Origin of the sequence: Actinocorallia aurantiaca (assembly GCF_039533685.1) — a bacterium.
In the GTDB taxonomy this organism is placed as follows: Bacteria; Actinomycetota; Actinomycetes; order Streptosporangiales; family Streptosporangiaceae; genus Actinocorallia; species Actinocorallia aurantiaca.
The window spans coordinates 103,825-159,319 of sequence record NZ_BAAATZ010000013.1; the positions used below are offsets into that span (position 1 = coordinate 103,825).

The window sequence follows — 55,495 nt, forward strand, 5'->3', positions numbered from 1 at the left end:
GTGACCGGCCCGCCCGAAGACGGCCTCCAGGCCGCGGCGCTGGACGCGGCCCGGTACCAGGGCCGGAGGCTGGCCCAGACCACGATCCGGCTGCTGGCGGGCGTCCGCACCACCGACGAGAACGCTCTTGCGACCGGGGACGAGAGGACCTCCCGGATCGCATGAGCGGCGATGCCACCTCGACCCCGCCCGGCACCCGTCGGAACGGCACGGATGCCGACACGAAAGGGGCTCGGGACATGAGCACCACCGGCGGGTCCGGCTCGCCGGACACCCACCGCGAATTCGCCTCCAGCCTTCAGGAGCCGCCTGTGACCTCCGAACCGTCCGCGAACACCCTGCCCCGCGGACACGCCGAAGCAAGGACCGGCCCCGCGTGGATGGTCCTGGCGCTGGCGTGCGCCTGCCAGTTCATGGTGATCCTGGACTCGTCCATCGTGAACGTCGCCCTGCCCTCGGTCGACCGCGACCTGGGCTTCACCACCGCGGGTCCGGCCTGGGTGGTGAACGGCTACCTGCTCGCCTTCGGCGGGTTCATGCTGCTGGGCGGCCGCGCCGCCGATCTGTTCGGCCATCGCCGGACGCTGACCGCAGGGCTGTCGCTGTTCTCCGTCGCGAGTCTGGTCGCCGGCCTGGCGACCACCGCCGAGGTCCTGGTGGCGGCCCGCGTCGCGCAGGGCATGGGAGCCGCCCTGCTGGCCCCGGCGACGTTGGCGGTGATCAACACCGTCTTCACCGAGGGCCGTGAGCGCGCCAGGGCGTTCGGCGCGTGGTCCGCCGCAGGCGGCGTGGGCGGCCTGGTCGGCGCGGTGGCGGGCGGCGCCCTCACCACCGGCCTGTCGTGGCGGTGGGTCTTCCTTATCAACGTGCCGATCGGCGCGATCCTGATCGCGACGGCCATGATGTCCCTTTCCGGCACGCGAACCGGTCGGCGGGAACCACTCGACCTCACCGGCGCGGTCACCGGGACGGCGGGGCTGGCCGCGCTGATCTACGGGGTCATGCGGAGCACCGATCACGGCTGGACGTCCCCGCCGGTCGTCGGGCCGCTCATGGCGGGCCTGCTCCTGCTCGCCGTCTTCACCGTGGTGGAGGCGCGCTTCGCCACCCGGCCGATGACGCCCCTGCGGCTGTTCCGAATCAGGGGGGTCGCCGTCGGCAGCGGCATGCTGCTGCTGTTCGGCGGGATCGCCATCGCGATGTGGTACTTCACCTCGCTGTTCCTGCAGAACGTGCTGGGCTATGACGCGCTCGAAACCGGGCTCGGGCAGACACCCGCGGCGGTGACGTTCATGGCGATCGCGCGGTGGGCCGCCGCCCTGCTGCCGCGAACCGGTGTGCGGCTCCTGTTGCAGGTCGGCGGCGGCTGCTTCCTGGCCGGTTTCGGCTGGCTCTCCCAGGCCCACGCGGGCAGCGGCTACCTCACCGGCGTGCTCGGACCCACGCTGCTCATCGCGGTCGGCATCGGTCTGACCTTCCCCACCCTCATGGCCGCGACGACCGCCGACGTGCCCGAGAACGACGCGGGAACCATCGGCGGAATGGCGCAGACCGCCAATCAGGTGGGCGGATCGATCGGCCTGGCGGTGCTCGCGACGATCGCCGGCACCGCAACCCGGACGGAGACCGGCGGGACCTCCCCGGCCGACGCCCTCGCCGTCGGCTACGACCGGGTCTTTCTCGTCGCGGCCGGGCTCGGCCTGGCCATCGCGCTGGCCGCCCTGCTGCTGCCGCGGCACCGGCGCGGCTGACCGCGACCGGGCGGCCGTGTCGGAAGGACGAACTCGGACTCGGCGGTCCACCCCTGGACCTGGCGCCATCAGTCGATCCGAGCGTCCGGCATCACACGTCCGCCGGTAGGGGGCGGATGAGAACCGCTTCGCTTCTCATCCGCCGCCTTCCTTTCGGCTCAGGCGGTGATCCGGGCCAGCACGATCCCTCCGATGATGAGGGCGAGTGCCGCCGTCCTGCCCGCCGAGACGGGGTCGTCGTTGAGGACGGCGCCCAGGACGATCGCGCCGACGGCGCCGATGCCGGTGAAGACCGCGTACGCGGTGCCGACGGGCAGCGTGTTCATGGCCTGTGAGAGCAGCCAGACGGCGGCGGCCATGAGGGCGAGGCAGACCAGTGTGGGAATCGGCCGGGTGAAGTTGTGCGTCGGCTTGATGCTCTGCGACCACGCCACCTCCACCAGCCCGGCCAGCAGGAGGGCCAGCCAGTTCACCGGGCTGCTTCTTTGAGCGCGGCCGCCAGGGACTCCTCGTGCCGGTCGCGCAGATGCGCCAGCGCCGGGTCGTGCCGGGCGTTGACCAGTTCCGCGTGGATGAACGTCACGTCCTCGACGCGGAAGTGGCCCTTGAAGAAGTCGCGCAGGTAGCGCTCCTGGTGGTCGTACGGTTCGCGCGGAGTGCCCGGGCCGTACGCGCCGCCGCGCGCGCCGGTCACCACGAACGACCGGCCCTCCAACGACATCTTCGGGAAGGTGATCTGGTCGATCCACGCCTTGAGCGACGACGGGATCGAGTAGTTGTACATCGGCGCGCCGATCAGGATGACGTCGGCTGCCGTCACCTCGGCGAGCAGCGGCTCCACGATGGCCCACGCCCGGTGCTGGGCGGGGGTGCGGACCGCTTCCCGGTAGCGCGAGATGTCGGTGATCTCGTGTTCGAGGATGTGGTCGCACAGCTCGGTCCAGGCTTCGCCGATGTGCGGCACGGGTCGCGCGGCCAGGTCGCGGTGGACGTATCCGGCCCCCGGGTGGGCCGCCCGCCAGGTTTCGGCGTACACGCCCGACAGCTTTCGCGAGAACGACGCCCGGCGTGCGCTGGCGTCCAGATGCAGCAGCATGATCTCTCCTCAGATAAGTGGACACGCTGTCCACTTCAATATAAGCGGACATGGTGTCCATATACAATCCCGGTATGGAGAGAGCCGACGCCGCGCGCAACCGCGCCAGGATCCTGGAGGCGGCCGCCCTGCTCTTCGCGGAGAAGACGCCGCAGGACGTGACGATGGACGACATCGCGAAGAAGGCGGGAGTGGGGCGGGGCACGCTCTACCGCCGGTATCCGGACCGGGCCTCGATCGCCGTCGCACTACTCGACGAGCACGAGCGGGAACTGCAGGAACGGCTGCTGCGCGGCGAGCCGCCGCTGGGCCCCGGCGCGCCGCCCGCCGAACGGCTGGCCGCCTTCTACACGGCCATGGTGCGCCTGCTGGAGGACCACCGGCACCTGGTGCTCGGCTCGGAGGTGGGCCGCTCCCGCTTCGAGACCGGCGCGTACGGGTTCTGGCGCGCCCACGTGCGCGCACTCCTGACCGCCGCCGGCACGCCCGCCCCCGACGCCCTCGTCGACGTCCTGCTCGCGCCCCTCGCCCCCGAGGTCTACGGCTACCAGCGCGAGGTGCTCGGCCTGACCCCCGACCAGATCACCGCGGCACTGGCCAGGCTCACCGCGGCCATCGCCGCGGAAACCCGTGAGCACGGCCCTGACGAACACATCGGCCGACCTGGCTGAAGTTCGTCGCATGGCACTGGTGCCCACACCGCGGGAGGTTCGGAGGCCGTCCGGACGGGACGAAACATCGCCCCGTCTCGAAACACAGTCTCAGAACAGGGTCTCAAAAAGCGGTTTTGAGACAGCGGTAGACGGTGGCGCGGGAGACGCCGAAGCGCTCGGCGATCCACTCGGCGGAGTGCTCGCCGGAGGCGTGCATCCGGCGGATCTCGGCGGCCTGCTCCTCGCTCAGCGCCGACGGGCGCCCGCCGCCGCGCCCGCGCCGCCGGGAGGGCGGGCGCGCCGTCACGGGCGGCTCGCCCAGGAGGGTCCGGGCGCCGTCGAGCAGGAGGCGGCGCAGCCGTTCGGCGGGGACGTCGTGGAAGAGCACCAGCGGATCGGTGAGGCCGGCGACCGCCTGCGCGGCGCGCACCCGCCGCTCGAGGTCGGGGCCGGGGCCGCAGACCAGGTCGTTCGCCAGTGCCATGACGGCCCGGAACCGCTCGGCCACCGGGGCCTGGACCAGCAGCGTCATGTCCCGGACGAGCATGAGCAGCGTCTTTCGGTGGGCCAGGCCGACGTCCACGAACCCCTCGATCGCCCGCCACCGCACCACTTCCGGATCATCGTGCGCCTCGGCGGCGTTCAGCGCGCTCTCGTAGGCGTCCAGCAGCGGCAGCGTCAGGCGGTGGAGGATCTCCTCCTTGGACGCGAAGTGGTAGTAGAGGGCCGCCTTGGTGATGCCCACCCGCTCGGCGATCGACCGCATGGACGTCGCACGGTAGCCGTGCTCGCCGAACAGGGTGCCGGCGGCGGCCAGGATCCGCTCGGCGGTGGTCCCGGAACCCCGGACGGTCATTCGCCCTCCCTACTTACCTTGGGTCAGTTATTTTGCTATTTTACCGACCGGGGATCAGTGACGGGAGACTCTCATGGCGGAACACAGGCGTGTGTCGTTCGCATCGGGCGAGGCGACGTGCACCGGCTACCTCCATCTGCCGGGCGAGCGGCACGGGCCGCTGCCCTGCGTGGTGCTGGCCCACGGGGTCAGCGGCACCATGGACCGGCTCTTCCCCCAGGCGGAGGCGTTCGCCGCCGCGGGGCTGGCGGCGCTGGTCTTCGACTACAGGGGGTTCGGAGAGAGCGGCGGCGAGCCGCGCCTCGTCCTGGACCTCGAGCGCCAGCGGGAGGACCTGCGCGCCGCCATCGCCTTCGCCCGCGCCGACGAGCACATCGACCCCGACGCGATCCTGCTGTGGGGCAACTCCCTCGGTGGCGCACACGTCATCACCGTGGCGTCGGGCGATCCTCGCGTGGCGGCGGTGGTGTCGCAGATCCCCTTCAACGGGTTCCCGCGCAAGGTGGAGGGCCGCTCGTCCTGGAACACGATGAAGCTGATGGCCGCCATCCTCTGGGACGCGCTCCGCGGTGCCCTGCGCCTGCGCCCCTACTACATCCCCATGCTCGGCAGACCCGGGGAACTGGCCGTCGCCGCGACCGAGGAGTCCGAGCAGCACATCCGCCTGCTGGCCGGCGAGGACGGCCGGACCCGGTGGCGCAACAGCATCGCCCCCCGCGGCCTGCTGGACATGATGCGCTACCACCCGGCCGAGGACGCCGCCCGCCTGACGAGACCGCTGCTGGTCTGCGTCGCCGCCCAGGACCGCGAAACCCCGGAAGAGACCGCGCGGCAGCTCGCCGACCGCGCACCACAAGGCGAACTACGGCGTTATGACGGCTCGCACTTCACCTTCTACACCGACCCGTCCATCCGCGAGGAAGTCCTGGCCGACCAGATCGCCTTCTACCGAAGGCACCTCACCGCGTCCACGACCTGAGCCGAGCCCCGAACCCGGTGGTGCGGCTTCCCGTCCTTCGACGGTGAAGCCCTCGAAGTCGAGGCCGTGGGAGGCGAGAACTCCCCGGAAAGGGAAACTGGCGGTCCAGCGGATCATGTCGCCGAGGCGCGGCCCTCATCGGATGACGTGCCAGGGCCGGAGGAGCCTCGGCGAGCCGCAGGGGTTCTGGACAAAGCACACCAATCGGCGGATACCCTAGGGGGTATGGAGTTGAACGAGTCGATGGTCGGGGACGCCGCGGTGCGCCTGAAGCGTGCCCAGGGGCAGCTCGCCGGAGTGATCGCGATGATCGAGCAGGGCGAGGACTGCGTCAAGGTGCTCACCCAACTCGCCGCGGTCTCCAAGGCCATCGACCGGGCCGGATTCAAGATCGTGGCCAGCGGGATGCGGCACTGCCAGGACGCCCGCGCCCGCGGCGAGGAGGCGCCCATGTCGGTGGAGCAGCTGGAGAAGCTCTTCCTCGCCCTGGCCTGAGCCGGCTCGTCCTCTCATCGCGGAAGACCGTCCTGGTCTCCGCATGACCATCGGATACCCCCTGGGGTATCCATGACTTCTCGATACCCCCCGGGGTATCGGTCGAAAGGAGTGTCTCCGAATGGAGATCATCGCGTTCCGCACGCCCGGCCTGGGCGATCAGAGCTACCTGCTGGCCCATGAGGGCCGGGGCGTGCTGGTGGACCCGCAGCGCGACATCGACCGGTTCCTGGACGCCGCCGAACAGCGGGATCTGGAGCTGCGGTTCGTGCTGGAGACCCATCTGCACAACGACTACGTCTCCGGCGCCGGCCAGGCCGCCGCCCGCACCGGTGCGGAGCTGGTGCTGCCCGCCGCGGCCGCGGCGGCCTACCCGCACACGCCCGCGTTCCACCTGGAGGACCTCGACGGCGGCAAGGGCCTGACCGTCCGGCCGATCCACACTCCCGGCCACACGCCCGAGCACACCAGCTACCTCGTGCTCGTGGACGGCGAGCCGGTCGCGGTGTTCTCCGGCGGCAGCCTCCTGGTCTCCTCCGCGGGCCGTCCCGACCTGCTCGGGCCCGAACGCGCCCGCACCCTGGCCACCCTCCAGCACGGCTCGGCGCACCGGCTGGCCGCACTGCCGCGGGACGTCGAGCTGCTGCCCACGCACGGCGAGGGCTCGTTCTGCTCCGTCACCGGGGCCGGTCGCCACACCTCCACCATCGGCGCCGAACAGGACGGCAACCCGCTGCTCGCCCTGCCCACCGCACAGGCGTTCACCGACACCCTGCTGAGCGGCCTGCCGCCCATCCCGGCCTTCTACGCGCACATGGGCCCGGCCAACCTCTACGGGGCACCGCCCGCGCCCGCCGCCGAGCTGCCGGAGATGTCACCGGCCGACCTGGAGCAGGACGTGCACGTGGTCGACATCCGGCCCCGCGCCGTCCAGGCCGCCGGGTTCCTGCCCGGCTCCACCGGCATCGAACTCGGCGAGGACTTCGGCAGCTGGGCGGGCTGGCTGCTGCCCTACGGCGCCGCCATCGCCCTGGTCGCCGAGCCCGGCCAGGACGTCGCCGAAGCCCGCACCCAGCTCACCCGCATCGGCTTCGACGACGTGCGCGGCGTCATCACCGACCCCGGCCCGGCCGCCACCGGCCGCTTCACCCTCACCGACCTGCCGGCCTTCCGCGGCCTCCTGCCCGGCGCGCAGGTCCTGGACGTGCGGATGCCCTCCGAACACGCCGCCGCACCCCTGCCCGGAGCCGTCGAGAGGTTCCTGCCCGACCTGCTCACCGACGGCATCCCCGCCGGCCTGGATCCGGCCCGCCCGGTCCTCATCGCGTGCGGCTCCGGCCGCCGCGCCGCCATCGCCGCCACCCTCCTCGCCCGCCACGGCTTCGACCCGATCGTCCTGGACCGGGCGAGCGCCGCCGACGTCGCCCCGGCCGCCTGACGACCACATCTCGAAACGGAGACACCCCATGACCACGATCGACGCGGCGGCCGTCCGCGCCCTGCCCACCGGCGCCGATGTGCTGCTGCTGGACGTCCGCACCCCGGGCGAGTTCGAGACCGCCCACCTGGAGCACGCGGTCAACGTGCCGCTGAACCGCCTCGATGCCCACCTGCCCCAGCTCACCGCCGCCGCGAAACGCATCATCGTCATCTGCCAGTCCGGCAACCGCGCCGCCACCGCCCACACCGCCCTCACCGCGGCGGGCATCACCGGGGCCGCCGTTCTGGTCGGCGGTATGAACGCCTGGACCGCCTCGGGCGCGCCCGTCATCCGCGGCCGTCAACGCTGGAGCCTGGAGCGCCAGGTCCGCCTCGCCGCCGGACTGCTGGTCCTGGGCACCGTCGCGCTCAGCCTCCTGACGCCCTGGGCCCTGCTGGCGACCGCGTTCGTCGGCGCCGGGCTCACCTTCGCCGGAGCCACCGACACCTGCATGATGGGACTCCTGCTCGCCCGCCTCCCTTACAACCAGGGTGACGCGGCCGACCCCGGCGCGGAACCGGCGCGCGCCTGTCGCCGATGAGCGCCACCCTCGCCCTGGTCGCGGCCGGAGCACTCCTGGTCGGCCTCAGCCTGGGCCTGATGGGCGCGGGCGGCTCGGTCCTGGCCGTACCGATCCTCATCTACGGTGCGGGCCAGCCCATGAGCGTCGCCGTCCCCACCTCCCTGCTCGTCGTCGCCGCATCGTCCTGCGCCGCGCTCGCGCCCCGCCTGCGCCAGGGCGACATCCGCTGGAACGTCGCCCTGGTCTTCGCCGCGGGCGGGGCGCCCGCCGCCCTTCTCGGAGCCAAAGCCGCCCGCGCGCTGCCCGAGGCGGTGCTGCTGCCCGCCTTCGCCGTCATCATGGTCATCGTCGCCGTCCGCATGCTGCGCGGCGGCGAACCGACCGGAGGCGCCTGCCGCACCCGGTCCGGACGCGTCAACCGCCGCCGCTGCCTGCCCCGCACCCTCGCCGCGGGCACCGGCATCGGCCTCCTCACCGGTGTCTTCGGCGTCGGCGGAGGCTTCGCCGTGGTCCCCGCCCTCACCCTCCTGCTCGGCCTCACCACCACCGAGGCCGCCGCCACCTCCCTCGTCATCATCACCGTCAACTCCACCGCGGGCCTGGCCGGTCACTCCACCGCCCACCTCGACTACGGCGTCGTCCTCACCTTCACCGCGGTGGCGATCGCCGCCTCCCTCGCCGCCGCCCGCTGGGCCACCCGCCTACCCGCCGACCGCGTCCGCAAGATCTTCGCCTGGACCATCCTGGCTCTGGCCCCCGTCATGGCCGCAAGCGCCCTCACCTGACCGGCCCGCCATCGACTACCAAGTTGCATGTGAAGCCCTCGATGCCAGGGGCATGAGAGGCGAGAACGCCCCGGAAACACAAATATCGAGATTACCGGATCCCGACCATGCAGCCATTCGGTCAGCGCCCCCAAGGGAGCGAAGTCGAATGGCTGCATGGCCAGTGGCGGGGTGTCGCAGGCCACTGGCCTACGCGGCCTCGCCTTGGCGGTCGCATGTACGGGTTCGGCCAGCGGTAACGGGCTTGGCGCAGGCCTGCCGGCAGGGGGTTCGACTTCCCCGGCATGATCGGCACGGCTGTGTGATCATGACGTTGGTCGTGTTCCCGTCTGCCGCGAGAGGCACGGGTGGAGCAGTAATTGAAAGCAATATCGATCGGGTCGAATCTCGACCAGACCGGTATTGGGAAACGTCAATTCTGGAACCGCTAAAAAATGGTGATGGGCCCTGGGAGCCGCCACCCGGGTGGTTCCCTGCGGCCTGGAGGTCCGCAGGGTGGCCTTCCCGTCCTGCGGGCGGATCGCCGGTCGATCTTCGGTCTTCGGTCTTCGGTCTTCGGGGAGCCGAATGCTCGCCAGGGCGTCGATCCGGTCGGTCGACGCGCCACGCCGCGACCGGATTGTTTTTTGGACAGGGGATTGACGAACTTTTGGGCGCTCTGGCACGATCCCGGTCATGTGGTCAGACCAGCAAACCTTCAGTCCAGTGCAGACCGCGAACCGTCGTTATCTGCAGGTGGCCATGCAGATCCTGGAGGCGATCGGTGCGCGCAGGATCCCCTTCGGGTCGAAGCTGCCGTCTGATCGCGAACTCGCCGAGCTGATGGGGGTCAGCCGCCCGACGGTTCGGGAGGCGATCCTCGCCCTGGAGGTCGTCGGGATCCTGCAGGTGCGTTCCGGTGACGGCACCTATGTCGCATCAGGCGGGATACGGTCCTCGGCGATCAGCGAACTGCTGAGCGACCGGTCGCTCCGGGTGCCGGCGGCGGAGGTGCTCGAGGCGCGGCTGGTGGTCGAGCCGGCGGCCGTCGCGCTGACCGCCGAGCGCATCTCCGACGAGGCGATCGGGGAACTCGAGGAACTGCTCGGCCGGGCCGAGGCGCTCGTGGACGACACCGAAGGGCTCGCGGAGTTCGTCAGGCTCGGGCTCAGGTTCCACGCGGAACTGCTCAAGCACTGCTGCAACGCCCACCTCTCGGCTTTCGCCACCGCCCTCGTCGACCTCGACGAGCATCCTCTGTGGACGCTCCTCAACGCCTTCGCGGTCCAGGCGGTGGGCGCGCGCCGACAGCAGATCGAGGAGCACCGCGCGATCCTCCAGGCGGTCCGCGACCGCGATTCGGCGCTGGCGTCCTCTCTGGTCACAGAACACCTCCAGCATCTGAACGCTCAGGTCGACGAGGTGAAAGCCGCCGGATCGCCGCGTCCCTGACGGAACCGGGCGGCGGCCTCTCCGGGGTCGCCGCCCCCTGCCGAAGCCTCTGGATCGGCGGCAGAAACTGCTGATCATGGAACGTTCCCCCAATCCTCATGAAGCGTCGAACCCCATTACGCATACGGAACAGCGGCCCACAAGGCCATCAACGCCACTGAGAAGAAAGGCAGACTCGATGAACCAGACCAAGGTCTCGGAGGTATCGGAGCTTCCGGCCGGAGTGCCGGAGGCGACGCTCGTCGACCTCTACCGGACGATGTCGCTGATCAGGACGTTCGAGGAGCGCGTCCACGAGCTGTTCGTCGAAGGAGAGCTGCCGGGCTTCCTGCACCTGTGCTCCGGCCAGGAGGCCACCGCCGCGGGGGTCATCGCCCACCTGCGGACCGAGGACGGGATCACCTCGACGCACCGCAACCACGGCCACGCCCTGGCCAAGGGGGTCAGCCCCGCGGCCATGATGATCGAGCTGTACGGCAGGGCGGGCGGCACCAACGCGGGCAAGGGCGGGTCCATGCACCTGGCCGACCAGCGGGTGGGGCACGTGGCCAGCGGCGGGATCGTCGGGGCGGGCGCCCCGCTCGCGCTCGGCCTCGCCCAGGCCGCCAAGCTGGCCGGCACCGACGGAGTGGCCGCCGTGTTCTTCGGAGACGGCGCCGCGCAGCAGGGCACGGTGCTGGAGTCGATGAACCTGGCGGCCGTGTGGAAGCTGCCGATCCTGTTCGTCTGCGAGAACAACCTGTTCGGCCAGGCGACCACCATCGGCTACTCCTCCGCCGTCGCTCCGGCCGCCCGCGCCGAAGGCTTCGGGATGGCCTCCGAGGAGGTCGACGGCCAGGACGTGATCGCGGTCTACCAGGCCGCCGGGCGCGCGGTGGAGCGGGCCCGCGCCGGAGAAGGGCCGACCTATCTGGAACTGACGACCTACAGCTACCACGGGGCCTGGGAGGGCGAGCCGAAGCGCGCCTACCGCCTCCCCGAGGTGGAGTCCGACTTCCGGGGGCGCGACCCCCTGCGGCTGCTGGCCGCGGCGCTCGCCGCGGTCAAGCAGGACTGGATCGACGTCAAGGACGAGATCGAGGAGGAGATCGAGGAGCAGGTGGAGAGCGCGATCGAGGCCGGCCGCGCGGCGCCCTACCCCGACCCCGCCACGGTGACCGAGGGCGTCTACGCCGACCCGACGGTGACCATCGACCGCGACGGCCTCACGGTCCACTGACCGCAGACGAGCAGAGAGAGGCGATCAGCATGAGAGTTCTGTCGTTCGCAGACGCGATCAACGAGGCGATCCAGCTGGAGATGGCACGGGACCCGCGCGTCCTGGTCACCGGCGAGGACGTCGCCGGAGGCGCGACCATCCCCGGATTCGACCGCGCCGACGCCTGGGGAGGCGTGTTCGGGGTCACCCGCGGGCTCGTCACCGAGTTCGGGCGGGACCGGGTGATCGACACGCCGATCTCCGAGTCGGCGTTCATCGGCGCCGCGATCGGCGCGGCCACCTCCGGCTACCGGACGGTGACCGAGCTGCAGTTCCTGGACTTCATGGGCGTCTGCCTGGACCAGATCATCAACCAGGCGGCCAAGCTGCACTACGCCCGCGGAAGCGACAGCGCGGGCATCCCGATCGTGATCCGCAGCATGATCGGAGCGGGTTCCCGCGCGGGCAGCACCCAGTCGCAGAGCCACTACTCGACCGTCGCACACTTCCCCGGCCTCAAGGTCGTCGCCCCGGCGACGCCCGCCGACGCCAAGGGGCTGATGATCTCGGCGATCCGAGACCAGGACCCGGTGTTCTTCCTGGAGAACAAGGCGCTGTACGAGACCAGGGGTCCGGTGCCGGAAGGCGACTACACCGTTCCGATCGGCCGCGCCAACGTCGTCCGCGAGGGCCGGGACGTCACCGTGGTGACGATCGCGCGGATGCTCTCGGTGGCCGAGAAGGCGGTGGCCGAGCTCGCAGGCCGGGGGATCGAGGCCGAGCTCATCGACCTGCGCACGATCGCGCCGCTGGACCTGCCGACGATCCTGGAGTCGGTGGGCAGGACCGGGCGGCTGGTCGTCGTCGACGAGGACACGCCGCGCTGCTCGGTGGCCTCCGACATCGTCGGGCTGGTCTCCAGCCGGGCCTTCGACAAGCTCAAGGCCGCGCCGCGCATGGTGACCTCCCCGCACACCCCCGTCCCGTTCGCCCCTGTGCTGGAGGACGCCTTCATCCCGGCCGCGAACGACGTCGTCCAGGCGGTGCTGGCGACCGTCGGGCAGGAGGTGGCGGTGTGAGCGGCCCGGCCGGCGCCGTCGACGCGCCGTTCGAGCCCGGCCGGCACGCCGGCAAGGTCGCGCTGGTCAGCGGAGCGGCACGCGGGCAGGGGCGCGAGATCGCGCTGCGCCTGGCCAGGGAGGGCGCCGACATCGCGGTGTTCGACCTCTGCGCCGCGCCGGAGACCTCGCAGTATCCCGGCGCCACCCGCGAGGAGCTGGACGAGACGGTCCGCCTCGTGGAGGCCGAGGGGCGCCGGTGCGTCGCCGACGTCGTCGACGCGCGCGACCACGCCGCCGTCAGCGGTTTCGTCGACGACGTCGTGGAGCGGACCGGGCGGCTCGACATGGTCTGCGCGAACGCGGGCCTCGTGACCTGGGTGCCGTTCCTCGAACTGACTCCGGCGCAGTGGTCGGAGGTGATGGACATCAACGTCACCGGGGTGTTCAACACCGTCCAGCCCGCGTTGCGGCACATGGTCGAGCGGCGGAGCGGAAGCATCGTCATCACCTCGTCCTGCAACGCGGTGGAGCCGGGGCTGAGCATCGGGCACTACACCACCTCCAAGCACGCGGTGCTAGGGCTGACCAAGAACCTCGCACTGGAGTTCGGCCCGTCCAACATCCGGGTCAACACCGTCATGCCCAGCACGGTGAACACCGTCATGGGCCACAACAGCACCAACCTGAAATGGATCTTCGGCCGCGACGACGCGACCGAGGAGGAGTACCTCGCGGCGACGAGGCAGTGGCACGTGCTGCGCAACCAGCCGGCCCTGCCGCCGCCGGCCATAGCCGACGTCGTCTCCTGGCTGTGCGGCTCCGACGCCCGCTACATCACCGGCGCCGCGATCCCGGTGGACGCGGGACACCTCGTGCTGCCCGGCTTCAACCACGAACCGCTCTTCGACTGACACGCGTCCCGGCGGCACCGAGACCCGATAGGTCCGCCGGGAGCCCATATCCCACCCCGGATCGGGCCCCAGAAATCGCGCAGAACCCCCTTTGTTAGGAGGCCGTCCGTGGCCGACCAGGTGATGTCCCGACGCAGTCTGCTCAAGGGCGCCGCAGCAGTGGTGACCCTGCCCCTCCTCGGCACCGTCGCGTGCTCCCGGACGAACACGTCCGGAAGCACGGGAACGGCGGGCAAGGCGGGTCAGCTGACCATCGCCGTGAGCGCGCTCGCGGCTTCGCTGGACCGCGAGTACGAGATCGGAGCCGCGGCGCTCGAGGCGATGAACAACGTCTTCGAACCGCTCGTGGAGTTCTCCAACCGCCCGTTCGGCGCCAACGGCTCGCGCATCCCGGACTACGACCCCGCCAAGTGGGAGCTCCGGCTGCTGGCCGAGGAGCCCAAGGTCTCCAAGGACGGCCTGACCTGGACCCTCGTCTTCCGCGACGACGTCAAGAGCCACTCGGGCAACCCGCTCGTCGCCGAGGACTTCGCCTACGCCATCGAGCGGCACCAGCAGCTGTGGAGCCTGGGCTCGGTGTACAACCTCGTCGCGGGCCTGGTCCCCCGGGAGCGCAAGAGCTGGAAGGTGATCGACGAGCGGACGATCGAGGTCACCACCGAGAAGCCGAGCCCGTTGTTCAAGATCCTGCTGCAGAACAACTTCGCCTGGGGCATCTTCGACAGCGTCGCCTCCCGCGCCGCCGCGACGAAGGACGACCCGTACGTCAAGGAGTGGATGAAGGCCAACGGGTCGGACGCCGGCCACGGCCCCTACACGATCACCGAGCACAAGCCCGGCCAGCAGACCGTGTTCACCGCCTTCGACGGCTACCACCGCGGCAAGCCGAAGATCCAGACCGTGGTCCACCGGCAGGTCGACTCCTCCAGCACCCGGATCGCGCTGCTGCGGTCGGGCGAGGTCGACATCGTCCGCGACCTGCTCCCCACCGAGCTCAAGTCGCTCGAAGGAAGCAAGGGCGTCGTCGTCGACAACTTCGACGAGTCGCTGTTCCTGCTGCTGTTCATGATGCTCAACAACGGGTTCGAGCCCTTCGACGACAAGCTGGTACGGCAGGCGATCGCGCACGCGGTGCCGTACGACAAGATCGTCAAGGACGTCTACCAGGGGTACGCCTCGCCGTGGAAGGGCGTCATCAGCCGCGACTACCCGTACTTCGACGAGAGCGCCTGGGCGTACGGCGACGGGGCCAACGTCGCCAAGGCCCGCGAGCTGCTGGAGGAGGCCGGGCACGCCAAGGGCTTCAGCTGCGAACTGCTGGTCAACTCCAGCGAGCCGGTCTCCGAGCAGGTCGCGATCCTGGTCCAGTCGTCGCTGCGCGAGATCGGCATCGACCTCAAGCTCAACAAGCTGGCCGCGGCGGCCTTCACCGACCGCCTCACCGGCAAGAAGTACGAGGGCGCCGCCATCTGGCAGGACCTCGCCCTGACGCCCGACATCGGTTACAACTGCTTCCTCTACTACCGTTCGACGGCTTTCGCCAACGTCGCGGGCTACGAGTCCAAGGAGACCGACGCCCTGGTGAACAAGCTGCTCGTCACGATGGACGGGCCCGAGCGCGAAGCGGTGGCCAAGGAGTTCCAGCGCCAGGTCATCGAGGACTCCCCGGCGGTCTTCCTGGCCCAGCCGCACTACGTCGTCGCGCGGCGGGACCGGGTGAAGGGCGTCACCGCCTACCCCTCGCGCACCCTCCGGTTCGAAGAGCTCGAGCTGGCCTGACGCCGGACCGGCCGGCTCCTCCTTTCGGGAGCCGGCCGCACCGGCGACGAAGAGTCGGGAAAACGATGATCAAATTTATCGGCAAACGCCTGGCGCTGCTCGTCCCCCAGATGTTCCTCATCTGCCTCGTCAGCTTCCTGCTCACCAGGCTCACCCCCGGTAACCAGGCACGGGCCCAGCTGGGCAGCAGCGCCACCGAGGAGGCCGTCGCGCAGCTGGAGCGGGAACTCGGGCTGAACGACCCGTGGTACGCGCAGTTCGGCCGCTACCTCGACGGGATCGCGCACGGCGACCTGGGCACGTCCTGGACGACCGGCCAGCCGGTCCTCGACGACATCGCCCAGCGCGCCCCGGCGACGCTGGAGCTGATCTCGGTCGCGTTCGTCATCATGATGGCCCTGGCGCTGACGCTGGGCCTGGTCGGCGGCCTGACCAGGAACGCCCTGACGCGCGTCGGCGACAAGATCAGCTACTTCTACTCCCTCATGGCCGGAGCCGTGCCGGACTTCTGGTTCGGCATGATCGTGGTCTTCCTCTTCTACTACACCTTCCCGATCGCCGTCGCTCCGATCGGGCAGTACGACCAGGCGTTCGACCCGGCGGTGATCACCGGCTCGGTGCTCGTGGACTCCCTGGTCACGCTGGACCTCCCGGTGCTGTTCAGCCATCTGGACCACCTGATCCTCCCGGTGCTCACGCTGGTCTTCATCAACACCGCGCCGATCCTGCGGATGGTCCGGAGCAGCGTCGACGACTCCCTGAAGTCCGGCTACACCACCCTGGCCAAGGCCAACGGGCTGCCGCAGAGGCAGATCGTCGGCTACGCGCTCCGCAGCGCGCTTCCCCCGATCATCACGCTGGCCGGCGTCTGGTACACGGTGCTCATCGCCGGCGCGGTCCTCACGGAGCAGATCTTCAGCTGGGGCGGTGTCGGCCAGTACGCCGTCCAGGCGGTGCAGAACGCCGACTGGTCCGCCCTGCAGGGAGTCGTCCTGCTCGCAGCCTTGCTATCGCTACTGGTGTACCTCGTGATCGACCTCCTGCACGCTTGGATCGATCCACGGGTACGCGTGACGGGGGGTACCCGATGACCGCGATCTCGTCCATCTCGAAAAGCAGACCCCGGGTGAAGCGCTCGCCGAAGTCGGTGCTGAAGCGCAACCCGCAGCTCGCGATCGGCCTGGCGGCCGTCGGGATCGTGCTGGCCGTCGCGGTGCTGGCCCCCGTGCTGGCGCCGCACGACCCCGAGCGCGTGGTCGGCCCCGCCCTGCTCGAGCCGTCCGCGGAGTACTGGTTCGGCACCGACCGGTCCGGCCTGGACGTCTTCTCCCGGGTGATCTACGCGCCGCGGATCGACCTGCTGCTCGCCGGCGTCGGCACCCTGCTGGCGGCGCTGCTGGGCGTCCCGCTCGGAGCCCTGGCGGGCTACGCGCCGGGGTTCGTGGGAGAGCTCATCAGCCGCGTCCTCGACGTCGTGCAGGCGTTCCCCTTCTTCATCCTCGCGATGTGCCTGCTCGGCATCGTCGGAGGAACCGTCCCCAACATCATCGCCGTCCTGGCCGTCGTCAACGCGCCGATCTACGCGCGGCTGATGTTCGGCCAGACGCAGACCCTGCGGAACCGGACGTTCGTCGACGCCGCGCGGGTCTCCGGCTGCCGCCCGCGACAGGTGATCTTCGCGCACATCCTGCCGAACTCGATGGCGCCGATCCTGGCGCAGATGTCGGTGACCCTGGGCATGTCGATCATCCTGGTGGCGGGCGTCAGCTTCGTCGGAGCCGGCCTGCGGCCCCCGACCGCCGAATGGGGGGTCATGATCGGCGACGCGGCCGGCGGCATGTTCACCGGCCAGTGGTGGCCCGTGATCTTCCCGGGCGTGGTGCTGGCCCTCACCGTTATGTCGTTCGCCCTGGTCTCCAACGGCATCACCGCGGCCAACGAAGCGAGGAGCCGTCGTGGCTGACCACATCGTGCTCGACATCCGCGACCTGCGGGTCGACGGCGGCGGCGACCGCCCCTTCACCCTGGGCCCGATCGACCTGGCGCTGGCGCCCCAGGAGATCGTCGGCGTGGTCGGGGACTCCGGCGCCGGAAAGTCGCTGCTGGTCTCGACGCTCACCCACACGCTGCGGGACCCGGCCGCCGTCACCGGCGGGCAGATCGTGTTCGAGGACGAGGACCTGCTGAAGGCGGAGCCGAAGCTCCTCCAGAGCATCCGCGGCGGGCGGATCGGCTTCATCGGATCGAACCCGCACGGGCTGCTGCACCCGATGCTGCCCGTGGGCAGGCAGGTCGCCAACGTCCTGCGCGCCCACAAGCCGCTCTCCAAGGCGGAGGCGCGCGAACAGGTCCTGGAGATGTTCACCGCGGTCGGCATCCCCGACCCGCTGCGCCGGCTCGACGCCTACCCGCACGAGCTCAGCGGCGGCATGGCCCAGCGAGTCGTCATCGCGGTCGGGCTGATCTGCGACCCCGACGTCGTCATCGCCGACGAGCCGACCGCCGGGCTGGACGTCACCATCCAGGCGCAGGTCCTGGAGCTCATCGAGTCGACCGTGCGGTCCCGCGAGAACCGGGCGCTGCTGCTGGCGACCCGCGACCTGGGCATCGTCGCCCGGTTCTGCGACCGGGTCGTCATCCTCGACGCCGGCGAGGTGGTCGAGCAGCGGCCGACGGGCGAGCTGTTCCGCGACCCGGAGACGGACGTCAGCCGCGCCCTGCTCGCGGCCTCGCGCGGATTCTGAAGGGAGGTCTGAGATGAACGACAAGAGGGCCGAGAAGCGGGCCGCAGACTCCGGCGAGTTCGTCCTCGAGTGCAGGGACCTCGTCCGGCACTTCCCCGTCAAGGGCACGAAGAAGGTCGTCCAGGCGGTCAACGACGTCTCGCTGAGCTTCCGGCCGGGCGAGACGGTCGCGCTGGTCGGGGAGAGCGGCTCGGGCAAGAGCACCATCGGGCGCATGATCCTCGACCTGCTGAAGCCCACGTCGGGCGACGTCCTCTACCAGGGCAGGCCGCTCGCCGGGATGAACCGCCAGGAGTACCGGGACTACCGCGCCGGCGTCCAGGCCGTGTTCCAGGACCCCTACGACTCGCTGAACCCCACCAAGACCGTCCTGTCGACCGTCCGCGAACCGCTGAAGCGGCTCGGGCTGGAGGAGTCCGCCGCGGACGGCCTACGCCGGGCGATGGAGGCGCTGGAGACCGTCGGGCTGGGCGACATCACGCGCAAGACCCGTCCGCACGACCTCAGCGGCAGCGCGCGGCAGCGGGTCGGGATCGCCCGGGCGCTGGTGACGCGACCCCGCTTCATCGTGCTCGACGAGCCCACCTCGGCGCTGAGTCCCATCGCGCGGGCGGAGGTCATGAAGGCCCTGCACGAGGTCCAGCAGGCGACCGGCGTCTCCTACCTGTTCATCACCCACGACCTCGCGATCGTCGAGTCGCTGGCCCGCCGGGTGGCCGTGATGTACCTCGGCCGCGTCGTGGAGATGGGCACGGCCGAAGAGGTGTTCCGCCTCCGGGCCCACCCCTACACCGAGGCCCTGCTCGGGTCGGTGCTGTTCCCCGACCCCGAGCGCCTGGCCGGATTCAGCGTGCTGCGCGGCGAGATCCCGAGCCCCATCGACCTGCCGCGCGGCTGCGCCTTCCGCACCCGCTGCCCCATAGCCACCGACGAGTGCGAGGAGGGGGTGCCCGCGCTCGCCACCGCGACCGGGACGGACCACCTCGTCGCCTGCATCGAACGTGACACCCGAAGCCAGGGCCTGCACCTGGCGACGACCATGGAAGGAAACCAGAACACATGACTGATTTCACGGGCAAGGTCGCACTGATCAGCGGTGCCGCGCGCGGCCAGGGCCGCTCGCACGCCCTCGCGCTGGCCAGGGGCGGAGCCAAGATCGTCGGCTTCGACATCTGCGAGCAGATCCCCACCACCAAGATCCCGATGTCGAACGAGGACGACCTGAGGGAGACCGTCCGGCTGGTCGAGGAGGCGGGCGGCGAGATGCTCGCCATCAAGGCCGACGCGCGCGTCTCCGCGGAGACCTCCGCGGTGGTCGAGCAGGCCATGGAGCGGTTCGGCCGCATCGACATCGTGGTGGCCAACGCCGGCATCGACTCCATCGACCCGACGATCGACATGCCCGACGACGCCTGGGACGACATGATCGGCGTCAACCTGACCGGCGTGTTCCGGACGATCCGTCCCGCCCTGCGCCCGATGATCGAAGCCGGCCGCGGCGGATCCATCGTCCTGACCTCCTCGTGCGCCGGACTGACCCCGTACCCCAACCACGTGCACTACGGCGCGGCCAAGTACGGGGTCATCGGCATCATGCAGTGCCTGGCGCTCGAACTCGCCTACCACAACATCCGGGTCAACGCCGTCGCGCCTTCGGCCGTCCGGACCGACCTGGCCCTCAACCCCGTCCTGTTCAGCCTGTTCACCGGCCGCGCCGACGCCACCGAGGAGGACGCCGCCCCCATCTTCCAGGACCTCAACCTGATCGAGCGCCCCTGGATCGAGCCCGAGGAGGTCAGCAACGCCGTGGTGTGGCTCTGCCGCGAGGAGTCCCGCGCCATCACCGGCCACGTGCTGCCCGTGGACCTCGGCTTCATGATCAAGGGCCCCTTCAACGCCAAGGACGCCGCGATGCGCGTCGACGGCAGCAACGCGGCGGGCCTGGTCTGACCATGACCACACCGTCCTGGCGGGAGGGGTTCCTCACCGCCTACACCGAGGCGCGCAGGTCGGGCGACGTCACCGCGTTGTCCGGTCTGCTCGCGGACGACCTGCGGCTCCAGGATCCGCAGCTTCCCGGCGGGACCGGCTCCAAGGCCGATCTGCTGAAGCTCATCGGCGACCTCGCGGCGGCCTGCACGCGGCTGGACATCACACCGCACGGTCCGGTCTGCGCCAGTTCCGACGGGAGCGTCTTCACCCAGCGGTGGTTCATCGAGGCGGAACCCGCCGGTGACGCCCCCGACGGGCCCGGACGCGTCCATGCCGAGACCTTCGAATCCTTCACCTGTGCGGACGGCCTCATCACGACCGTGGCGATCTTCGTAAGGGATCTCACGGTCGGAGGCCTCCGCCCCGCATGACCTGGGAGCACCTGTGGCAAAGCCGCATTTCGACCTCGTCCTGACCGGAGGGACGGTCGCCAACGCCGACGGCGTCTTCCGCGGCGACGTGGCGGTCTCCGGCGGGCGGATCGCCGGGGTCTGGCCGGCCGGGTCCGCGCCCGCGTTCGAGGCCCGGGAGGTCCGGGACTGCACGGGCCTGTGGATCCTCCCCGGCGGCGTCGACCCGCACGTCCACGTCGGCATCTCCTTCGGCGACGTCCGCACCGAGGAGGGGCACGCCGAGTGCACCCGCGCGGCGCTCGCCGGAGGCACCACCACGATCGTCGACTTCGCGATCCCCCGGCCGGGGCAGGACCCGCTGTCGGCCGTGCTGGAACGGCAGGAGGCCGCCCGCAAGGGCTCCCTCGCCGACTACGTCCTGCACGGCTGCTTCACCGACGCGCACGCCGGGGACACGGCGCAGATCGACGACATGGTCGGTCTCGGCGTGCGCACCATCAAGGTCTACACGACCTACCGCGACAACATGATGGCCGACGACGAGCTGATCGCCGAGGTGATGCGCGGACTCCGGCGGCACGGCGGGCTGACCTACGTCCACGCCGAGGACAACACCGAGATCGAGCACCTCATGGCAGGACTCGCGGCACAGGGGCCGATTCCCTACGAGAAGATCATCGAGGCCAGGCCGGAGTCCGCGGAGAACACCGCGGTCGCCCATGTGATCGACCTGGCCCGCCAGAACGACGCGCCGGTGTACTTCGTCCACCAGTCGACGGAGACGGCCCTGGAGCTCACCCGGGCGGCGCGGGCCGCGGGCGTCCCGGCGTTCTCCGAGGTCTGCCCCCACTACACGCTGCTCGACGAGTCGTTCTACAAGGAGCGGACGGGTGAATGCTTCACCTGCTGCCCGCCGCTCCGCAACCGCGTGACCGTGGACTCCGTCATGGCCAAGGTGGTCGCCGGCCAGGTGGACACGATCGCCAGCGACCACTGCGCCTTCTGGCACGGGCACAAGGCCTCTGACGGCCAGGCGCACGACCTGGGGCGGATGCCCTTCGGAATGCCCGGCGTGCAGACCCGGCTCCCGATCGTCCTGTCCGAACTCGTCGTCCACCGCGGGCTCCCGATGTCGCGCGCGGTCGAACTGCTCAGCGCGGCGCCGGCGCGGCTGAGCGGCGTCTACCCGCGCAAGGGCGTCGTGCGGGTCGGTTCGGACGCCGACCTGGTCCTGTGGAGCGGCGAGGGGGAGTCGTGCATCACCGCCGACGGCCTTCTCCAGCACAGCGACTACACCCCATTCGAGGGGTGGCGGGTGCACGGGCGGATCGACGCCGTCATCCGCGGCGGCGTCGTGGTCCACGGCGAGGGGGCGGTCGACGACATCCCCCTCGGACGCGTCGTCGGATCCGGCCCGATCGCCGTCTGAGAGTTTCCGTCCTACAACAGTCGAAGGAGCTGCCTTCCATGGCGCGTGTAGTCATTCTGGGGAACACTCCCAGCACTCGGTTCTTCCTCCGCCAGGGGCTGGGCGTCCAGCAGATCGAGATCGTGGGGTTCGCTCCCGGAGCGGATCGCGACCACCTGCCCTACGCCATCGAGTACGGCTCGGGCACGACCCGGTTCAAGGGCACCGTCGAGATCCAGGAGGACACGCTGGTCCTGGCGGGTCGGTACGGGCGGGGCGGACTGCGGCATGACCGGATTCCGTTGCTCGACGCGGACACCGAAGACGTCAAGGGGATGGCGCCCGACGTCGTCGTGCTGTCGGAGGACTGGGCCGGGAGAGTCCCCGCCGGGCTGCTCGAGTCGTCGCCCCGGCTGATCGGGTTCGGCGGGGTGCCCTATACGGGAGAACCCGATCTCGTCCGGATGCGGCCCGCCCCCCTGTGGGCCGTGCAGACGATCGTGTCGGCGCTGTACCAGCTGTCGGAGGTCACGAGCGCGGCGGTCACGAACTGGGGAGGGACGTCCGGCCTTCCGTCCCGGCGATCGGAGCTGCTCGCCGCCCGCGGCGAACTCCCCGGCCGGGTCTGCCACCCCTGGACCGCGACCCTCGATCCCGGCATCACCGTGTTCGGCACGGACGTGGTGGAGGAGTCGTCCGACGGGGTCACGACCTCGGTCCTGCACGTCATCCTGGAGCAGGAGACCGGCCAGGACCAGGTCCTCCGCCGCCTGAAGTCGGCGGCACGCCGCGCGCGCCTCGACCTGAGGACCGGCCCGGTCGGCGGCCGCGACGCCTCCGGACTGCCGTCGGCCGTGATCGACCTGTCCGCCGTCCGGGCGGAGGCCCGCTCGATCGTCGTTCCCTTCTTCTGTGACTCCCGGACCGTCGAGGCCGCCCTCGCCTGCGACCTGGTGACGGCACCGGTGTGATGCCGGGAGGCGTCTTCACGCCCGGCGGGTCGCCGAACTGCGCGAGGAGGACGTTTCGTCCATATACTCTCCGGATCTTCGTAGCTGAGAGGGCCCTGTTGAGTTCCTTGCCGCGGCGGCTCGTCGCCCCGGGCACCGTTGTCGCGGTGCTGTCCGGTTTGCTCATGGTCGGTCCCGCGCAGGCGGATCAGGCCGAGCGGGCTCCCGCCGCCACGCTGACTCTGGAGGTGTCGCCTCGCCGACTTCCCGCCATTTCCCTCGGTCCTTACCAGGAGCCGTCGGTGACGCTCAGCGGGAGCCTGAAGGGCGCGGATGGCGATCCCCTGCCCGGCCAGGTGCTGGAGGTCGGCCTTGTCGAGGACGACGGGGTCGTCAAGTTCGGTACCACCGCGACGACGGACGCGCAGGGCGGCTATCGGGTCACGAGGGCCGATCGGTTCGGTAGCCATCTCACGGCGCGGGTGACCTGGTCGGCGAACGGTTCCAAGCTGGTCGCGAAGAAGGAGATCGAGGTCGGGTTCATCCGCCTGCGGACGAAGTACTGGGCGAGCGGCGTGGTGAACATCGCGTTCGAGTCCTTCCTCGAGCAGGGCCCGGACGTCTATGGCTTCGTCGTCCAGCGGTCATCCGACGGAGTGCGCTGGAAGAACGTCCGGACGGTCACCGACAGGTACACCACCAGCGTCGGCTTTGACGGAATGCCTTCCTCCTACTGGCGCCTGGTCTCGTTGGACGACGGGACGACGCCTTCGGTCGCGAGCAAGGTCTTCGAGCTGCGAAGGTGGAGCACCTACTTCGCCCGTCCGAAGCTCAGCGTCCGCAAGGCCCGGTACGGCAAGCGCCTCACGATCTCGGGGAAGATGGGGCGCTGGGCCGACCTGAGGACGAAGAAGCCGGCTGCGAGACGCGAGATCCGTCTGGTTCTGGACTGCGACGGCCCCGGCGGGGTCTATCGGGTGGCGAAGACGCGTACCGACGGCTCCGGCCGCTTCTCCTTCCGCACGAAGGCGTCCTGCAACGGGAATTATTACGTTTCGTACGGAATGGCGGACGAGACCGCTTATTCGCCCGCGTACTACGCAGGGGAATTTGCTTCCCTGTCGCTTCCCGTCAAAATCAAGACGACCTCGGTCCCACGCGGTGCGAAGCCCCAGGGGAAGGCCATCCCCTACCGGAAGAAGATGCCCTCGCCCGCCTTCATCCGCTCTCTCGGCCGCTACCCCGACCGGTTCGGCGCCCCCTGAGCACCAAAGCCCTCACGCCTTTTTTCGCAGGCACGGTGCCATCCGGCCATCGGCGAGAGCGGAAGCGGGGCGGGCTTCCATCCACCGCGTCATGGTGTGGGGGTCACGTCCGGGGACGAAAGAAGTTCATCGGTTCGGCGGCGTCGTTGGTAGGTTCGGCGAGTGAGCAGACGGCAGGCGGGAGCGGCCCGGCAACGAGTACTGGCCGTCGCGTTGGAGCTGTTCGCACGGCATGGTGTCAGCGGCACTTCGCTGCAGATGATCGCCGATGAGATCGGCGTCACCAAAGCCGCCGTCTACCACCAGTTCCGCACCAAGGACGACATCGTTCAAGCGGTCATCGCCCCTGCCCTGGACCGGTTCTTCCACATCATCGAGACGGCCGAGCGGCAGCAGGGCCGTTCCGAACGCGCCGAGGCCACTCTGGCGGGCCTCGTCGACCTCGTGGTGGACAACCGCCACCTCACGGCCATCATGCAGTCCGACCCCACCATCCTCCACTTCCTGCGCAGCAGTTCCACCATGCGAGATCTGGAGCAGCGCATCGACTTCCTGCTCATCGGTCCCGAACCCGACGACGAGCTCCTCATCAGCGCCCTTATGGTCAGCGGCAGCCTGATGACCGCCGCCACCGACCCCCGCACGGCCGATTTCGACGACGATCGCCTGCGCCGTAATCTGCTCGGTGCCGCCCGCCGCATGCTCCGCCTCGGGAAACCCGCCTGAGCGTCGCTCTCCCGCCGCGGCCTCCGGCGAATCCGGTCGCTTCGGTTCCCGGCGGGAGCGCGATCGCGCCTTCGGTGAGCCGGAGCGCGGCTCCGGCAGTGCCTCGGACGCATCGGCGAACCCGTCAGCAGGGGATGAACAAACGTTACCCCTCCGTAACCTACCGACGGGTTACTTAGCGGGCGGGTCTCGAACTAGCCTCCGACCAAATAGCCGATCGGCTAGGTAGCGTGGAGAGGCGGAGCGTTGAAGGCTTTCCGGTCTGGTTCGGTGTTCCTCGGCAGGGTGTTGCCCGCCGGTCTGGCCGCGGCCGTGGTCCTGGCCGTCGTCCCGGGGTCCGCCGTGTCCGGCCGTGAGACGTCCCGCGGTGTGGTGATCCCGGCCTTCTACGACCCGCCGGCGCGCCTGCCCGCCGAGAACGGCGCCCTGGTCCGGACCGGGCCGCTGCCGCTCGCACTCACCCTCTCCGACGTCGACGGACCGCTTCCCGGCAGGGCCACCCGTCTGATGTACAAGTCCACTGATGCCAAAGGCCGGCCGGTCGCCGTCACCGGCGTCTACATCGAACCGACCAGGAAGTGGAAGGGCCGCGGGCCTCGTCCGCTGGTCGCGATGGCGGCGGGCACGATGGGGCAGGGCGACCAGTGCGCGCCCTCGCTGGCCCTGGAGAACCCGGTGGTCATCAGCTCCAAGACCGTCTCCTTCGGGTACGAGAGCCTGGCGATCTACCGCATCCTCGACCGAGGCGCCGCCGTCGTGCTCACCGACTACGTCGGACTGGGCGCCACCGACCGCCTCCACACCTACGCCGAACGCTTCGACCAGGCGCACGCGCTGCTGGACGCCGTTCGAGCCGCTTTCCGCCTGCCCCGCACGTCGCTCAGCCCCAAGTCCCGCATCGGTCTGTACGGGTACAGCCAGGGTGGCGGCGCCAGCGCGGCCGCGGCCGAACTCCAGCCCCGCTACGCTCCCGAGCTCCGCCTCGCCGGCACCTACGCGGGCGCCCCTCCGGCCGACCTCACCCAGGTCATCAAGGGCATCGACGGCAGCGCCCTGGCCGGAGCCCTGGGATGGTCCATCAACGGACTCTCGCAGAACTACCCCGCCATCAAGAAGGTCATCAACGCCAACATCAACGCCAAGGGCCGTGCCGCGCTCAAGGACCTGTCCACCATGTGCGTCGGCGACGCCATCCTCCGCTATGCCTTCTCTGACAGCAGGCAGTGGACCACCGGCGGAAGGTCGCTCCTGAAGATCATCTCCTCCAGCCCCACCGCGAAGAAGATCCTCGCCAAGGAGCGGCTCGGCACGCTCAGGCCGGCCGGCTCCGTCCGCGTCACCACCGGTGTGCTGGACGACATCGTGCCGCACCGCCAGGCACGCCGCCTGGCCGTGGACTGGTGCGCCAAGGGCGCCAAGGTCACCTACCGGCCCGTCAAGCTGACCAACCTCGGGGACAAGATCCTCACCAACCACCTGGCGCCGCTGCTCACCGACCAGGCCGACGCCATCTCCTGGCTCACCGACCGCCTCAACGGCAAGCCCGCGACCTCGAACTGCTCGACGCTGCCTCACCGGCCGTAGCCCTACCGAGACCTCAAGAGCCCGCCACGTTGTGAGGAGTTCCATGTCCGCCATCAGCCGCCGTTCCATGCTCGCCGGCGCCGCGGGAGCCACCGGACTGACCGTCCTCGGAACGTCGTCGAGGGCGTCCGCGTCCAAGCGGCGCCGGGTGCCGGTGACGCGCGAGGAGCACCGTGTCGTCATCGTCGGCTCCGGGTTCGGCGGGGGTGTGACGGCTCTGCGGTTCGCGCAGGCAGGGATCCCGTCCCTGGTCCTGGAACGTGGAGTCCGGTGGCCCACCGGGCCGAACGCCGAGACGTTCCCGCACGCCGCCGCCCCGGACAAGCGGATGTTCTGGCTGGGCTCGCCCGCCTCGATCTTCGGCATTCCCGTCCCCGGTTTCGAGGCGCCCTACACCGGGCTGCTGGAGCGGGTGTTCGGCAACGGGATGGACATCATCTGCGCCTCGGGCGTCGGCGGAGGCTCCCTGGTCTACCAGGGCATGACCCTCAAGCCCTCCGAGGACGTCTTCAACGCCACCCTTCCCCAGGGCCTGGACTACGCCCGCATGAACAGCGAGTACTACCCGCGCGTCGCACGCATGCTCAGACTCCAGACCGCCCCGGACGAGCTGATCAACAGCAAGACCTACAAACCGGCACGCGTCTTCGCCCGCAACGTCGAACTCTCCGGCTACGACCTGACGAAGATCCCGATGCCGATCGACTGGGACTTCGCCCTGCGCGAGCTCAACGGCGAGATGAAACCCTCCTACACCAACGGCGACTGCGCCATGGGCGTCAACAACGGCGGCAAGCACTCCGTCGACGTCACCTACATCGCCGCGGCGGAGGCCACCGGCCTGGTGACCGTCGCCACCCGGCACAACGTCACCGACGTCGCCCTGGCCAAGGACGGCCGCTGGCAGGTCCACGTCGACCGCATCAGCACCGACGGGACCGTGCTCGAGCAGAAGATCATCACTGCCAAGGCCCTCGTCATGGCCGCCGGCCAGGCCGGCACCACCCGGCTGCTGATGCGCGCCTCCGCCAAGGGCCAGATCCCCGACATGCCCGACGGGCTGGGCACCGGCTGGGGTTCCAACGGCGACCGCATCTACCTGTGGACCAACCTCGCCGACGACTTCGGCGTCCCCCAGGGCGGCCCGGTCGTCTACGGCAGCAGGGACTGGGCCGACCCCGCCTCGGCCAACACGATCATCCAGGCCTCTCTGCCGCCGCTGCCCGCCAACCTGCGCTCCACCATGCTCGTCGGCTACGGCGTCAGCTCCGACCGCGGTCACTTCGTCTACGACTCCGCCAAGGACGACGCCGTCCTGCAGTGGCCCAAGAAGGGCGACGACGCGCTGTACCAGAAGATCCACCTGAGGGCCAAGAAGATCGCCGGACCGCTGTCCAACCTCCTGGACACGACCGCCGCCTACCCCTCCACCTGGCACCCCCTCGGCGGCGCCTCCATGGAAGTGGTCTGCGACCTGTCCGGCCGCGTCCAGGGCCACCGCGGTCTCTACGTCCTCGACGGCGCCCTGGTTCCCGGCACCACCGCCGCCTGCAACCCGTCGATGACGATCGCCGCGATCGCCGAACGCGCCACCGACGACCTGATCGCCCATGACGCCGGAACGGTGTTCTGACGCTTGACCAGGTGACCGTGTGGAGATCCCCGTTCGAGGGGAAGGGCCAGGCTCCGGCCTCCTCCCCTCGCTAGGACACGCGCTCGTCATCGGACCGGCCGGCCGTCCGGCCGGTGCGGCGGGAGCGGACCAGCGCCAGCCGGCCGAGGACCGAGGCGATCAGCCCCAGCAGCAGAGCCAGGGCACCACCCACCACTCCGTTGCCGGTGCCCGGACCACCGTCGGCGACGGCCAGGTTCAGCGCGCCGACGACCATGCCGGTCAGGCCCGCGACCAGGGACGTGATGGCTCTCCTTCGCCCGCCGCCGATGCGGCCGGCGGAGCGGACCAGAACCGACCCGCCGACGACCACGCCGACCAGCGCCACCAATGCGGCCGCGGTGCCCACGAGCCGCCCGGCGGTCAGGTCGTAGGCATCGGCGGCGACCGGCTGGACCGAAGCGTGCGCGGCGGATGCGGCAAGCACAGATCCGATTGACATGTCTCCTCCTGTGACTGGATGTGGTCCGAGCATGTCCGTCGTGCCCACCACCGGTCGTCCCGCAGACGGACGCACTTTGCGCTGCCGTCAATGCCGCACCCGGCTACCGCGGACGCTGCAGAAGCAAGGGGAATACCGTGTGCGCGGTAGTCGGCGGCTCGTCCGCGAGAGGGGTTCTTCCGTGGCGGCGCCTGGCTAGGGTGCACGTATGAGGACTGGTTTCTCCGGTGACCGGGCCAGGGCCGGGGACTGGGCGATCGCCGTCGGCGTGGCGGTGGTCCTGCTGGTCACCGGATCGTCCGGGCGGCTCCCCGCCACGAGTCTCGACCTGCTCGGCTGTGCGCTGCTGGTGGTCGGCGGCTTGGCGCTGGCCGCGCGCCGCCGCGCGCCGGTTCCCGTCCTGGCCGTCACCGGGCTGTGCGCGGTGGGCTATCAGGCGGCCGGTTTCGATGTGCCCGCGGTCGCGTACCTGTTCGCGGTGTACGCGGCCGTACGAGCGGGACACCGCGTCATCACGGTGGCGGCGAGCGTGGCCGTTCTGGCGGCCCTTCCCCTCGCGGCTTTGGCCTCGGGCATGCACGACACGGGCGAGGCGTTCGCGCAGGCCCGAAGCGCCCTGGAAATCGCCTGGCTGATCGCCGCGGGCGCCGCGGGCGAGGCGTTGCGGCAGGCCGAGCGGCGGGCGGACGAGGCCGAACGCACCCGAGAGGAGACCGCGCTGCGCCGCGCCGACGAGGAGCGGCTGCGCATCGCGCGGGAGCTGCACGATTCACTCACCCACCAGATCTCGATCATCAAGGTGCAGGCCGAAGTCGCCGTCCACGTGGCCCGCAAGCGCGGCGAACAGGTGCCGGAGGCCCTGCTGGCCATCCAGGAGGCCAGCCGCGAGGCGACCCGGGAACTGCGCGCGACCCTGGAGGCGCTGCGCGACGACGACACGACCCCGCCACGCGGGCTCGACCACGTTCCGGAACTGGTGGAGAGGGCCCGCACCATCGGCCTGGACGCGACGCTGACGATCGAAGGACGACACCACGGCGTGCCGGCCGCGGTGGACCGGACCGTCTACCGGATCGTCCAGGAATCGCTCACCAACATCGCCCGCCACGCGGGCGCCGCCACGGCGTCGGTCCGGATCGACCACCATCCGGACATCCTCGCCATACGCATCGACGACGACGGCAAGGCCACCCCGGACACCGTCCCGACCCCCGGCGTCGGATTGCTCGGCATGCGCGAACGGGTCACCGCCCTGGGCGGCCGGCTGCGCGCCGAACCGCGCGGCGAGGGCGGCTTCACCGTCCAGGCCGAACTTCCCGTGGACCGAACGTCGTGATCCGGGTCCTGCTGGTCGACGACCAACCGCTCCTGCGCAGCGGTTTCCGCGCTCTCCTGGACCTCGAAGACGACATCGAGGTCGTCGCCGAGGCCGCCGACGGGAAGGAGGGGCTGGCTCTCATCCGAGAGCATCTGCCCGACATCGCTCTCCTCGACATCCGGATGCCGGTCATGGACGGCATCGAGGCGACCCGGCGCATAGCCGCGGACCCGGCCCTGGCCCGGGTGCACGTCGTCATCCTGACCAACTACGGCTTGGACGAGTACGTCTTCAACGCCCTGCGCGCCGGCGCCGCCGGATTCCTCGTCAAGGACATCCGGCCGGAGGACTTCCTGCACGCCGTTCGCGTCGCCGCGCGCGGCGACGCCCTGCTCGCGCCCTCGATCACCCGCAAGCTCATCGACCGCTACATCACCCAACCGCCCGGCACCGAGCGCACCGGGCTGAAGGAACTCACCAACCGCGAGCGCGAGGCCGTCGCCCTGGTCGCGCGGGGCCTGTCCAACGACGAGATCGCCGGCCACATGGTGATCAGCCCGATGACCGCGAAAACCCACATCAACCGCGCCATGACCAAGCTCCACGCCCGCGACCGCGCCCAACTCGTCGTCCTCGCCTACGAATCCGGCCTGGTCACCCCGAGCAGCCACTGATATCCACTCGGCGACACGTCCCAGATCATGGTCGACGGCGCTCACGCGTTCATCCGCGCCTACGCCACGCGCCGGCCGAAGCCGCCCGGCATGCCTGGTCTATCGCTCGTGCCGACGGCGGACGATCTCGGCGATCCAGACGGGCGCGAACGGGGACGTGCAGTTCGGGGGAGTCGGGTAGTCCTTGAGCACTTCCAGGCGCTCGCCGATGTCGATCGCGCGGGGGCGGTGTTCGGCGTGATGAATCCCGATGTGGGCCAGGCAGCTGTTCATCGCCCACTGCAGACGGTCCGGGGCGTCTTTCATCTCGGCCTCGATGACGTCGAGCAGTCCCGTGAGGTCGAGTCCCTCGGGCTTCTTCGCCACCCGCTCGGTGGTCAGCGCCCAGCCGGCACTCGCGACCACCGGATCCGGATCCGCGCACCAGGCGATGCGCAGCTCTTCGGAGTGCGGGTTCTTCTTCACCACGTAGTTCACGAGCCAGTCGTGCACCTTGGGGGCACGCGTCTCGCGCAGCATGGTGTCCAGCTCCGCGAGCTCGAACGCCTTCGGACGGCAGATCAGGATCGCCAGGAGCCTCGCCACGGTGTCATCGGTCTTCCAGAGCTCGCGCGCGAGGTCCTGCTGCGTCTTGAGCCGCTTGGCGATCGCGCGTAGCTTCCCGAGGTTCACACCGTGATCGTCACCGTGCCTCTCGTTCACCTTGCGTATCTTCGGGTCCTCAAGCGCGGCCAACTCGGCCATGACCTGCGCCACCGTCGTCTCGGTCACTTCAGCCCCCTTGCTCGTCGCACACGGAATCTAGCCCACGTTCAGTCGCGTGTGAGTCCTGGCGGGAGGGCGTCTTCGACGGGACGCCGCCGCCCCCTGACCCGAGGTCGAGGGGGCGGCGGCGCGGCGAGGCCGGGAGGTTACTGGGTGATGGTCACGGCGGCGGCCGCCTCGTAGGTGAGGCGCTCCTCGTCGCCGAGGTGGTTGCCGACCAGGTTGGGGCCGAGGCTCCAGCCGCCGATGAACGGGTTGGCGGGGTCGTCGAAGCGGCTGGCGACGCCCATCTGGACGCCGGTGCCGTTCGAGAACTGGTAGAAGAGGGGGCCGCCGCTGGTACCCGGCGACAGCGCCGCCGGAACCTTGGTGTCGACGTAGAGGGAGCCGGTGGTGCCTTGGCCTTCGGCGTGGAAGAGGCGGCGGCCGTCGTAAGTCCGCTGCTCGGAGGGACTCACCTTGTTCAGGGCCGGCGCGTACCAGTTCCGCTGGTTGCTGGACGGGTATCCGAACACGTGCACGTAGGCGTTCTGCGGCCGGGTGAAGGTGATCGCGGTGGCTCCGACGGCGTCCTCGATCAGCTGGGTGTCGCCGGGTCGCTGGACGACCAGCGACCCGACGTCGTGGCCGATCACCCAGTTCGGTGAGAAGTTCCAGCCCCAGGTGATGAAGGCCTGGGTGACGACCCAGATGCCGTGCGGGGCGATGTCCGCGACGGACTTGGGGCTGGTGGGGTCGCCCTGCCGCAGCACGTCGCCCTTGAAGGCCGGGATGAAGATCGCGTTTTCGGCGGTCGCGTTCTCGGCGCCGGGCACGTTGAGGCGGAGGCAGTGCCCCGCGGTCATCACGGTGCTCTTGTTCCCGCTGGTGACGATGTTGGCCGAGCAGGTGCTGTTATAGGTCGTGCCGTTGGGCCGCTTCATCTTGACGAACAGTTTGCCGACGGTCTGCGAGACCTGGCCCTGTCCTTCGGGCCACGGCTCGCCCTTGTCGTCCCAGGGGCCGCCCTGCGTCATCTCGGCGGCCGGGATGAGGTTGTGCTGCAATTCGGGATCGTTGGTGTCGGCGACCGTGTGGTCGAAGTACATCGCCTCGTCGATCCTCTTGAGCTGGCCTTCCGTCCAGTAGTTGAGGACCGACTGCATCTTGGCCTGCTTGGTCACGGCTCCTTCCGTCTCGACATGGAACACCCTGGTCGGGGCGGAAGCGGCGTGGGCGGGCGCCGTCAGGAGACCGGCTGTGACGGCGGCCGCGAGCGCGGCGCCTGCGAGACGTTTCATGGGCGACTCCTTCATCCGGGGGGCGAGCCGAGCTCTGACACTAGGTCGACGCCGCGGACCCCGGTTGATGGAGAATTCCAAAATGACACCGGATTTTCGTTATGGTCGCTGATCCCGTGGAAGCCACGAAAGGCTCGGAGTCACGCCTCCGCTCTCTCGTGGACCAGGCCGCGATGCCAGGTCGATCTCGCGGATGCGACCGGGGACGCCGTGGGAGGCGCCGCCGAAATGAAGCGCTCCGGGTCTGATGGAGCTCTGGTCTGTCCCGAGATGCGTGGAGCTGGTCGCCAACCGGTGATCTGCGCCCCCGGCCCACGACCGCGAGCCGCGACTGGCACCGTATGCGACTGCTGTGGTCGTTGCAGGACTGTCAAAGGCGCAGCCCCAGGGGTGCCGCTCCCACGAGGCCGCCGTCGATGACGAGGTCCTGACCGGTGATGTACGACGCGTCGTTCGAGGCCAGGAAGGCGACGGCGGCGGCGACATCGTCCGGGTGGCCGAGCGAGCCGAGCGGCACCTCCGCCGTGATGCGGGTCTGCGCGTCGGGGTCGATGGCGGACCGGTACATCTCTGTCTCGATGTAGCCGGGGCTGACGGAGTTGACCCGGATGCCACGGGGCGCGAGGTCGGTGCCGAGCGTGCGGGCGAGATTGTGCACGGCCGCCTTGCTGGCGGCGTAGATCGAGGCGACCGGGAGGCCGCGGTGCAGAGTCCAGGAGGCGTTGATGACGACGGAGCCTCCGTCGCCCATCAGCGGCAGCGCCTTCTGGATCGTGAAGAACACTCCCTTGAAGTTGATTCCGACGGTGTGGTCGAAGTCCTTCGGGGTGAACTCCGGCCGGAAGTCCGCAATGCCGGCGTTGGCGAAGACCGTGTCGAGAGTGCCGCGCCAGGTCTCGACGCGGCGCACGAGGAGATCGAGGTCGGCGTCGACGCTGACGTCCGCGCGGACGGGCAGGACCCGCTCGGAGCCCAGGCGTTCTGCCGCGGTGTCGAGGCGGGCCCGGTCGCGGCCGGTGATGGCGACGTACGCGCCTTCATCGAGGAGCCTGCGCGCGGTCGCGAACCCGATGCCGCTCGTACCGCCGGTGATCAGAACCGTCTTGTTCGTGAATCGCTTCATGCCGACGATCCTCGAGCGGTGCGGGCCTACGCGACAGTGTCGGCTGAACCTGGGTCTGACACCACCACCAAGCGCTCCAGCATGGCCTCCGTTCCCGTCCCGGGTGCCGGAATGTGCAGCGACAGGCGGTGGCCGGGCAGTTCGGGCAGCGGCAGGACGGTGGCCTCGAAGGTCAGCGTCCCCAGGCCGGGAATCTCCAGGGCCTTGGTGCCATGGGTGGGACCGCCCACGGGGAGTTCCGCCCAGATCTCGGCGAAGGCGGGGCTCGCGGCGCACATGTCCGCGGCCAGGCGGCCGAATTCGGGATCGTCCGGGTAGCGGGCGGCGTCCGCCCGGAACAGGCCGATCATCGCCCGCGCCGCGTCGTGCCAGTCCACGACCGCCGCACGGTAGCGGGCGTTGGTGAAGAAGCTGACCAGGCAGTTGTGGTCGTACTCGTTGCACTGGAACACGATCTCGGCCGCGCGGTTGATCGCGAGGACGTTCCAGTGCCGGTCGATGACGTACGCGGGCCGCGGCAGCCAGCCCTCCAGCAGCCGCCGCACGGCATCGGGTACCCGGTCTTCGGAAGGCACCGCCCGCGGCGGATTGAGGCCGGCGAGGAGGTGCAGGTGCTCGCGTTCGGCGGGCTCCAGGCGCAGCACCCTGGCGATGGCGTCCAGGACGTCGGCGGAGACGTTGATGTCGCGTCCCTGCTCGAGCCAGGTGTACCAGGACACTCCCACGCCGGCGAGCACCGCCACCTCCTCCCGCCGCAGCCCGGGCGTACGACGGCCTTCACCTGTCGGCATGCCCACGTCAGCGGGCGTCACCCGGGCTCGCCGCGACCGGAGGAACGCGCGCATCTCGGAACTGCGCCGCTGCCGCGCATCCGCGGAGAGCCGGGAAATGGCCATGAGGTGATGCTACGTCGCGATCTACAGGCCTCGCCTGCACAGCGTACCCACGTGCGTCACCGCCCGGAAGGATGCGGCAGACCGGGTCTTCTCCGGTGCCGGGCGGGACTCCTGCCGGAATCCCGCCCGTGGATCGTCCGGTGCTCTCGCGGAGCGGAGCCGCCGGCGGTCGGTGTCAGGTGATCAGTGGAAGGTGAAGGTGATGGGGTTCACCGTCGTGGTGCCCGGGCAAAGGAAGCCTCCGCTGATCTTGGAGGCGGTGTACGGGCCGCCGTTGTAGGTGCGCGTGGTCCCGGATCGGGTGAACGAGGCGTTGGCCACGCGGTAGGTGCAGGCGACGCCGAGCCCGCTGCCGTTGACGTCGATCTGCGCCGACGAAGCGGTGCCGGCGATGTCGTTGAAGCCGACCGTCGGCGAGTTGGCGAGGGACAGGCCGATGCCGCTGCTGCACTGCGGGACGAGCGTGGTGCGGTCGATGGTCAGGGTGGCGGGCGGCGTGTTGCTGGTGACGGCGTTGGCGAAGGTGCAGCCGAAGCCGAGCGCGGAGATGGCGCCGTCGACCAGGCCGGGGGCGGCGTGGGCGGGGGTCGTCACCAGACAGGCGGCGACCGCGGTGGCCGTGGCGGTCAGACCGGTGAACAGGGTGCGGGTCCTCATGCGGGGTCCTCCTCTTGGACACGTGCAACAGAGAATTCGAGGGGTGGGAACAGAAATGGCATGCCTGGTTCGACACGACGTTCCTGTCTCTCTGGGAACGCGTTCTATGGCGAACGTAAACACTTTCCGCGATGTGGTCAATAATGAATTCAAAAGATCACTCGTTGGTCTGTCGAGCATTTAGGGAAATGGGTGCCGCTGTGTGCGTGGCCAATCGCTCTGTGTTGGTCCGATTCTTGCCTCTTCGGTCCAATCAATCAGGATCACAAGAGGTCGGCGCGGTTGAATATGTAGGCATGGGTTAGAGTTCGCATGAATAAAATGTAGATTCCTTAGTGTTGCGGGTGCTGGAGTGGCTGCGCCGCCCGCCGATTGTCGCGCAATGGGGGACCGAAGAACCGGACTGCCGCAAGTGGCGATCGAAGGCTCGCGCACCTGAGCCCTTCTCCTGGGTCGAGAGGTCGTCGGCGAGATCTCGACGACCCCGCCTGCCGCCGATCCAACGGCCCGGGATGCCGAGTGGTGGGCCTTCCCAAAGCGCACTTCGGCGTGCATGCTGAGCGGGTGCCCGATGCTGTGCAGGTGCACAGCATCGGGAGGTGCCGAGAGTTACGTGAACTGTTGTGCCCGTTCGTGCTGCATGTCGCTGTCCTGAGCTCCATCCCCTCGGGCTCGGCGACATGCGACGCGTAAGGCCTCCTTGCCGAGGACGCCCTCATGTCGGAATCCGCCTCTGATGCCCCGGTCCCGTCGGCCGAGCTGCCGCTCTCCCTGCTGAAGGACACCGTCCGGCCAGAACTGGAGACCCTCGCGACCGAAGTGGTGGAGAGGATCCGGACGCAGGTTCCCGAGCTCGCCGGGCTGCTCGAGGGGACATCGGGCGAGCACGCCCGGCAGAGCTTCGTGGATTTCTTCGACGAGTTCATCGATGGCACCGCCGTCGGAGAGGCGACGGTGCCGGGCTCGGCCCGCCGCACCCATCGGGCGTTCGTGACCCGGGCGTTCCTGGAAGGCCGCACCCTGAGCGGCTTGCTGGCGGCCTACCAGGTCGGGGCACGCACCGTGTGGAACCGCTTGTCGCTGACCGGACGGCGGGCCAGCGCCACCCCAGACCAGATGTACCTCCTGGCGAAGATCCTGTTCGATCGTCTCGACGAGACCTCGATGGCCTCGGCGGAGATCTTCAAGCAGCTCCAGCGGGAGCCGGCCGACCTTCTCGAGGATCGGCGGCGGCGATTGGCCCGGCTGCTGGTCCAGGAGGCTGCGCCGAGTACGCACGGACTGCCGGAACTCGCAGGGGAGGCGTTGTGGCGCATCCCCGAGAAGGCGGCCTGCGTCGCGCTCGGCGAGGAGTTCGACCGCGACACCCGCGTGCCGCCTGGCCTGGACTCCGACGTCCTGTGCGATTTCGACCGTCCGGACCCGTTCCTCCTGGTGCCCGCGCCAGACCTGCCCGGACGCGACAGGATGCTGCGCCGAGCCCTCGGCGGAGCCGTCTACGCGCTCGGCCCCACCGTCGGCCTGAGCGACGCCGTGCTCTCGCTCCGCCTTGCCCGCCGGGCCCTGGCCCTGGCGCGGGACGGCGTGCTACCGACGGAGGGCAGCGGCGTCCGGTGCGATGACCATCTGGCCGCGCTGCAGCTGTTCGGCGACGAGGGGTGCATGAAAGTCCTGATGGACAAGGCGCTGGCCGCGTTCTCCGAGGTCACGCCCGAGCGGCGCGCCCGGCTGTCGGAGACGCTCATGATGTGGCTGAGCACGGGATCGTCCCTGCCCGAGATCGCCGAACGGCTCCGCGTCCATCCCCAGACGGTCCGTTACCGCATGCGGCAGATCGAGGCCCTCTTCGGCGCGGACCTCTACGACCCCGGCTGGCGCTTCGAGATGGCACTCGCCCTGCACGGCTGGCGCCTGAACCGCGTCCGGGTCCAGCACCAGAAGACCCGCCGCGGGACAAGCGACGAGAACGACACCGTCCCTGAGACGCGCCGAAGATCCCGGACGGCGACGCCATGAGAACGGGCGGTGAGTTTCTCTCCCGAGTACCGTGAACATGCCGGGGAATGGCTCTCCTCAGCCTGGCCGGTCCACGTTCCAGATGGTGGGCAAGGGTGTTTCGCAGACGGCGCAGGCGACGTGTTCACTTCGCTGCGGGGCGAGGCGGAGTGCGCCGGCCACGTCGATGACGAACGTGATCGGTGCAGACCTCGGAGTACTACACGACGACAATGGACGGCCAAGACCGCCGCACACTCTTCCCCTTGAGTCCACGCATCGGACCACGCCTCCACGTAGCCCTCTCTGTCACACCAGTCTGACAGAGAGGGCCAAGCCCGCCTGGCGGTATTCACGTGGGTGACCCGATACCGGCAGACCCGCTTGGAGCCGGCCAACGCGACCTTCGAGTACCTGGAGATATCGAACTCCGTATCTCCCGGCTCAGACCATCCTGGATCGAGAATCACATCACGCTCGAACAACTCAGCAGTCACCCGGAGTTCGGATCTGCGCGGTCGATTCGTCGCTCGCATCCGATGCTCGTCATGCCCCGTCTCCCTTCAAAGCGGCCACAGCCGCACCGTGCCGTCCCAACTAGCCGAGGCCAGGGTGGTGCCGTCCGGACTGAAGGCGACCTCGCTGACGGCACTGCTGTGGCCGGTGAGCGGCCGGCCGATCGGGACGCGGGCGGCCACGTCCCACAGCAGGATCTTCGCATCGGAGCCGCCGGTGGCCAGGGTGGTGCCGTCCGGGCTGAAGGCCGCCGACCAGACTGCTTGGGTGTGGCCGGTGAGCGGCCGGCCGATCGGGACGCGGGCGGCGACATCCCACAGCCGGACCGTGCCGTCCTCACTGCTGGTGGCCAGGGTCTCGCCGTCGGGGCTGAACGCCACTGATGTGAGGTCTTTGGTGTGACCGTTGAGGGGTTTGCCGATCTGCGTGCCTTCGGGCATGCGCCACAGCCGCGCCGTGCCGTCCCAACCGGCGGTGGCCAGGGTCGTGCTGTCGGGGCTGAAGGCGAGGTGGCCGACGAAATCGGTGTGGCCGGCGAGGGGTCGGCCGATCGGGACGCGGGTGGTCGCGTCCCACAGCCGCACCAGGTCGTCGGTGTCGCCGCTGGCGAGAATCCTGCCGTCAGGGCTGAACGCCACTGACCGAACGGTGGCGGCCTGGACGGCGAGGGGGCGGCCGTCCAGGCCGTGGGCGGCGACATCCCATAGCCGAATCAGATTGCTGGCGCCGCAGCTGGCCAGGATCCTGCCGTCGGGGCTGAACGCCACACCCCAGACAGATTCGCCGTGGCCGGGGAGAGGCCGGCCGATCGGGACGCGGGCGGCGACATCCCACAGCCGGACCGTGGAGTCCACTCCGCAGCTGGCGAGAATCCCGCCGTCGGGGCTGAACGCCACACCCCAGACTTCTTCGGTGTGACCGGTGAACGGTCCGCCGGGTGGAACGGGACGGGGCGCGCTCGTGGAGTCGTCGCTGGTGGAGGTGCGGCAGGCGGCCGGACCCGCGACTCCCAGGCCGACGATACCCAGACCGGCCAGGAGGCCGCGGCGGGACACGATCGCTGCCGCCGTCCGTACATCCCGCTCGACCACTCTGTCCTCCTCTGTCGACCACCCCACTGTGGAAGCCGGAGGCCGGGACAAGCCAGTGACCGATGCCCTCTCTGGATCAGGACGGTGGACTCTTCCACACGGCCGTTGGACGACTCAGGTCGACCATGCGTCGGCTGGGAAGGAAGACGTCCGTGCTCAGGCCGATCGCGCAAGGTCGGCTCGACACCTGGCGTGGTCGAGCATGCCCGGGAAGAGGTCGAGCCCGAAGGCGTCCAGCCCCGGGTCGTGCAGCATGGCCGTCAGATGTCCGGGCCCGCACCCGACGTCGGCCGCCCGCGGGTTTCCCGTCCCCGCACCAGCTCGACGACCCCGTCGTAGGCAGCCCTGGTCTCGTCCTGATGCTTTACCACGGGCATAGAAGCCAACGCCCGCGCACGTTCGCGGCCTTTCCCCCGGACCCGTGCCGCCCCCGCCCGAGACCGTCCGGTCACACGATTGGGATATCGGCTGCCTGCCCAGGTCGAGGTATTCCTCCACGGTGCCGCCGCATAGCCGGCACAAGGAAGTGGTCGGTCCTGTCCTGCCGGCGGGTACCCCCATCGGGCGCCTCCTCTGTGATCGGTGGCGATCTTGAATTCAGACCGTGCTCTCGTCGGACCGTCCGTTCTCTCCGTATGCCGGTAGCGGTATTCCGGAGATCACCTGCGATACGAAGCCGTCAGGGCCGACGGGAGGGTCGCCGAAGACCGTGACCCGGTACATCTCCCGGCGGTAGCGAGAACGCCCGAGGTCGACCGGCGGCGGCGTCAGCCGTCGCCCTTGATCTCACTCCCTCCGGAGGATTGTCTGTTGATGGTGGGGCAGGCGGCTGAGGTGCTGGGGACCACGGAGCGGTTCCTTCGTCGGCTGATCGCTGAGCGGCGTATCCGCTTCGTTCGGCTGGGGCGGCTGGTCCGTATCCCTGAGTCGGCGTTGCGGGAGTTCATCGCGGCCGGCCTGGTCGATTCCGTCACGTTGGACTGCAAGGGAAGGGCTGCGTGCTGGCGCGTCGTCGGCGGTTCGGCAGAGTGAGGGCGTTGCCCTCGGGCCGTTACCAGGTTCGCTATCAGGGGCCGGACGGGGTCGACAGGCCGGCGCCGCATACCTTCCCGGACAAGACTTCAGCGGACCGCTGGTTGACGCTGAAGGAAGCCGAGATCGTCTCGGGGGACTGGCTGAATCCCGATGCCGGTCGGGTGTCGTTCAAGGACTACGCGGAAGCCTGGGTGAAGGAGCGGCCGGGGCTGAGGCTCAAGACGATCGAGCGGTATGAGTGCGTCGTCCGGCTTCACCTCGTCCCGTTCCTGGGCGGGCTCGGCGTCGCTGAGATCAAGGAACCGCACGTGCGGCGGTGGCGCAAGAAGCTCGTGGATGAGGGCACTGGGGAAGCGACGATCGCCAAGGCGTATCGGCTGCTCAAAGCGATCATGAACACGGCCGTAGGGGACGGACTCGTCAAGCGGAACCCGTGCCAGATCAAGGGCGGCGGGGCCGAGAACGCTCCTGAGCGGCCCATTCTGAGCATCGCCGAGGTCTACGCCCTGGCGGACGCGATCGAACCGCGGTTCCGGGCGCTGGTGCTGCTGACGGTCTTCGCCAATCTCCGCTGGGGTGAGGCGGTCGCGCTGCGGCGTAAGGATCTGGACCTCGACGCTCGGCTGGTGCGGATCGAGCGGACGTTGGTCGAGGTCGCCGGTAGCCCGTTGCACTTCGGGCCTCCGAAGACGGATGCGGGAACGCGCAGGCTCCCTGTTCCTGAGGTGATCGTGGATGAGCTGCGGTCGCATCTGGAGCAGTACGCCCAAGCTGGCGAGGAAGGGCTGATCTTCGTCGGTGCGAAAGGGGCGATGCTGCGGCGTGGTGGGTTCCGGAGGATCTGGGGAAGGGCGCTGGCAGAGGTCGGTCTGAAGGGCTTTCGCTTCCACGATCTGAGGCACACCGGAAGCACCTTGGCAGCCATTGCCGGCGCGACCCTTCCGGAGTTGAAGGAGCGGATGGGTCATGCCAGTGATCGCGCGGCGATGATCTACCTTCACGCCACCCAGGAGCGTCACCAGGAGATCGCGGACACCCTCAGCGCCATGACCAGGGCGCAGCTCAAGGGCACGGTGGAAAAACCAACGGGCACGCGGCGGGCACGCAAGAGCAGAAAGCAGCCCTGACATGAGAAAGGCCCAGACAGAGTTTCGAACTCTGACCTGGGCCTTCTTCGGTTGTACCCCCAACGGGATTCGAACCCGTGCTACCGCCTTGAAAGGGCGGCGTCCTAGGCCACTAGACGATGAGGGCGTGAAGTGTGCTCAAGACAAGCATAGAGGACAGGGGGCGGAGACGTGTAATCGGTTTGGGGTCAGGGAGCGGGAGGGGCCGATGCGGGGGCGGGGGACTCGGAAGTGGGGGTGGCGGCGGTGGGCGGGGTGGAGGTGAGGTGGCGTTCCACCTGGACGGACTGTTCGCCGAGGCCGCCGAGGGTGAAGTCGTCCCAGGCCTGGAGGGCCAGGGTCTCGCGGTTGAAGTAGAGGAGGCTCAGTTCGATCTTGGTGGGGGTTTCGTGTTCCAGGGAGCGGAGGCCGGCGCCGCCGGTGCTGCCCTGGACGAAGAGGCGGGTGCCGTGGGGGAGGAGTTCGGTCTTTCGGTTGTGGGAGTGGCCGGAGAGGATCAGGGGGGTGACGCCGTCGAAGGGGCGGGCCTGGTTGCCGTCGTGGATGGCGGCGACGTGTGGGGGGTCGGGGGCGCCTCGGAGGGGGGCCGCCAGTTTTTCGCCTTCGGCCTGGAGGGCTTCGGGGGTCATGGAGTCGTCTTCGGTGGTCTTGTCGGGGGTGAAGCGGGGGTCGCCGGCGCCGTAGATGCGGAGGCCCTTGACGGTCTGGGTGGTTCCGTCGAGGACGATGGCGTTCTTGTTCTTCGCGACGGCCTTCTGGGTGCCGGGGGAGTCGTGGTTGCCGCGGACGAAGACGTAGGGGACGTCGCCGAGGGTCTCGATGTTGTCGGCGAAGCGGTCCTCGGCGCGGGAGCCGTGGTCGGTGAGGTCGCCGGTGTCGATGATCACTTCGACCTGGAACTGGGTGGTGATGGAGCGGATCACGTCCCAGGCGATGGGGTTGAGGTGGATGTCGGAGATGTGGAGGACGCGCAGGGTGTCCGGGTCGGGCTCGTAGATCGGCAGGGTGCTGGTGGTGGCGTAGAGCTCTGAGACGTTGCCGACGAGTTTGGCGAGCATGCCGCGGTACTCGTCGAAGCGCTGCACGACGGTCTGGACGTCGCCGACGAGCTGCGGGGCGTTCGCGAGGAGGCCGGTGTAGCGGGGTTCGGCGACGGAGGACGGGCGGAACGTCAGCCAGGCGACGACGCCGAAGGCCGAGAGCGTCACGGCTGCGGCCGTCAGGGCGGCGACGGCGGGGCGCCAGGCGCGGTAGACCAGCAGGGCGATGAGGAAGGCCAGGGCGAAGCCGACGAGGGCGCCGCGCACGGCCATCCAGACGAGGCCGTGCCGGAGCTGGTCGGTGATCGTCTTGGAGAGTTCGTCGACCGCGTTCGGGTCGTTGAGGAAGGACTCGGTGGCGGACGGGCGCAGCTGGCTGATCTGCGCGTTCAGGACGACCGGGCCGCTGTGGGAGTCCAGCTTCAGGGAGCCGAGCGGCGGGACGTCCACGACGGTGCCGCCCTCCCACGACAGGGAGAAGGACAGGGACGCGTCCGCGGGGCCGACGGGGGTCTGGATGCGGCCGCCGAGCAGCAGGCCGGTGAGGGCGCCGACCACTCCGATGAGGACGAGGGAACTCCAGCGGGCGGTCCGGCGGTTGAAGAGGCGGTGGAGGAGGCGTTTCATGATCGAGATTTCCGCGGCCGGGTTCGAGGAGCTGGTGTCGGAGGCACTGGACACGATTCCTCCGGAGCTGACGAGGTTGATGAAGAACGTCGTGGTCGTGGTGGTGGACAGGTCCCCGGAGGAGGGGCTGCTGGGCCTCTACACCGGGATCCCCCTGACTGAGCGCGGCGACTGGTACGCAGGAGTACTGCCCGACCGGATCGAGATCTACCGTGAGGAACATCTCGCTTTCTGTGAGGATATAGACCATCTGCGGGAGGAAATCGCGGTGACGGTCGTGCACGAGATCGCCCACCATTTCGGGATCGACGACCGGCGTCTTCACGAACTCGGATGGTGACTCGCAGAAAAGTACGTTCGGTCAACGAATGAACACGCTACGTGATTTGATGAGGAGGTCAGGCAGAACTCGGACGCTCTGAGAGAGCGGGGTATGGGCAGGCACAGACGGCCGCCGGAACGGCAGGCGACGTATCGCGAGGTGTTCGCCGTCGTGGAGTTCCGCCGCCTGTGGTTCGCCCAGACGCTCAGCTCGGTGGGCGACCAGTTCGCCCAGGTGGCGCTGGCGGTCCTGGTCTACGACCGGACGCAGAGCGCGCTGCTGACGGGCCTGGCCTACGCGCTGACGTACCTGCCGCCGATCCTGGGCGGCCCCATGCTCAGCGGGCTCGCCGACCACTTCCCGCGCCGCCGGGTGATGATCGTCTGCGATCTGCTGCGAATGCTCCTCATGGGCCTGATGGCGCTGGGGGAGACGTCGTTCACCGTCCTGTGCGCCCTGATCTTCCTGACGGTGCTGCTGGGCTCGCCGTTCACCGCGGCCCGCGCGGCGCTGCTGCCCGACATCCTCAAGGGCGACGGCTACGTGCTGGGCGCGGCGGTCAACAACATGACCCATCAGGCGACCCAGATGCTCGGCTTCGCGGCGGGCGGCGCGCTGGTGGCGGTCGTCGGGACGCGGGAGGCGCTGGGCCTCAACGCGCTGACCTTCCTGCTGTCGGCGCTGGTCCTCATGGGCATCCGGAGGAGGCCGCCGCCGGAGCGCGCGCACGAGCGGCTCCGCCTCTGGCACAACACCAAGGAGGGCGCGGCTCTCGTCTTCGGCGATCCGAAGCTGCGGAGCCTGGTGGGGTTCGCCTGGTTGTGCTCCTTCTACACGGTCCCCGAGGGGCTGGCGGCGCCGTATGCCGCGACGTACGGGAAGGACGCGCTGTACGTCGGCTTCCTCATGGCGGCGATGCCGGCGGGGATGGTCGTCGGCAGCTTCGTCTTCTCCCGTTTCGTCCGCCCGTCCAGCCGGATCCGGTCGATGAGCGGGCTGGCGATGCTCTCGTGCGCGCCGCTGCTCTGCTGCGCGCTGGAGCCGCCGTTCGCGGTGACGGTGCTGCTGTGGGCGCTGGCCGGATGCGGCAGCGCCTACCAGCTGGCGGCCAACACCGCGTTCGTGGCGGCGGTTCCGGCGGCGGGCAGGGGCCAGGCGTTCGGGCTGGTCCAGTCGGGCATCCTCGCGGGCCAGGGCCTGGGCATCCTGGCGGGCGGCGCGCTCGCCCAGGTGATCGGGCCGGAGAAGGTGGTGGCGCTGGCGGGCGCCGCGGGGCTGGTCGCCGCGACGGCGGTGACGATGATGTGGACGCAGGTCCGCGGCCAGGTGGTGGCGGCGGTGTTCGCGCCGTCGGGCAGGGGCCGGGTCAAAGCCTCGCTCTGAGGCCTCCTTCCGTTTTCTTGCGCTTCATGGTGAAGATTCCTCCGATCGGCATGATCACGGCGGAACTTCGAAGCTTGGAGCGTGCCATGACCCTCGACCGACGTGATCTCCTGCGGGCCGGACTGCTGGCGGGCGGCGCCCTCGCGCTGCCCGCGGGCCTCACCGCCCCGGCGTTCGCCCGCGCCCGGCCCTCGATCACCCACGGTGTCCAGACGGGCGAGGTCGCCGGCGGGCGGGCCCTGGTGTGGACGCGGGCGAGCCGGGCGTCCCGGATGCTGGTCGACTACAGCACCCGTCCGGACTTCCGCGGCCACCGGACGGTCCGCGGCCCCTGGCTGACCCCCGGCACCGACCTCACCGGAAAGGTGCGGCTGCGGGGCCTGCCGCCCGGGAAGGAGATCCACTACCGGGTGCGGCTGGAGGACGGGCGCGAGCTCTCCGCCCCCGAGACCGGCTCCTTCCGCACCGCCCCGCGGCGCGGGCAGGACGTCCGGTTCGTGTGGGGCGGCGACCTGGCGGGCCAGGGCTGGGGCATCGACGAGGCGTTCGGCGGCTACCGGATCTTCAAGGCGATGGCCGACGTGAATCCGGACTTCTTCCTGTGCAGCGGCGACTGGGTCTACTCCGACGGCGCGCTCGCCGAGACCGTCGCGCTCCCCGACGGCACCGTGTGGAAGAACGTGCTGATCGAGGAGAAGGCGAAGGTGGCCGAGACGCTCGCCGAGTACCGGGGCCAGTTCCGGTACAACCTCATGGACTCCAACCTGCGCGCGTTCCACTCCCGCGTGCCGATGGTCTACCAGTGGGACGACCACGAGGTCACCAACAACTGGTACCCGGGGGAGATCCTCGACGACCCCCGTTACACCGAGAAGAACGTCGACGTCCTGGCGGCCCGCGCGCGCCGTGCCGCGCACGAGTACCTGCCGATCGACCTGAACGGGAAGCTCTACCGGAAGATCTCCTACGGCCCGCTACTGGACGTCTTCGTGCTCGACATGAGGACGTACAAGAACAAGAACACCGTGAACCTGGAGACGTCCGGTCGCGGCCTGCTCGGCGACGAGCAGACCCGCTGGCTGACCCGCGAGCTGCGCGCGTCCAAGGCGACCTGGAAGGTCATCGCCAACGACCTCCCGATCGGCCTGATCGTCCCCGACGGCGACGCCCAGGAGGGCGTGGCCAACACGGACAGCGGCCTTCCGCTGGGCCGCGAGCGGGAGATCGCCTCGGTCCTGCGCGACGCATACCGGCACGACGTGAAGGGCATCGTCTTCCTCACGGCCGACGTCCACTACACGGCGGCCCACTACTACGACCCGGCGAAGGCGGCCTTCAAGGACTTCGCGCCGTTCTGGGAGTTCGTCGCGGGCCCGTTCCACGCGGGTACGTTCGGCCCCAACACCCTGGACGGCACGTTCGGCCCCACTCTGGAGTTCATCAAGACCGGCCCTCGTGCCAACGCCAGTCCCGCGGAAGGCGCCCAGTTCTTCGGCGAGGTGGAGATCGACGGCCGGACGAAGGCGTTCACCGTCCGCCTGCGCGACCTGAACAACAAGGTCGTCTACGCCAAGACGCTGACGGCCTGAGCGTCACGGCCTCCCGTCCGTTCTCCGGACGGGAGGCCGCGGTCAAAACCTTCGCCTTCTCCCGCTTGTCACATTGAGTACCGCATTCCAGCGCGCGACCTTGGTCGGGACCCCGAGCCTGGAGTGTGCCGATGACTCTCGACCGACGTGGTCTCCTGCGGACGGGCCTGCTGGCGGGCGGAGGCCTGGCCCTGGCCGGCGGTCCGGCGTCCGCCGCGCTGGTCCGGCGCCGTCCCGCGATCACTCATGGCGTGCAGAGCGGCGAGGTGAACGGCGGGCGGGCCCTCGTGTGGGTGCGGGGGAACGTCCCGTCCCGGATGCTGGTCGACTACGGAACCCGCCCGGATTTCAAGGGCCATCGGACGGTCCGCGGCCCCTGGCTGAGCCCCGACACGGACCTGACGGGCCGGGTGCGGCTCGACGGGCTGCCCCAGGGCAAGCGCGTCCACTACCGGGTCAGGCTGGACGACGGCCGCGTGCTGTCGGCTCCCGAACTCGGCTCCTTCCCGACGGCCCCGGGGAAGGGGAAGAACATCCGGTTCGTCTGGGGTGGTGACATGGCGGGCCAGGGCTGGGGCATCAACGAGGCGTTCGGCGGCTACCGGATCTTCAAGGCGATGGCCGACGTGAAGCCCGACTTCTTCCTGTGCAGCGGCGACTGGGCCTACGCCGACAGCCCGCTGAAGGAGACCGTGAACCTGCCCGACGGCACCGTCTGGCGGAACGTGATGACGGGGGAGAAGGCGAAGGTCGCCGAGACACTCGCCGAGTACCGCGGCCAGTTCCGCTACAACCTCATGGACGCCAATCTGCGCGCGTTCAACTCCCGCGTACCGATGCTCTACGACTGGGACGACCACGAAGTACGCAACAACTGGTACCCCGAACAGATCATCCACGACTCGCGTTACGCCGAGAAGAACGTGCGCGTACTGGCGGAGCGCGCACGTCGCGCCGTCCGGGAGTACGTGCCGATCAGCGCCGCTTCGACCATCTACAGGAAGGTCTCCTACGGCCCGTTGTTGGACGTCTTCGTGCTCGACATGAGGTCGCACCGCAACAAGAACGGCGCCAACCTGGAGACGCACGGCCCCGGGATCCTCGGCGACGACCAGACGCGCTGGCTCATCCGGGAGCTGCGGAAGTCCAAAGCCGTCTGGAAGGTCATCGCCAACAGCATCCCGATCGGCCTGACCGGAGCCAAGGGCACGGATCAGGACGGCGTCGGCAACAGGGACGAGGGCCTTCCGCTCGGCCGTGAAAGGGAGTTCGCCACGATCCTGCGGGACGCCTGGCAGCAGGGCGTGACGGGAATGGTCTTCCTCACCGCGGAGGTCCACTACGCGGCGGCGATCTACTACGACCCCGCGCAGGCGGCCTTCAAGGACTTCGCGCCCTTCTGGGAGTTCGTCGCGGGCCCCCTGAACGCCGGAACCTTCCGGCCCACCAGGTTCGACTCGACGTTCGGGCCGAGCACGACGTTCATCAAGGGCGCTCCCCGCCCCGGCGCCGGTCCCGCCGACGGCGCCCAGTTCTTCGGCGAGGTGGAGATCGACGGTGGGACGGAGCAGCTCACGGTGAGGCTGCGGGACATGGGCAACAAGGTGCTCCACACGCAGACGCTGTCCGCCCGGTTCTAGACGCGGCCTCCCGCGGGTGTTCGGGAGGCCGCGTTGCGGGTCACGGCTTCTTCTTGGTGAGGGCGTCCGAGGCCTTGTCCATGACGTCCTTGACCTCGGGCTTGCTGAACCACCGCTGGGCGGGGGACATGTCCGAGTCGTCGGCCGGGATCAGGACCCAGGCGAGGACGTACAGGAGCGGGACGGCCAGGCCGATGCCGATGATCCCGCCGATGACGGAGACCCCGGCGACGCCCAGGCGGACGGCGTTGAGGTCGAGGTTGGTCTGCGCTGCGATCGCGGAGCAGACACCGGCGAGCATCTTGTTGTCCATCTTGCGGTGCAGTGTGGCGTTCATGAGTTAAGGATGCCCCGATGCGGACCCTGTCCACATCGGGGAGAAGCCCTGGTCCGACCCTGACATCGGAACCAGGGGTCTCGGCTTTCCCCGGGTCGAGTACCGGGCGTGTGTGACGGCCGGTGACGATTCACGATCTCCTGCGCGGACCAATGGTTAGCCCTTGCGCTAACCATTTCGGGCTGTGATACTTAGCCACATGGCACAGTATTCGGCACGGCTCGACGGGGTGTTCGTCGCCCTCGCCGACCCGACCCGGCGCGCCGTGGTCCGGCGCCTCGGTCGCGGGCCGGCGAGCGTCGGCGACCTCGCGCGCGAGTTCCCGATGGCCCTCCCCTCGTTCATGAAACACGTGCGGACACTCGAATCCAACGGGCTGATCCACACGGTCAAGTCCGGCCGGGTGCGCACCTGCACGCTCAACCGCGAACGGCTCGCCCTGGTCGACGACTGGCTCGCCGAACAGCGCCGGATCTGGGAAGAGCGCACCGACCGCCTCGAACAGTTCGTCACCGACCCGGAGGAGAACAGACAGTGAATCCCGATCTCGATCTCGGCCTGGAGCGGATCATCCGCGCCCCGCGCGCGACCGTGTGGAAGGCGTGGACCGACCCGTCCCGGCTTGAGCGGTGGTGGGTCCCGGCTCCGTCCCGCTGCCGGGTGGACCGCCTGGACCCGCGGCCCGGCGGGGCGTTCGTGACGCGGTTCAGTGACGACGGTGTCGAGTTCGTCTCGCACCTGGACGCGTGCTTCCTCGCCGTGGACGAGCTGGAGCGGATCGTGTTCACCAATGCGATCGACAGCGCGTGGCGGCCCGCGAACCCCGTTCCGGTCCCCATGACCGCCACGATCACGCTGAGCGATCACCCGGACGGCACGGACTACCGGATCGTCATACGGCACGGTGACCCGGAGGCCCGCGCCCATCACGAGAAGCTCGGCTTCGCCGAGGGCTGGGGGACGGTCACCGGCCAGTTGGCCGCTCTCGCCGAGAGCGTCGTCCCGCGATGAAGATCACCCTCACCGAGTTCGTCACGCTCGACGGGGTCAGCCAGGGGCCCGGCTCCCCGAGCGAGGACACCAGCGAAGGATTCACCCGTGGCGGCTGGCTCGTCCCCCACATGGACGGGACGTTCGTCCAGCGCGCCTCCGACTGGCTCGACCTCGCCGACGGCCTGCTGCTCGGCCGGCGGACCTATGAGGCGTTCGCACGCGACTGGCCGAAGATCACAGACCCGGCCGACCCGTTCGCCGAGCGGATGAACGCACTGCCCAAGTACGTCGTGACGAGCACCCTCACCGAAGGGACCTGGAACCCCACGACCGTCCTCAAGGGCGACCCGGCCCGCGCGGTCGCCGAACTCAAGGCGCGACCGGGCCGGGAACTCCAGATCCACGGCAGCGCCCGCCTCGGCGACTCACTGCTGTCGGCGGGCCTGGTCGACACGCTCCGCCTCGTGGTCGCCCCCGTCGTCCTCCGGACCGGCCGGCGGCTGCTGACCGGGGAGAACGCCCCGTCCGGCCTCCGCCTGCTCCATCACGAGGCCACGCCGAACGGTCTGCTGCTCTTGGAATACGAGGTGACCGGCCGGGCCCGCCAGGGCGAATACGAGGGCGTCACCGCCTTCATATGAGCAGCGCTCCTCTCCGCCCGCCTCCGCGGCAGCCGCCCTGCGAACACCCCGAATCCGACCCCTGAGTAAATTAGCGGCGGTAACCAAAGGGAGGTTCGGGAATGGACGTTCTGCGGCTCGACGATCAGCTCTCCGATGAGGAACGGATGGTCCGCGACACCGTCCGGGCCTTCCGCGAGAGCTCCATCGACCCCTACGTGGGCGACTGGTTCGAGAGCGGGACGCTGCCCGTCCGGGACCTCGCGCGGGAACTGGGCAAGCTCGGGCTCTTCGGGATGCACCTGGAGGGCTACGGGTGCGCGGGGACGAACGCCGTCTCGTACGGCATCGCGTGCCGGGAGCTGGAGGCCGCCGACAGCGGGCTGCGCAGCTTCGTCTCCGTCCAGGGGTCCCTGGCGATGGCCGCGATCCACAAGTACGGCTCGGAGGCGCAGAAGCAGTACTGGCTCCCCGGCATGGCGGCGGGCGACTACATCGGCTGCTTCGGGCTCACCGAACCCGACCACGGCTCCGACCCGGGGTCGATGCGGACGTACGCGCGGCGCGACGGGCAGGACTGGATCCTCAACGGCGCCAAAATGTGGATCACCAACGGCTCCGTGGCCGACGTCGCGGTCGTCTGGGCGCGCACCGAGGAGGGGATCAACGGCTTCCTCGTCCCGGCCGGCACCCGCGGGTTCTCCCGCACGGACATCAAGAAGAAGCTCTCGCTGCGCGCCTCCGTCACGTCCGAGCTGTCGTTCGACGAGGTGAGGCTGCCGGCGGACGCGATCCTGCCGGAGGCCAGGGGCCTCAAGGCGCCGCTCGGCTGCCTCTCGGAGGCGCGGTTCGGCATCATCTTCGGCGCCGTCGGCGCGGGCCGCACCTGCTACGAGACGGCCGTCGAGTACGCCAAGTCCCGCGAGCAGTTCGGCAAGCCGATCGCGGGCTTCCAGCTCACCCAGGAGAAGCTGGCGCGCATGGAGGTGGCTCTCGGCCAGGCGGGGCTGACGGCGCTGCACATCGGACGGCTGAAGGACGCCGGGAAGGTCACCTCCCAGCAGGTCTCCTTCGGCAAGCTCGCGAACGTACGGGCCGCCCTGGACGTGGCCCGCTCAGCCCGTACGATCCTCGGCGCGAACGGCGTCACACTGGAGTACCCGGTGATCCGGCACGCCAACAACCTGGAATCCGTCCTCACCTACGAGGGCACGGAGGAGATCCACACCCTTGTCCTCGGCGAGGCGATCACCGGGATCTCCGCCTACCGCTGACTACCTTCGGTCTCGGCGCGGCGGCGGGCCTCCTCGTCGAAGGCGGGCGCGTAGTACGGCATGACGCCCGGTGCGTTCGGGCCGAAGAGCGGAGGCGTCACGGCGGGCTCGTCGAAGCCGGCCGAGGCGGGCTCGACGATGGGGTCGTTCGTGGACGTCACGTACTCGTCGAGGTTCTGGGGGATGCGGGCTATCTCGCGTTCCTCCCATGCGGCGAGGATCGCGGCCGCCACGCGTAGTTCGGCCTCCACCGTCATCGTCCCGAGTCTCCGGGCGGCTTCTTCACGTGCTTCGACCAGTGCGCGGGATTGGCCCAGCTGCGCCGTCTGCTCCAGTTCCAGTGACTGTTCGTGCGTCTCGGCACGGATCTTCCCGGACGTGACGCTGCGTTTGGCGTCCTCTTCGGCGAGCTGTTCGTAGGTGCTCGGCGGCCCGTACAACTGCAGGACCTTCACGAAAATCGGCAGGCATTCGATGACGGTGAAGAGAAGGAACAGCAGGATGCGCCAGAGGCCGAGCGTGAAATCACCGGTCGAGGCACGGTTGAGCGCGTCCAGGCGGACCAGAAGGCCGGTGTTCTCCTCGTTGGCCTGCTCGAAGTCCTTCTGCGCGTCCGACTGGATCGTCCGGAGGTTCTTCAGCTGCGTCTGGACGCCCGGCAGCGCCTCGTTGGCCTCCCGGAGAGTCTGTTCCCGGCTGGTCTTGGACGCCGTCGCGATCTCGTCGCGGCGGTCCTGGATCTGCCGGTCGATCTCCCGGATCTCCCGTTCGGCCTCGCGCTGCTTGTTCCGGAAGTTCTCGTAACGCGGTCCGGCTCCGGACTTGCGGCTCCCGTTCTGGCACTTGTCGCCGGTCAGTTCGCACGTCGCGGCGTCGGCGTTCTCGTCCCGCTTCTCCTCCAGCGGCTTCAACCGCTCCCGGAGCGCGACGATCTGCGGATCGTTCTCGGGGTTCAGGACGGTTCCGCCACTGGCGATCGTCTGGAGCAGCGCGGTCTCCTGCTTCTCCAGCGCGTCGATCTTCTTGCCGACCTCGCCGCCGGTGAGGTCGCCCTGGAACCGCTCGGTCTGCTCCTGCCGGATCTTGTTGATCTCCGTCTCGATCTCCGGCTGGAAGATCCGCAGCACCAGCGGCGTGGAGATGATGAAGCCGAACAGCAGCGCCATCAGCAACCGGGGCAGCGCCACCAGCCAGGCCCGGTTCCCGCGCTGGATCGACACGACCAGCCAGCGGTCCAGGTTGAGGATGGCCAGGAACCACACGAGCGAGATCGGCAGCGCCGCGTACCAGGGCGCCCGCAGCGCCATCTGCAGAGCGAAGAACATCGACACCCCTGCGAGCGTCGCCGTGGTCAGCACGGCTCCGCCGATGCCCTGGTACTTGGGCCGGTCTCCGGGCGTGCGCTCCAGGAGCGCGGGCTGCGCGCCCGACAGCCAGATCAGGGGGTGTCGCTTCATCGCCGGTTCCGTTTTCGTAGAAGACGAGGCAGGGCGAGCACGGCTCTGGGCAGGCGGGGGGAGGAGAAGCGGACGGCCAGGTCTCGCAGAAGCCCCTGCGGCGCCGTCACCTCGACGAGGACTCTCGGTACCAGTGCGTCGACCCTCGGCACGTGCAGTGTGCCGACCCGCGGCAGCGGATAGTCGTCAGGCAGGGGCATAGGCCATCCAGCAGTCATTTGCCACAGCAACGAACTTCAGCACCATAACAGGGCATCTCTCTCACGGGGAGGTGAGAAAAGGGATGCTCACTTCCCGGACATCAGGGAAGGAAGATGCCGTACTCCCGGATCTCCGGGGTGAGATGCGGCGGAAGCGCGGCGACCGCGGCGAGCTCCTCCGCGGAGCTGAAACCGACGACCTGGGACCTGACCTGCACGATGTGCTCGGCCATCTCCGGAGTGATCCCGGTGATCGCGGTCAGGACCGGGGCCGGGACGTGGTTGACGTCGATGAGGCCGCCGTCGTCGTAGTGGCGGGGCAGGTCCGGACGGCCGATCCGCAGGTCGCGGGCGAGCACCACGTCGCGGGCGTGCTCACGGGCCTGCTGGCGCAACTGTCGGCGCATGTTCGCCATCGCGATGGCCTGCGCGTTGCCGTTGAAACGCTGCACGGGGGGAGGGGCGAAGCCCTGGTAGGGCATGCCGCCCTGCAGCAGCCGGCCCTGCTCGTCCACGGACAGGACGGTGCGCTTCTCCTGCTCGACGACCGCGAGGACGATCCAGATCGGCAGCCACAGGCCGCACAGCAGGAAGGTGATGAGGGCGTGGGCGGCATGGTTGGTCTGGCCGCCGCGCACGAACACGACCTGGTTGGCGAACCTCGACTCCAGCCGCCAGCCCATCGCCACATGCTGGCTGATCACCGAGTGGAGGACGGCCTCGATCCGGTCCTGGGGCAGGCGCTCAGGGTGGTAGCCGCTCATGCCTGATGAGACGTACGGAAGGTGCGGTTGGTTCCAGGAATGCGGCTTCCCACGGCCTCTTCCGGCGCCTGGTTGGCGGTAAAAATACGATTCGGGTCATTGAAAACCTTTGTCGGGAATCGGGCGTCCAACGTGCATGGAGAGACGTGCGTTCTTGGGGGCGCTCGGGCTTGCCGGAATGGCGACTCCCTTCGACGGGGTCGCGGCGTATGCCGGCGGCAAGACGAGCGGGTACGGGAAACTACGGGCGGTCAAGGACCTGCGTGACGGCAGGGTGCGGCTGCTGCTTCCGGACGGGTTCAGGTACAGGTCGTTCAACGCGACGGGGTCCCGGCTCAGCGACGGGCACACCACGCCCGGCAAACACGACGGAATGGCCGCCTTCAAGACGGTGAAGGGGCAGGCCGTCCTGGTGCGCAACCACGAGGTCTTCGGACCCGTGGGAGCGTTCGGGGACAAGAACAAGGCCTACGACCCTATGGCGGGCGGAGGGACGTGCACGCTGCGCGTCTCCAACTACGGGAGAGTGCTCGCCGGCGCGGTCAGCCTGAACGGGACGATGGGCAACTGCTCCGGCGGAGCCATGCCGTGGGGACGCTGGGTCACCTGCGAGGAGACCGTCAACGGCCCGGACGTCGGCGACGACCACACCAGAGGCGACAACTCCCTGCTGAAGGAGAAGCACGGCTACATCTTCGAAGTCGGCATCGGGGAACCAATCCTTTCCGCAGGCCGGTTCGCGCACGAGGCGGCCGTATGCGATCCCAAGACGGGAGCCATCTACCTCACCGAGGACGACTTCAACTTCGCATCGGGCTTCTACCGGTACCTGCCTCCGCGGAGCCCGCTGAGCGCCGGACGCATCCTGGACGGGGGCCGGCTGCAGATGCTCGCCGTCAAGAAGAAGCCGCGAGCGAAGCTGTACAAGCACCAGAAAGCCGGGACCGCCTACGACGTCACGTGGGTGGACGTCGACGATCCGAACCCGTCCTTCACCGGCAAGCCGTCCAACGACGAAGCCATCCAGTACGTGGCGAAGCAGGGACATGCCGGAGGCGGCGCCCGGTTCGCCCGTCTGGAAGGCGCGATCTTCCACAAGGGGGTCGTCTACTTCGTCTCCACCCAGGGCGGCGCCAAGGTCACCAAGAAGGCCCCTTCCGGGTTCGGAGACGGCCACGGCCAGGTGTGGGCGTACGACACCCGCAGCGATCGCCTCAAGCTGGTCGCGGAGTCCACCTCGCGGTCCCGGCTCGACCTTCCCGACAACATCACCCACAGCCCCAGGGGCTCCCTGGTGCTGTGCGAGGACGGCGACGGACGGAACTTCATCCGGGGCCTCACGAAGAAGGGCCAGGTCTTCCCCTTCGCCCAGCTCAAGCCGATCAAGGCCGACCCCGGCGCGGAGTTCGCCGGCGCCACGTTCGGCCCCGACGGCCACACCCTGTTCGTCAACGTCCAGTCGAAGGTCGGGATGACCTTCGCGATCTGGGGCCCGTGGAAGCGGGGCCCGTTCTGAGCGAGAGTCGATCTTGACTAACCTGGGGATGTGAGCACTGAGACTGTTTCCGGCGCGGTAGCCGTCGGCCTTGCGACCCTTGCCGAAGACGGCACCGTGCTGGACACGTGGTTCCCCGCTCCCGAACTCGTCGCGGAGCCGGGGCCGGCCGGGACCGTCGTCCTGGAAGGGGACGCGGCCGGCGGGCTCGCCGGGGCCGTGCGGAGCGACGCGCGGCGCGGCGTGAAGGTCGTCGCGGTCCGGACGACCATCGCCTCCCTGGACGAGAAGCCCGCCGACGCGCACGACGTGTACCTGCGGCTGCACCTGATCAGCACGCGGCTCGTCCGGCCGCACGGGCTGAACCTGGACGGGATCTTCGGGTTCCTGGCCAACGTGGCCTGGACGTCCATCGGCCCCACGCCGATCGACAGGCTGGACGCCGCCCGGCTGGCCGTGCGGATCGAAGGCGGTCAGCTGGCCGTCTACGGCATCGACAAGTTCCCGCGGATGACCGACTACGTCACCCCGTCCGGGGTGCGGATCGCCGACGCCGACAGGGTCCGCCTCGGCGCGCACCTGGCGTCCGGGACGACCGTCATGCACGAGGGATTCGTCAACTTCAACGCCGGGACGCTCGGCTCGTCCATGGTCGAGGGGCGGATCAGCGCGGGCGTCGTCGTCGGGGACGGCAGCGACATCGGCGGCGGCGCGTCGATCATGGGCACGCTGTCCGGCGGCGGCAAGCGGGTCATCTCGCTGGGCGAGCGGTGCCTGCTGGGCGCCAACGCCGGCATCGGGATCTCCCTCGGCGACGACTGCATCGTCGAGGCCGGCCTGTACGTGACCGCCGGGACGCGCGTGACGCTGCCCGACAGCTCGGTCGTCAAGGCGCTGGAACTGTCCGGGGCGAACAACCTGCTGTTCCGCCGCAACTCCCAGTCGGGCGCGGTCGAGGTCATCCCGCGTTCCGGCGGCTGGGGCGGGCTGAACGAGATGCTGCACGCCAACTGAAGACCGTTTCGAGGACGGGCGCGGGCCGGACGGTCCGCGCCCGTCTCACGTCCGGTGCGGGCCCTGAAGGAAGATCGCCTCGGCGAGGGCGAGGTTCTCGATCTCGGACGGGTCGACGCTCTCGTCCGC

General features: G+C 69.5%; 56 protein-coding genes and 1 tRNA gene (2 of these 57 running past the window's edge). 40 read left to right on the plus strand and 17 right to left on the minus strand.

All coding sequences use genetic code 11. The annotated features are described in order from the left end of the window. Positions 1-165, plus strand: the 3' portion of a protein-coding gene (gene wrbA / locus ABD327_RS18465) for an NAD(P)H:quinone oxidoreductase (RefSeq protein ID WP_344451706.1). It extends 501 nt beyond the left edge of the window; the window shows 165 of its 666 coding nt (coding positions 502-666); the start codon falls outside the window, past its left edge; the stop codon is at positions 163-165. 74 nt (positions 166-239) lie between these two features. Next, positions 240-1,751, plus strand: a complete 1,512-nt coding sequence (locus ABD327_RS18470) for an MFS transporter (protein WP_344451707.1) — start codon at positions 240-242, stop codon at positions 1,749-1,751. 158 nt (positions 1,752-1,909) lie between these two features. Here ABD327_RS18470 and ABD327_RS18475 read toward each other — a convergent pair whose 3' ends face one another. Together ABD327_RS18475 and ABD327_RS18480 are read right to left on the minus strand one after the other, a co-directional pair. Further along, complete coding sequence (locus ABD327_RS18475; protein ID WP_344451708.1) at positions 1,910-2,224, minus strand: DMT family transporter; 315 nt, start codon at positions 2,222-2,224, stop codon at positions 1,910-1,912. After that, positions 2,221-2,847 carry an FMN-dependent NADH-azoreductase gene (locus ABD327_RS18480; protein WP_344451709.1) on the minus strand — a complete coding sequence of 209 codons (627 nt, stop codon included), beginning with the start codon at positions 2,845-2,847 and terminating at the stop codon, positions 2,221-2,223. The genes ABD327_RS18475 and ABD327_RS18480 overlap by 4 nt, the downstream gene beginning before the upstream one ends. A 74-nt stretch (positions 2,848-2,921) precedes the next feature. Between ABD327_RS18480 and ABD327_RS18485 the strand changes: the two genes are divergently transcribed. Continuing rightward, positions 2,922-3,518 carry a TetR/AcrR family transcriptional regulator gene (locus ABD327_RS18485; RefSeq protein WP_344451710.1) on the plus strand — a complete coding sequence of 199 codons (597 nt, stop codon included), beginning with the start codon at positions 2,922-2,924 and terminating at the stop codon, positions 3,516-3,518. 103 nt (positions 3,519-3,621) lie between these two features. Here ABD327_RS18485 and ABD327_RS18490 read toward each other — a convergent pair whose 3' ends face one another. Next, a complete protein-coding gene (locus ABD327_RS18490; RefSeq protein WP_344451712.1) occupies positions 3,622-4,356 on the minus strand; it encodes a TetR family transcriptional regulator in 735 nt (244 codons plus the stop codon). A gap of 73 nt (positions 4,357-4,429) precedes the next feature. Between ABD327_RS18490 and ABD327_RS18495 the strand changes: the two genes are divergently transcribed. The 22 genes from ABD327_RS18495 to ABD327_RS18600 all read left to right on the plus strand — a co-directional run bounded on the left by ABD327_RS18495 (position 4,430) and on the right by ABD327_RS18600 (position 27,653). After that, the gene (locus tag ABD327_RS18495; RefSeq protein WP_344451713.1) at positions 4,430-5,335 is read left to right on the plus strand and encodes an alpha/beta hydrolase; all 906 of its coding nucleotides are present in this window, start codon (positions 4,430-4,432) and stop codon (positions 5,333-5,335) included. Between the two features lie 225 nt (positions 5,336-5,560). After that, positions 5,561-5,830: a metal-sensitive transcriptional regulator gene (locus ABD327_RS18500; RefSeq protein ID WP_344451714.1), complete on the plus strand. Its 270-nt coding sequence runs from the start codon at positions 5,561-5,563 to the stop codon at positions 5,828-5,830. Between the two features lie 121 nt (positions 5,831-5,951). Continuing rightward, complete coding sequence (locus ABD327_RS18505; RefSeq protein WP_344451716.1) at positions 5,952-7,268, plus strand: MBL fold metallo-hydrolase; 1,317 nt, start codon at positions 5,952-5,954, stop codon at positions 7,266-7,268. A 28-nt stretch (positions 7,269-7,296) separates the two neighbouring features. Beyond that, positions 7,297-7,851 (plus strand): rhodanese-like domain-containing protein, encoded by a 555-nt coding sequence (locus ABD327_RS18510; RefSeq protein ID WP_344451717.1) that lies wholly within the window; start codon positions 7,297-7,299, stop codon positions 7,849-7,851. Then, the gene (locus ABD327_RS18515) at positions 7,848-8,618 is read left to right on the plus strand and encodes a sulfite exporter TauE/SafE family protein (protein WP_344451718.1); all 771 of its coding nucleotides are present in this window, start codon (positions 7,848-7,850) and stop codon (positions 8,616-8,618) included. Before ABD327_RS18510 ends, ABD327_RS18515 begins: the two co-directional genes overlap by 4 nt. A 705-nt stretch (positions 8,619-9,323) precedes the next feature. Then, positions 9,324-10,049 (plus strand): FadR/GntR family transcriptional regulator, encoded by a 726-nt coding sequence (locus ABD327_RS18520; RefSeq protein WP_344451719.1) that lies wholly within the window; start codon positions 9,324-9,326, stop codon positions 10,047-10,049. A 178-nt stretch (positions 10,050-10,227) separates the two neighbouring features. Then, positions 10,228-11,268: a thiamine pyrophosphate-dependent dehydrogenase E1 component subunit alpha gene (locus tag ABD327_RS18525; RefSeq protein ID WP_344451720.1), complete on the plus strand. Its 1,041-nt coding sequence runs from the start codon at positions 10,228-10,230 to the stop codon at positions 11,266-11,268. Positions 11,269-11,297: 29 nt separating this feature from the next. Next, a complete protein-coding gene (locus tag ABD327_RS18530; protein WP_344451721.1) occupies positions 11,298-12,326 on the plus strand; it encodes an alpha-ketoacid dehydrogenase subunit beta in 1,029 nt (342 codons plus the stop codon). Then, positions 12,323-13,219 carry a mycofactocin-coupled SDR family oxidoreductase gene (locus ABD327_RS18535; RefSeq protein WP_344451722.1) on the plus strand — a complete coding sequence of 299 codons (897 nt, stop codon included), beginning with the start codon at positions 12,323-12,325 and terminating at the stop codon, positions 13,217-13,219. The genes ABD327_RS18530 and ABD327_RS18535 overlap by 4 nt, the downstream gene beginning before the upstream one ends. A 108-nt stretch (positions 13,220-13,327) precedes the next feature. Next, a complete protein-coding gene (locus ABD327_RS18540; RefSeq protein ID WP_344451723.1) occupies positions 13,328-14,998 on the plus strand; it encodes an ABC transporter substrate-binding protein in 1,671 nt (556 codons plus the stop codon). Between the two features lie 65 nt (positions 14,999-15,063). Next, positions 15,064-16,089: an ABC transporter permease gene (locus ABD327_RS18545; protein WP_344451724.1), complete on the plus strand. Its 1,026-nt coding sequence runs from the start codon at positions 15,064-15,066 to the stop codon at positions 16,087-16,089. Positions 16,090-16,124: 35 nt separating this feature from the next. Further along, on the plus strand, positions 16,125-16,961 hold the full coding sequence (locus ABD327_RS18550; RefSeq protein ID WP_344451725.1) for an ABC transporter permease: 837 nt from the start codon (positions 16,125-16,127) through the stop codon (positions 16,959-16,961). Further along, entirely contained in the window at positions 16,954-17,742 is a 789-nt protein-coding gene (locus tag ABD327_RS18555; protein ID WP_344451727.1) for an ATP-binding cassette domain-containing protein, read from the plus strand. The genes ABD327_RS18550 and ABD327_RS18555 overlap by 8 nt, the downstream gene beginning before the upstream one ends. Positions 17,743-17,755: 13 nt before the next feature. Continuing rightward, positions 17,756-18,805, plus strand: a complete 1,050-nt coding sequence (locus tag ABD327_RS18560; protein ID WP_344451728.1) for an oligopeptide/dipeptide ABC transporter ATP-binding protein — start codon at positions 17,756-17,758, stop codon at positions 18,803-18,805. Then, complete coding sequence (locus tag ABD327_RS18565) at positions 18,802-19,692, plus strand: mycofactocin-coupled SDR family oxidoreductase (protein ID WP_344451729.1); 891 nt, start codon at positions 18,802-18,804, stop codon at positions 19,690-19,692. Before ABD327_RS18560 ends, ABD327_RS18565 begins: the two co-directional genes overlap by 4 nt. A 2-nt stretch (positions 19,693-19,694) precedes the next feature. Beyond that, positions 19,695-20,105 carry a nuclear transport factor 2 family protein gene (locus tag ABD327_RS18570; RefSeq protein WP_344451730.1) on the plus strand — a complete coding sequence of 137 codons (411 nt, stop codon included), beginning with the start codon at positions 19,695-19,697 and terminating at the stop codon, positions 20,103-20,105. A gap of 13 nt (positions 20,106-20,118) precedes the next feature. Then, positions 20,119-21,516: a dihydroorotase gene (locus tag ABD327_RS18575; RefSeq protein WP_344451732.1), complete on the plus strand. Its 1,398-nt coding sequence runs from the start codon at positions 20,119-20,121 to the stop codon at positions 21,514-21,516. Between the two features lie 38 nt (positions 21,517-21,554). Then, the gene (locus ABD327_RS18580; protein ID WP_344451734.1) at positions 21,555-22,466 is read left to right on the plus strand and encodes a hypothetical protein; all 912 of its coding nucleotides are present in this window, start codon (positions 21,555-21,557) and stop codon (positions 22,464-22,466) included. Next, positions 22,463-23,710: a hypothetical protein gene (locus ABD327_RS18585; protein WP_344451735.1), complete on the plus strand. Its 1,248-nt coding sequence runs from the start codon at positions 22,463-22,465 to the stop codon at positions 23,708-23,710. The genes ABD327_RS18580 and ABD327_RS18585 overlap by 4 nt, the downstream gene beginning before the upstream one ends. 162 nt (positions 23,711-23,872) lie before the next feature. Beyond that, a complete protein-coding gene (locus ABD327_RS18590; protein ID WP_344451736.1) occupies positions 23,873-24,436 on the plus strand; it encodes a TetR/AcrR family transcriptional regulator in 564 nt (187 codons plus the stop codon). Between the two features lie 246 nt (positions 24,437-24,682). Next, positions 24,683-26,020, plus strand: a complete 1,338-nt coding sequence (locus tag ABD327_RS18595; protein ID WP_344451737.1) for a lipase family protein — start codon at positions 24,683-24,685, stop codon at positions 26,018-26,020. A 43-nt stretch (positions 26,021-26,063) separates the two neighbouring features. Further along, positions 26,064-27,653 carry a GMC oxidoreductase gene (locus ABD327_RS18600; RefSeq protein ID WP_344451739.1) on the plus strand — a complete coding sequence of 530 codons (1,590 nt, stop codon included), beginning with the start codon at positions 26,064-26,066 and terminating at the stop codon, positions 27,651-27,653. Positions 27,654-27,723: 70 nt separating this feature from the next. Here ABD327_RS18600 and ABD327_RS18605 read toward each other — a convergent pair whose 3' ends face one another. Beyond that, on the minus strand, positions 27,724-28,134 hold the full coding sequence (locus ABD327_RS18605) for a DUF6223 family protein (protein WP_344451740.1): 411 nt from the start codon (positions 28,132-28,134) through the stop codon (positions 27,724-27,726). A 208-nt stretch (positions 28,135-28,342) separates the two neighbouring features. On the opposite strand from ABD327_RS18605, the gene ABD327_RS18610 reads away from it, so the two are divergent. After that, a complete protein-coding gene (locus tag ABD327_RS18610; protein WP_344451742.1) occupies positions 28,343-29,470 on the plus strand; it encodes a sensor histidine kinase in 1,128 nt (375 codons plus the stop codon). Next, on the plus strand, positions 29,467-30,126 hold the full coding sequence (locus tag ABD327_RS18615; RefSeq protein ID WP_344451743.1) for a response regulator: 660 nt from the start codon (positions 29,467-29,469) through the stop codon (positions 30,124-30,126). Before ABD327_RS18610 ends, ABD327_RS18615 begins: the two co-directional genes overlap by 4 nt. A 99-nt stretch (positions 30,127-30,225) precedes the next feature. Here the strand turns inward: ABD327_RS18615 and ABD327_RS18620 are convergent, their stop codons facing one another. From ABD327_RS18620 to ABD327_RS18640, 5 genes are all read right to left on the minus strand, one after another. Next, positions 30,226-30,870, minus strand: a complete 645-nt coding sequence (locus ABD327_RS18620) for a DNA alkylation repair protein (RefSeq protein WP_344451860.1) — start codon at positions 30,868-30,870, stop codon at positions 30,226-30,228. A 167-nt stretch (positions 30,871-31,037) separates the two neighbouring features. After that, positions 31,038-32,171, minus strand: a complete 1,134-nt coding sequence (locus tag ABD327_RS18625; RefSeq protein ID WP_344451744.1) for a trypsin-like serine peptidase — start codon at positions 32,169-32,171, stop codon at positions 31,038-31,040. 370 nt (positions 32,172-32,541) lie between these two features. Then, positions 32,542-33,294: an SDR family NAD(P)-dependent oxidoreductase gene (locus ABD327_RS18630; protein WP_344451745.1), complete on the minus strand. Its 753-nt coding sequence runs from the start codon at positions 33,292-33,294 to the stop codon at positions 32,542-32,544. 26 nt (positions 33,295-33,320) lie between these two features. Further along, the gene (locus ABD327_RS18635) at positions 33,321-34,190 is read right to left on the minus strand and encodes a helix-turn-helix transcriptional regulator (protein WP_344451747.1); all 870 of its coding nucleotides are present in this window, start codon (positions 34,188-34,190) and stop codon (positions 33,321-33,323) included. Positions 34,191-34,373: 183 nt separating this feature from the next. Further along, positions 34,374-34,847 (minus strand): hypothetical protein, encoded by a 474-nt coding sequence (locus ABD327_RS18640; RefSeq protein WP_344451748.1) that lies wholly within the window; start codon positions 34,845-34,847, stop codon positions 34,374-34,376. A 717-nt stretch (positions 34,848-35,564) separates the two neighbouring features. Here ABD327_RS18640 and ABD327_RS18645 point away from each other — a divergent pair. Further along, a complete protein-coding gene (locus tag ABD327_RS18645; protein WP_344451749.1) occupies positions 35,565-36,863 on the plus strand; it encodes a PucR-like N-terminal domain-containing protein in 1,299 nt (432 codons plus the stop codon). A 542-nt stretch (positions 36,864-37,405) separates the two neighbouring features. On the opposite strand, the gene ABD327_RS18650 is transcribed toward ABD327_RS18645, so the two are convergent. Together ABD327_RS18650 and ABD327_RS37480 are read right to left on the minus strand one after the other, a co-directional pair. After that, positions 37,406-38,449, minus strand: coding sequence for a WD40 repeat domain-containing protein (locus ABD327_RS18650; protein ID WP_344451750.1), 1,044 nt, complete (start codon positions 38,447-38,449; stop codon positions 37,406-37,408). A 156-nt stretch (positions 38,450-38,605) separates the two neighbouring features. Then, the gene (locus ABD327_RS37480; RefSeq protein WP_425547148.1) at positions 38,606-39,010 is read right to left on the minus strand and encodes a methyltransferase domain-containing protein; all 405 of its coding nucleotides are present in this window, start codon (positions 39,008-39,010) and stop codon (positions 38,606-38,608) included. Between the two features lie 252 nt (positions 39,011-39,262). Here ABD327_RS37480 and ABD327_RS18660 point away from each other — a divergent pair, with 252 nt between their 5' ends. Both ABD327_RS18660 and ABD327_RS18665 read left to right on the plus strand, forming a co-directional pair. Beyond that, positions 39,263-39,481, plus strand: a complete 219-nt coding sequence (locus tag ABD327_RS18660) for an excisionase family DNA-binding protein (protein WP_344451861.1) — start codon at positions 39,263-39,265, stop codon at positions 39,479-39,481. Further along, complete coding sequence (locus ABD327_RS18665; RefSeq protein WP_344451751.1) at positions 39,448-40,611, plus strand: tyrosine-type recombinase/integrase; 1,164 nt, start codon at positions 39,448-39,450, stop codon at positions 40,609-40,611. The genes ABD327_RS18660 and ABD327_RS18665 overlap by 34 nt, the downstream gene beginning before the upstream one ends. Before the next feature lie 54 nt (positions 40,612-40,665). Here the strand turns inward: ABD327_RS18665 and ABD327_RS18670 are convergent. Continuing rightward, positions 40,666-40,738: transfer RNA gene (locus ABD327_RS18670), tRNA-Glu, on the minus strand. Positions 40,739-40,799: 61 nt separating this feature from the next. Further along, on the minus strand, positions 40,800-42,278 hold the full coding sequence (locus ABD327_RS18675) for a metallophosphoesterase family protein (protein WP_344451752.1): 1,479 nt from the start codon (positions 42,276-42,278) through the stop codon (positions 40,800-40,802). Here ABD327_RS18675 and ABD327_RS18680 point away from each other — a divergent pair. The 4 genes from ABD327_RS18680 (at position 42,277) to ABD327_RS18695 (ending at position 47,212) form a co-directional block, all read left to right on the plus strand. Continuing rightward, positions 42,277-42,618, plus strand: a complete 342-nt coding sequence (locus ABD327_RS18680) for a metallopeptidase family protein (protein WP_344451753.1) — start codon at positions 42,277-42,279, stop codon at positions 42,616-42,618. The genes ABD327_RS18675 and ABD327_RS18680 overlap by 2 nt on opposite strands. Positions 42,619-42,711: 93 nt before the next feature. Beyond that, entirely contained in the window at positions 42,712-43,983 is a 1,272-nt protein-coding gene (locus tag ABD327_RS18685; protein WP_344451754.1) for an MFS transporter, read from the plus strand. A gap of 86 nt (positions 43,984-44,069) precedes the next feature. Further along, on the plus strand, positions 44,070-45,572 hold the full coding sequence (locus ABD327_RS18690; protein ID WP_344451755.1) for an alkaline phosphatase D family protein: 1,503 nt from the start codon (positions 44,070-44,072) through the stop codon (positions 45,570-45,572). Positions 45,573-45,703: 131 nt separating this feature from the next. Continuing rightward, a complete protein-coding gene (locus ABD327_RS18695) occupies positions 45,704-47,212 on the plus strand; it encodes an alkaline phosphatase D family protein (protein ID WP_344451756.1) in 1,509 nt (502 codons plus the stop codon). A 40-nt stretch (positions 47,213-47,252) separates the two neighbouring features. On the opposite strand, the gene ABD327_RS18700 is transcribed toward ABD327_RS18695, so the two are convergent. Continuing rightward, complete coding sequence (locus ABD327_RS18700; protein ID WP_344451757.1) at positions 47,253-47,549, minus strand: PspC domain-containing protein; 297 nt, start codon at positions 47,547-47,549, stop codon at positions 47,253-47,255. A gap of 199 nt (positions 47,550-47,748) precedes the next feature. On the opposite strand from ABD327_RS18700, the gene ABD327_RS18705 reads away from it, so the two are divergent. The 4 genes from ABD327_RS18705 (at position 47,749) to ABD327_RS18720 (ending at position 50,436) form a co-directional block, all read left to right on the plus strand. Then, positions 47,749-48,087 (plus strand): ArsR/SmtB family transcription factor, encoded by a 339-nt coding sequence (locus ABD327_RS18705; protein ID WP_344451759.1) that lies wholly within the window; start codon positions 47,749-47,751, stop codon positions 48,085-48,087. Then, entirely contained in the window at positions 48,084-48,560 is a 477-nt protein-coding gene (locus ABD327_RS18710; protein ID WP_344451760.1) for an SRPBCC domain-containing protein, read from the plus strand. Before ABD327_RS18705 ends, ABD327_RS18710 begins: the two co-directional genes overlap by 4 nt. Continuing rightward, positions 48,557-49,183: a dihydrofolate reductase family protein gene (locus ABD327_RS18715; RefSeq protein ID WP_344451762.1), complete on the plus strand. Its 627-nt coding sequence runs from the start codon at positions 48,557-48,559 to the stop codon at positions 49,181-49,183. Before ABD327_RS18710 ends, ABD327_RS18715 begins: the two co-directional genes overlap by 4 nt. A 101-nt stretch (positions 49,184-49,284) precedes the next feature. Further along, a complete protein-coding gene (locus ABD327_RS18720) occupies positions 49,285-50,436 on the plus strand; it encodes an acyl-CoA dehydrogenase family protein (protein ID WP_344451763.1) in 1,152 nt (383 codons plus the stop codon). On the opposite strand, the gene ABD327_RS18725 is transcribed toward ABD327_RS18720, so the two are convergent. Beyond that, positions 50,427-51,893, minus strand: coding sequence for a DUF4407 domain-containing protein (locus ABD327_RS18725; protein ID WP_344451764.1), 1,467 nt, complete (start codon positions 51,891-51,893; stop codon positions 50,427-50,429). The genes ABD327_RS18720 and ABD327_RS18725 overlap by 10 nt on opposite strands. Before the next feature lie 301 nt (positions 51,894-52,194). After that, on the minus strand, positions 52,195-52,857 hold the full coding sequence (locus ABD327_RS18730; protein WP_344451765.1) for a helix-hairpin-helix domain-containing protein: 663 nt from the start codon (positions 52,855-52,857) through the stop codon (positions 52,195-52,197). Positions 52,858-53,035: 178 nt separating this feature from the next. Between ABD327_RS18730 and ABD327_RS18735 the strand changes: the two genes are divergently transcribed. Next, positions 53,036-54,373 carry an alkaline phosphatase PhoX gene (locus tag ABD327_RS18735; protein ID WP_344451766.1) on the plus strand — a complete coding sequence of 446 codons (1,338 nt, stop codon included), beginning with the start codon at positions 53,036-53,038 and terminating at the stop codon, positions 54,371-54,373. Between the two features lie 30 nt (positions 54,374-54,403). Next, entirely contained in the window at positions 54,404-55,366 is a 963-nt protein-coding gene (gene dapD / locus ABD327_RS18740) for a 2,3,4,5-tetrahydropyridine-2,6-dicarboxylate N-succinyltransferase (protein WP_344451767.1), read from the plus strand. 45 nt (positions 55,367-55,411) lie between these two features. On the opposite strand, the gene ABD327_RS18745 is transcribed toward dapD, so the two are convergent. Then, on the minus strand, positions 55,412-55,495 hold the 3' portion of the coding sequence (locus ABD327_RS18745; protein WP_344451768.1) for a dipeptidase. Its footprint extends 1,233 nt past the window's final position; only the last 84 of its 1,317 coding nucleotides appear in the window; its start codon lies off the right edge, out of view; its stop codon occupies positions 55,412-55,414.

What these genes read in the sequence shown, in the direction of transcription:
- ABD327_RS18620 (WP_344451860.1), bottom strand. Translation starts at nt 30,870, where the DNA reads ATGGCCGAGTTGGCCGCGCTTGAGGACCCGAAGATACGCAAGGTGAAC.
- ABD327_RS37480 (WP_425547148.1), bottom strand. Translation starts at nt 39,010, where the DNA reads ATGGGGGTACCCGCCGGCAGGACAGGACCGACCACTTCCTTGTGCCGG.
- ABD327_RS18730 (WP_344451765.1), bottom strand. Translation starts at nt 52,857, where the DNA reads ATGAGCGGCTACCACCCTGAGCGCCTGCCCCAGGACCGGATCGAGGCC.
- ABD327_RS18545 (WP_344451724.1), top strand. Translation starts at nt 15,064, where the DNA reads ATGATCAAATTTATCGGCAAACGCCTGGCGCTGCTCGTCCCCCAGATG.
- ABD327_RS18645 (WP_344451749.1), top strand. Translation starts at nt 35,565, where the DNA reads ATGTCGGAATCCGCCTCTGATGCCCCGGTCCCGTCGGCCGAGCTGCCG.
- ABD327_RS18700 (WP_344451757.1), bottom strand. Translation starts at nt 47,549, where the DNA reads ATGAACGCCACACTGCACCGCAAGATGGACAACAAGATGCTCGCCGGT.
- ABD327_RS18715 (WP_344451762.1), top strand. Translation starts at nt 48,557, where the DNA reads ATGAAGATCACCCTCACCGAGTTCGTCACGCTCGACGGGGTCAGCCAG.
- ABD327_RS18580 (WP_344451734.1), top strand. Translation starts at nt 21,555, where the DNA reads ATGGCGCGTGTAGTCATTCTGGGGAACACTCCCAGCACTCGGTTCTTC.
- ABD327_RS18485 (WP_344451710.1), top strand. Translation starts at nt 2,922, where the DNA reads ATGGAGAGAGCCGACGCCGCGCGCAACCGCGCCAGGATCCTGGAGGCG.
- ABD327_RS18495 (WP_344451713.1), top strand. Translation starts at nt 4,430, where the DNA reads ATGGCGGAACACAGGCGTGTGTCGTTCGCATCGGGCGAGGCGACGTGC.
- ABD327_RS18490 (WP_344451712.1), bottom strand. Translation starts at nt 4,356, where the DNA reads ATGACCGTCCGGGGTTCCGGGACCACCGCCGAGCGGATCCTGGCCGCC.
- ABD327_RS18605 (WP_344451740.1), bottom strand. Translation starts at nt 28,134, where the DNA reads ATGTCAATCGGATCTGTGCTTGCCGCATCCGCCGCGCACGCTTCGGTC.
- ABD327_RS18720 (WP_344451763.1), top strand. Translation starts at nt 49,285, where the DNA reads ATGGACGTTCTGCGGCTCGACGATCAGCTCTCCGATGAGGAACGGATG.
- ABD327_RS18680 (WP_344451753.1), top strand. Translation starts at nt 42,277, where the DNA reads ATGATCGAGATTTCCGCGGCCGGGTTCGAGGAGCTGGTGTCGGAGGCA.
- ABD327_RS18725 (WP_344451764.1), bottom strand. Translation starts at nt 51,893, where the DNA reads ATGAAGCGACACCCCCTGATCTGGCTGTCGGGCGCGCAGCCCGCGCTC.
- ABD327_RS18690 (WP_344451755.1), top strand. Translation starts at nt 44,070, where the DNA reads ATGACCCTCGACCGACGTGATCTCCTGCGGGCCGGACTGCTGGCGGGC.
- ABD327_RS18565 (WP_344451729.1), top strand. Translation starts at nt 18,802, where the DNA reads ATGACTGATTTCACGGGCAAGGTCGCACTGATCAGCGGTGCCGCGCGC.
- ABD327_RS18705 (WP_344451759.1), top strand. Translation starts at nt 47,749, where the DNA reads ATGGCACAGTATTCGGCACGGCTCGACGGGGTGTTCGTCGCCCTCGCC.
- ABD327_RS18510 (WP_344451717.1), top strand. Translation starts at nt 7,297, where the DNA reads ATGACCACGATCGACGCGGCGGCCGTCCGCGCCCTGCCCACCGGCGCC.
- ABD327_RS18515 (WP_344451718.1), top strand. Translation starts at nt 7,848, where the DNA reads ATGAGCGCCACCCTCGCCCTGGTCGCGGCCGGAGCACTCCTGGTCGGC.
- ABD327_RS18600 (WP_344451739.1), top strand. Translation starts at nt 26,064, where the DNA reads ATGTCCGCCATCAGCCGCCGTTCCATGCTCGCCGGCGCCGCGGGAGCC.
- ABD327_RS18735 (WP_344451766.1), top strand. Translation starts at nt 53,036, where the DNA reads ATGGCGACTCCCTTCGACGGGGTCGCGGCGTATGCCGGCGGCAAGACG.
- ABD327_RS18530 (WP_344451721.1), top strand. Translation starts at nt 11,298, where the DNA reads ATGAGAGTTCTGTCGTTCGCAGACGCGATCAACGAGGCGATCCAGCTG.
- ABD327_RS18675 (WP_344451752.1), bottom strand. Translation starts at nt 42,278, where the DNA reads ATGAAACGCCTCCTCCACCGCCTCTTCAACCGCCGGACCGCCCGCTGG.
- ABD327_RS18685 (WP_344451754.1), top strand. Translation starts at nt 42,712, where the DNA reads ATGGGCAGGCACAGACGGCCGCCGGAACGGCAGGCGACGTATCGCGAG.
- ABD327_RS18630 (WP_344451745.1), bottom strand. Translation starts at nt 33,294, where the DNA reads ATGAAGCGATTCACGAACAAGACGGTTCTGATCACCGGCGGTACGAGC.
- ABD327_RS18525 (WP_344451720.1), top strand. Translation starts at nt 10,228, where the DNA reads ATGAACCAGACCAAGGTCTCGGAGGTATCGGAGCTTCCGGCCGGAGTG.
- ABD327_RS18470 (WP_344451707.1), top strand. Translation starts at nt 240, where the DNA reads ATGAGCACCACCGGCGGGTCCGGCTCGCCGGACACCCACCGCGAATTC.
- ABD327_RS18695 (WP_344451756.1), top strand. Translation starts at nt 45,704, where the DNA reads ATGACTCTCGACCGACGTGGTCTCCTGCGGACGGGCCTGCTGGCGGGC.
- ABD327_RS18560 (WP_344451728.1), top strand. Translation starts at nt 17,756, where the DNA reads ATGAACGACAAGAGGGCCGAGAAGCGGGCCGCAGACTCCGGCGAGTTC.
- ABD327_RS18610 (WP_344451742.1), top strand. Translation starts at nt 28,343, where the DNA reads ATGAGGACTGGTTTCTCCGGTGACCGGGCCAGGGCCGGGGACTGGGCG.
- ABD327_RS18640 (WP_344451748.1), bottom strand. Translation starts at nt 34,847, where the DNA reads ATGAGGACCCGCACCCTGTTCACCGGTCTGACCGCCACGGCCACCGCG.
- ABD327_RS18635 (WP_344451747.1), bottom strand. Translation starts at nt 34,190, where the DNA reads ATGGCCATTTCCCGGCTCTCCGCGGATGCGCGGCAGCGGCGCAGTTCC.
- ABD327_RS18625 (WP_344451744.1), bottom strand. Translation starts at nt 32,171, where the DNA reads ATGAAACGTCTCGCAGGCGCCGCGCTCGCGGCCGCCGTCACAGCCGGT.
- ABD327_RS18505 (WP_344451716.1), top strand. Translation starts at nt 5,952, where the DNA reads ATGGAGATCATCGCGTTCCGCACGCCCGGCCTGGGCGATCAGAGCTAC.
- ABD327_RS18570 (WP_344451730.1), top strand. Translation starts at nt 19,695, where the DNA reads ATGACCACACCGTCCTGGCGGGAGGGGTTCCTCACCGCCTACACCGAG.
- ABD327_RS18500 (WP_344451714.1), top strand. Translation starts at nt 5,561, where the DNA reads ATGGAGTTGAACGAGTCGATGGTCGGGGACGCCGCGGTGCGCCTGAAG.
- ABD327_RS18480 (WP_344451709.1), bottom strand. Translation starts at nt 2,847, where the DNA reads ATGCTGCTGCATCTGGACGCCAGCGCACGCCGGGCGTCGTTCTCGCGA.
- ABD327_RS18660 (WP_344451861.1), top strand. Translation starts at nt 39,263, where the DNA reads ATGGTGGGGCAGGCGGCTGAGGTGCTGGGGACCACGGAGCGGTTCCTT.